36 protein-coding genes are annotated in these 42,185 nt (G+C 37.9%); 21 read left to right on the top strand and 15 right to left on the bottom strand.

The window, feature by feature from the left end; translation table 11 throughout:
• Positions 1-150: 150 nt before the first annotated feature.
• From ABXH34_RS02485 to ABXH34_RS02505, 5 genes are all read right to left on the bottom strand, one after another.
• Positions 151-1,335 (bottom strand): N-acetylmuramoyl-L-alanine amidase, encoded by a 1,185-nt coding sequence (locus ABXH34_RS02485; RefSeq protein ID WP_353570277.1) that lies wholly within the window; start codon positions 1,333-1,335, stop codon positions 151-153.
• 175 nt (positions 1,336-1,510) lie between these two features.
• Entirely contained in the window at positions 1,511-2,125 is a 615-nt protein-coding gene (gene ruvA, locus ABXH34_RS02490) for a Holliday junction branch migration protein RuvA (protein ID WP_353570278.1), read from the bottom strand.
• A 250-nt stretch (positions 2,126-2,375) separates the two neighbouring features.
• On the bottom strand, positions 2,376-2,621 hold the full coding sequence (locus ABXH34_RS02495) for a type II toxin-antitoxin system RelE family toxin (RefSeq protein WP_353570279.1): 246 nt from the start codon (positions 2,619-2,621) through the stop codon (positions 2,376-2,378).
• Positions 2,618-2,860, bottom strand: coding sequence for a type II toxin-antitoxin system Phd/YefM family antitoxin (locus tag ABXH34_RS02500; protein ID WP_353570280.1), 243 nt, complete (start codon positions 2,858-2,860; stop codon positions 2,618-2,620). The genes ABXH34_RS02495 and ABXH34_RS02500 overlap by 4 nt, the downstream gene beginning before the upstream one ends.
• A gap of 144 nt (positions 2,861-3,004) precedes the next feature.
• Complete coding sequence (locus tag ABXH34_RS02505) at positions 3,005-3,643, bottom strand: glutathione S-transferase family protein (RefSeq protein WP_353570281.1); 639 nt, start codon at positions 3,641-3,643, stop codon at positions 3,005-3,007.
• A gap of 545 nt (positions 3,644-4,188) precedes the next feature.
• On the opposite strand from ABXH34_RS02505, the gene ABXH34_RS02510 reads away from it, so the two are divergent.
• From ABXH34_RS02510 to ABXH34_RS02530, 5 genes are all read left to right on the top strand, one after another.
• Positions 4,189-5,064, top strand: a complete 876-nt coding sequence (locus ABXH34_RS02510) for a CheR family methyltransferase (protein ID WP_353570282.1) — start codon at positions 4,189-4,191, stop codon at positions 5,062-5,064.
• 160 nt (positions 5,065-5,224) lie between these two features.
• A complete protein-coding gene (locus ABXH34_RS02515; protein ID WP_353570283.1) occupies positions 5,225-5,860 on the top strand; it encodes a V-type ATP synthase subunit D in 636 nt (211 codons plus the stop codon).
• A gap of 13 nt (positions 5,861-5,873) precedes the next feature.
• Complete coding sequence (locus tag ABXH34_RS02520; RefSeq protein WP_353570284.1) at positions 5,874-6,404, top strand: HvfX family Cu-binding RiPP maturation protein; 531 nt, start codon at positions 5,874-5,876, stop codon at positions 6,402-6,404.
• 144 nt (positions 6,405-6,548) lie between these two features.
• Positions 6,549-7,532: an AAA family ATPase gene (locus tag ABXH34_RS02525; RefSeq protein WP_353570285.1), complete on the top strand. Its 984-nt coding sequence runs from the start codon at positions 6,549-6,551 to the stop codon at positions 7,530-7,532.
• Entirely contained in the window at positions 7,526-8,086 is a 561-nt protein-coding gene (locus ABXH34_RS02530; RefSeq protein WP_353570286.1) for a hypothetical protein, read from the top strand. The genes ABXH34_RS02525 and ABXH34_RS02530 overlap by 7 nt, the downstream gene beginning before the upstream one ends.
• A gap of 68 nt (positions 8,087-8,154) precedes the next feature.
• Here the strand turns inward: ABXH34_RS02530 and bamB are convergent, their stop codons facing one another.
• Positions 8,155-9,297: an outer membrane protein assembly factor BamB gene (bamB, locus tag ABXH34_RS02535; protein WP_353570287.1), complete on the bottom strand. Its 1,143-nt coding sequence runs from the start codon at positions 9,295-9,297 to the stop codon at positions 8,155-8,157.
• Positions 9,297-10,691 carry a tetratricopeptide repeat protein gene (locus tag ABXH34_RS02540; RefSeq protein WP_353570288.1) on the bottom strand — a complete coding sequence of 465 codons (1,395 nt, stop codon included), beginning with the start codon at positions 10,689-10,691 and terminating at the stop codon, positions 9,297-9,299. The genes bamB and ABXH34_RS02540 overlap by 1 nt, the downstream gene beginning before the upstream one ends.
• A gap of 107 nt (positions 10,692-10,798) precedes the next feature.
• Between ABXH34_RS02540 and ABXH34_RS02545 the strand changes: the two genes are divergently transcribed.
• Positions 10,799-11,482 (top strand): RDD family protein, encoded by a 684-nt coding sequence (locus ABXH34_RS02545; protein ID WP_353570289.1) that lies wholly within the window; start codon positions 10,799-10,801, stop codon positions 11,480-11,482.
• A 283-nt stretch (positions 11,483-11,765) separates the two neighbouring features.
• On the opposite strand, the gene ABXH34_RS02550 is transcribed toward ABXH34_RS02545, so the two are convergent.
• Together ABXH34_RS02550 and ABXH34_RS02555 are read right to left on the bottom strand one after the other, a co-directional pair.
• Complete coding sequence (locus tag ABXH34_RS02550) at positions 11,766-14,207, bottom strand: RCC1 domain-containing protein (protein WP_353570290.1); 2,442 nt, start codon at positions 14,205-14,207, stop codon at positions 11,766-11,768.
• A gap of 320 nt (positions 14,208-14,527) precedes the next feature.
• Entirely contained in the window at positions 14,528-16,996 is a 2,469-nt protein-coding gene (locus tag ABXH34_RS02555) for a hypothetical protein (protein ID WP_353570291.1), read from the bottom strand.
• A gap of 227 nt (positions 16,997-17,223) precedes the next feature.
• Here ABXH34_RS02555 and ABXH34_RS02560 point away from each other — a divergent pair, with 227 nt between their 5' ends.
• The 15 genes from ABXH34_RS02560 (at position 17,224) to ABXH34_RS02630 (ending at position 33,384) form a co-directional block, all read left to right on the top strand.
• Positions 17,224-19,296, top strand: a complete 2,073-nt coding sequence (locus ABXH34_RS02560) for a heavy metal translocating P-type ATPase (RefSeq protein WP_353570292.1) — start codon at positions 17,224-17,226, stop codon at positions 19,294-19,296.
• Between the two features lie 10 nt (positions 19,297-19,306).
• Positions 19,307-20,152: an EamA family transporter gene (locus ABXH34_RS02565; RefSeq protein WP_353570293.1), complete on the top strand. Its 846-nt coding sequence runs from the start codon at positions 19,307-19,309 to the stop codon at positions 20,150-20,152.
• Between the two features lie 245 nt (positions 20,153-20,397).
• Positions 20,398-21,126, top strand: a complete 729-nt coding sequence (locus tag ABXH34_RS02570) for a hypothetical protein (RefSeq protein WP_353570294.1) — start codon at positions 20,398-20,400, stop codon at positions 21,124-21,126.
• 11 nt (positions 21,127-21,137) lie between these two features.
• Positions 21,138-21,956, top strand: coding sequence for a GNAT family N-acetyltransferase (locus tag ABXH34_RS02575; RefSeq protein ID WP_353570295.1), 819 nt, complete (start codon positions 21,138-21,140; stop codon positions 21,954-21,956).
• 65 nt (positions 21,957-22,021) lie between these two features.
• Positions 22,022-23,164, top strand: coding sequence for an FAD-dependent oxidoreductase (locus ABXH34_RS02580; RefSeq protein WP_353570296.1), 1,143 nt, complete (start codon positions 22,022-22,024; stop codon positions 23,162-23,164).
• A 259-nt stretch (positions 23,165-23,423) separates the two neighbouring features.
• Positions 23,424-24,893, top strand: a complete 1,470-nt coding sequence (locus ABXH34_RS02585; RefSeq protein WP_353570297.1) for a class I adenylate-forming enzyme family protein — start codon at positions 23,424-23,426, stop codon at positions 24,891-24,893.
• Positions 24,894-24,901: 8 nt separating this feature from the next.
• A complete protein-coding gene (locus tag ABXH34_RS02590) occupies positions 24,902-25,141 on the top strand; it encodes an acyl carrier protein (RefSeq protein ID WP_353570298.1) in 240 nt (79 codons plus the stop codon).
• Between the two features lie 57 nt (positions 25,142-25,198).
• Positions 25,199-26,281 carry a PLP-dependent cysteine synthase family protein gene (locus ABXH34_RS02595; protein WP_353570299.1) on the top strand — a complete coding sequence of 361 codons (1,083 nt, stop codon included), beginning with the start codon at positions 25,199-25,201 and terminating at the stop codon, positions 26,279-26,281.
• Between the two features lie 212 nt (positions 26,282-26,493).
• Positions 26,494-27,417, top strand: coding sequence for a GHMP family kinase ATP-binding protein (locus ABXH34_RS02600; RefSeq protein WP_353570300.1), 924 nt, complete (start codon positions 26,494-26,496; stop codon positions 27,415-27,417).
• Between the two features lie 640 nt (positions 27,418-28,057).
• Positions 28,058-29,185 carry an ABC transporter substrate-binding protein gene (locus ABXH34_RS02605; protein WP_353570301.1) on the top strand — a complete coding sequence of 376 codons (1,128 nt, stop codon included), beginning with the start codon at positions 28,058-28,060 and terminating at the stop codon, positions 29,183-29,185.
• Positions 29,186-29,394: 209 nt separating this feature from the next.
• Positions 29,395-30,261, top strand: coding sequence for an ABC transporter permease (locus ABXH34_RS02610; RefSeq protein WP_353570302.1), 867 nt, complete (start codon positions 29,395-29,397; stop codon positions 30,259-30,261).
• Positions 30,258-31,088: an ABC transporter ATP-binding protein gene (locus tag ABXH34_RS02615; RefSeq protein WP_353570303.1), complete on the top strand. Its 831-nt coding sequence runs from the start codon at positions 30,258-30,260 to the stop codon at positions 31,086-31,088. Before ABXH34_RS02610 ends, ABXH34_RS02615 begins: the two co-directional genes overlap by 4 nt.
• Positions 31,085-31,885 (top strand): ABC transporter permease, encoded by an 801-nt coding sequence (locus tag ABXH34_RS02620; protein ID WP_353570304.1) that lies wholly within the window; start codon positions 31,085-31,087, stop codon positions 31,883-31,885. Before ABXH34_RS02615 ends, ABXH34_RS02620 begins: the two co-directional genes overlap by 4 nt.
• Positions 31,886-31,897: 12 nt before the next feature.
• A complete protein-coding gene (locus ABXH34_RS02625) occupies positions 31,898-32,740 on the top strand; it encodes an ABC transporter ATP-binding protein (protein ID WP_353570305.1) in 843 nt (280 codons plus the stop codon).
• A 155-nt stretch (positions 32,741-32,895) separates the two neighbouring features.
• Positions 32,896-33,384, top strand: a complete 489-nt coding sequence (locus ABXH34_RS02630) for a hypothetical protein (RefSeq protein WP_353570306.1) — start codon at positions 32,896-32,898, stop codon at positions 33,382-33,384.
• A 240-nt stretch (positions 33,385-33,624) separates the two neighbouring features.
• Here the strand turns inward: ABXH34_RS02630 and ABXH34_RS02635 are convergent, their stop codons facing one another.
• The 6 genes from ABXH34_RS02635 to ABXH34_RS02660 form a co-directional block, all read right to left on the bottom strand.
• Positions 33,625-36,795, bottom strand: coding sequence for a glycosyltransferase (locus ABXH34_RS02635; protein WP_353570307.1), 3,171 nt, complete (start codon positions 36,793-36,795; stop codon positions 33,625-33,627).
• A 6-nt stretch (positions 36,796-36,801) separates the two neighbouring features.
• Positions 36,802-39,339 carry a glycosyltransferase family 4 protein gene (locus ABXH34_RS02640; RefSeq protein WP_353570308.1) on the bottom strand — a complete coding sequence of 846 codons (2,538 nt, stop codon included), beginning with the start codon at positions 39,337-39,339 and terminating at the stop codon, positions 36,802-36,804.
• Between the two features lie 138 nt (positions 39,340-39,477).
• Complete coding sequence (locus tag ABXH34_RS02645) at positions 39,478-39,960, bottom strand: sulfotransferase (protein WP_353570309.1); 483 nt, start codon at positions 39,958-39,960, stop codon at positions 39,478-39,480.
• Positions 39,961-39,969: 9 nt separating this feature from the next.
• Complete coding sequence (locus ABXH34_RS02650; RefSeq protein ID WP_353570310.1) at positions 39,970-40,206, bottom strand: hypothetical protein; 237 nt, start codon at positions 40,204-40,206, stop codon at positions 39,970-39,972.
• A complete protein-coding gene (locus ABXH34_RS02655; protein WP_353570311.1) occupies positions 40,182-41,198 on the bottom strand; it encodes a sulfotransferase family 2 domain-containing protein in 1,017 nt (338 codons plus the stop codon). Before ABXH34_RS02655 ends, ABXH34_RS02650 begins: the two co-directional genes overlap by 25 nt.
• Positions 41,199-41,213: 15 nt before the next feature.
• Positions 41,214-42,185: hypothetical protein (locus ABXH34_RS02660; RefSeq protein WP_353570312.1), on the bottom strand; the 972-nt coding region annotated here is incomplete at its 5' end.

Consider the following 42,185-nt stretch of genomic DNA (forward strand, 5'->3'; position numbering starts at 1 on the left):
GTATAGAAAGATATGAAACAGGATATTTTATCAACTGAAAAATGAGTATAACTGATCAGATTTACTGAAAGGTATACCTATATATTCAGATATTTATTGGTAATGACTGGGAGTCATTACATGGTTTGTTTTTTGGATTTCAGATGAATATTAATTCATACCTGTAGGCGGATATTCAGCAAAATAATGTTGAATGCCTTGTGACAAAGCTTGTGCTAATTGGTTTTGATAATGGGGATCATTTAATTTACGTTCTTCACTTGGCGTGGATAAAAAAGCCATTTCAACTAACACCGATGGAATATCAGGTGAACGCAATACCATAAAGGCTGCGCGTTGTAATTTTTTAAAATGTACTCGATCTACTTTTCCTAAAGATTTCAATATCTTCTGCCCAACTAAAGCACTGGCTTCAAGCGTCCCTTCTTGCGATAAATCCAATAAAACTGAAGCCAATAAATCATCTTTATCGCTTAAACTGACACCGCCAATTAAATCCGCCGAATTTTCCTTTTGTGCTAGCCATTGTGCTGCCTCACTACTTGCGCCACTTTGTGACAGCATATAAACCGATGAACCATACGCTTTTTGGTCATCTGGTAATGCGTCGGCATGAAGTGATATAAACAAATCAGCTTGATATTGTCTGGCAATTTCAATCCGTCGCCGTAGTTTTAAATATTTATCATTGCTGCGGGTCAGTATGGCTTTATAACCCGGTTGTTGATTGATTAAGCGCACCAGCTTTTTCCCTACTGCTAACACCACATTTTTCTCTTTGGTTTTTTGTTTACCCGTTGCACCGGGGTCAATTCCTCCATGACCGGGGTCTACTGCAATAATGATTTTGCTTTTAGTTAATAGTTTGGGTTGAGACGGTGCTGGCTGTTTGATAACGGGTTTAGGTATAGGCTTTGGTGTCGGTGTAACAGATTGTTGCTGTAGTGTTTTATTTAATATCGCAATATCTAATAGCAAACGATGGCCGCCGTGTTGATCTGGAGCAACAAGATAACTGGTAGTGCGGACAGGCTTTTTTAAATCAAAAACAATGCGTAAATCTTGCTTATTACGTTTGGCATAACGGATATTTTTTAAAACAGGCTGCTGGGCGGGAATGTGATCGACTTTATTGATGATATGGGTTTTCTTCAAATCCAACACTAAGCGATAAGGATTGGTCAACGTAAAAATATTATAGCTAGCAGGGTTTGATAAATCTAATATTACCCGTGTTGTTAGTGCATTTTGCTGCCAAAAACGGATATTGTTTAATTCTATGCTCTGAACTGCGAAGGAATAAAATAAAATCAGTAGTCCAAATAATAACCGCATTAGGTACTCCATCAATACACATTAATATTTTAAAAGACAGAAAATAACGAAGCTTTTTGCTTTAATTCCAGAATAAAAAATAACGGGTCTAAACGCCAAAGTTTTAAATTCTATTATTCATCATTTTTTGCATAACGTGAACACATCATGATCGCTTAAAAAAAGGATTTAAAAGTTACAAGGCATTCTTTAAAGCCTTACGAATTAATTCTTCACTGCTGCTTATACCTTCTTGCTGTACTTTATTGACCAGACGGCTCGCATCTTGTGGTTTATAACCCAAAGTAATTAAAGCGGCTATCGCATCATCAGCAGGGCTGGCAACGCCTTCAGTTAAAACACCTGTTGACAGTGATGTGGCCATATTCTGCGCATTGGTTTCAGGAGTTATATTAAGCCGATCACGCATTTCTATAATTAAGCGTTCTGCGGTTTTTTTACCTACTCCCGGAATCCGGGTTAATTTGCTCACTTCTTCTTGGTTTACGCACTGCACAAATGTTGCTATATCCATGGCAGATAAAATACTCAAGGCTAACTTAGGCCCAACCCCATTAACTTTAATCAGCGTCCGAAATAATTTGCGTTCATTATCGGTGCTAAATCCAAATAAAATATGTGCATCATCTCGAATTGACAGGTGTGTATATAACTGCGCTGTGCTACCTATCTCATTTAAATTATAAAAAGTGGACATAGGGGCTTCAAGCTCATAGCCTACTCCATTCACATCCAGCAATAAATAAGGTGGTTTTTTTTCAATGAGTTCACCACGTAGTCGGCCAATCATAGTTTTTGATTCTCAATTTATTAAATATTTTTAATCTTTAAAATAGGCAAATAAATTGCATATTATTTACTAACGACAAAGTGTTTTTCTTAAAGATTTAAATTTTGACAGTGTGTAGCCCTCATTCATCGTAATGGGGGCTTTTTTATGGGTAGTCTTGGCTACTCGTAAAACAAGTTTTGCACTTCTGCTCTGTGATTTATACCGCTATCTAAGCTCTTTGTCACGACAAAGCAAGTCTCTTTCAAACCTAAACAATAGCAATGATTTTAATGGTATTTTGCTCAGAAATCAGTTGATACACAATGCAATGATTCCCAATCATCGTTTTACTGTACGCACCTGTTAAATCGCCAATTAATTTAATGCAATCTGCTTGTTTAGGGTTTGAGGTTAAAAGCTGAAGAGTCTGTTGCAACACTGCGCCAAATCCTTGTTGGATAAATTGTTGTTTATCTTTTAAGGCTTGGGCTGTGTAAACCATTGACCAACTCATGCGCAGTCGTCCTGACAAGTTTCTAAACTGGTTTGTAAGCCTTGTTGAATTTGGGCTTTAATTTCAGGATTGGCTGATAAATGTAAGGTCTGTTGCATTGCCCACCAGTCAGGTTCTGAAATTAATACCGCATTATTAGTTTTACCTTGAATCATAACAGGTTCATGAGTGGTATTAACTTCATCTACAAGGCGGTAGATATTTTGATGGGCTTTATTAAGAGGTTGAATTTTTATCATGGCGGCTATTTAGAGGAAATATTTTGATGGAAAGTAGAGCAATTACAAGCGTATTATAATGAATTTCTTGCAAAATGTGAGATTATTTGTATGCAAACAAGAATACAGCCACCATTCTTAAATAGATAACGAACACGTATCACATCAGCTAAATATGCTTGAATAGCCTTCTTCCATCAAAACTTGACGCACTGTAGGACGTTTTAGCATTGTTTGATAGTGAGTTTGACAGTGTTGGGGTAATGGGATGTCGATATGATTTGCCCAAAATTCAACGTAAAATAGTGCGGCATCTGCAATACTGAACTTATCCACCACGTATTCACTGGCACTGGCTGCTAATAAATTATTTACAATCTCAAAGCCATTATCAATGATTTCTCTTCCGCGGGCTTGGATTGCGTCGTGTTCAGCCGTATTATTCGAGTATTTGTCGGTGGTGAAAATCCGTGTAAACCCCTGTCCATGCAATGTATTTACCGCATAATTCATCATATCTAAAACCCGCAACTCAGCTTCTAAGTCTTCAGGTAATAATTTACGTCTTGGATGGGCTTTGGCTAGCCACCATGCAATGGTTTGGAATTCAGTGAGTGTTGTGCCATCTTCGCGTAGTAATGTTGGAATTGTGGCTTTGGGGTTCAATGCCAAATACTCTGCTTGATGTTGATCGCCTTGCATTAAATTAACAAGATGCGCCTCAAAAACGAGACCGACTTCTTCCAGTAAAATATGAATGCCCGTACTGCATGAGCCGGGGATCATGTAAAATTTCATAGTCATTAGATTATATCTGCTCAAATAAGCCTTGTTCTCGAATCATTGCCTTAAATCCCTTCATCACAGGACGTGAAATCATGGTTTCGGCTAAAAAATCTTTTAATCCTATAACCTTAATTCTGATAAATGAACAGCCTAAGCAGTGGTGTAATTTTTTGGAATACCCTATCAATAAAACGTTTCACTGATAAATATATTCTATTCTGGTTGTGGATAAAAGTCATCATCATCCAATAATTGTTCAATTGAATAAGGGCAAATGGATAAGCAAGCCCATCATAATGTGATAACGCCTCATTTCTATTAAATCCTACCCTGACTTTAAATCTATTTGTCATTATGGAGCTGCTTAAATTTGTGTCAAATTATCTGAATCCTTGATTAATATCCATGGAATATCACAACGTAAATAAGCCAAATCCATAGTAATACCTAACAGTTATTTACAGTATTTAAAAACTCTTTGCATTTAAGAATAAATAAGGCTTAAATTTTTTGCTCATTTTATGTATGCTGTGGATATTCATTGATTGATAAATTGCTATTGTATGGTCGAAGACGAAATTGAAATCGAAAACATAGAAATCCAACTTCTATTGCAAGCCATTTACCTGAAATATGGGTATGATTTTCGTAATTACGCAAAAGCGTCTATTAAACGCCGGATTCATCATCGTATGAATAAGGAAAGTATTGATAGTGTTTCTATGATGCAGCACAAGGTTTTATATGATGTTGCCTTTTTTGAACGCTTATTGTTGGATATGTCAATTAATGTCACAGAAATGTTTCGTGATCCGAATTTTTATTTAGCCTTGCGCAAGCATGTCATCCCTAAATTGCGCGAACAGTCGTATATTAAAATTTGGCACGCAGGTTGTTCTACGGGCGAAGAAGCCTATTCAATGGCCATTTTGCTTAAAGAAGAAGGCTTATATGACAAAACCCAAATTTATGCAACTGACATGAATGAAGTGGTTTTAAAACAAGCGAAAGAAGGGATTTTTTCAATTCGAAAATTGCAACAATATACCAGCAATTATCAAAAAGCAGGTGGTCAAGAAGCATTTTCAAATTACTACACAGCACATTATGACCATGTGGTCATGGATAAATCGTTAAAAGAGAATATTTTATTTTCCGATCACAATCTTGCTGTTGATGGCGTGTTTGGGGAAATGCACTTAATTTTATGTCGCAATGTATTGATTTATTTTAATCGCGAATTGCAAAATCGGGTGATTGGCTTGTTTTATGATAGTCTTGCATCGAATAGTATTTTATGTCTGGGTTCAAAAGAAAGTTTGCGTTTATCTGAGTATGCGTATGATTTTGATTATCTTGTTCGAGATGAACAAATTTATATTAAGAAGACAGATAAGCATTGCCCGCGCACACTTGGACAAAACGACTATACAGATTAAGAATCCAGATTGATGGTTGACTACTTAGCAGAATAGATCAGCTCATCAGCTTAACTTGTTTTCCAGCTATAATGCGCTTATCAACAGTAATAGCCATTGCTATCTCCCCTTAAATGATGGCTGCACATCATGTACTGACATGAGACTTTAGAGAACGGTTATGACTAACAAACGTCTTAAAATCCCTCCAACTAAGAGCGTGTTACTCTCATTAAAACGTAAAATAGCCTTTTTAGAGCAAGGCCATACGTTGTTAGAGCGCAAGAAAGAATTACTCACTCGTTTGGTTTACGAACGCTTAAAACAATATCGTGAACTGCGTAAAGAAGCTAAAACCCAAGTTGAGCAAGCCTATCATTGGCTGGGTATTACTCACATGCGCATGAGTAATCAGACTTTGAAACAAGTTTCGATTGGCTTACCGCCTCCTGTTGATATTCAAATTTTGCCGCGTAGCAGTATTGGGGTGCAATATCCAGCGGTGACGGCTGAACGTAAACCATTAGAACCCGTTGGATTGATGGGTACAGATTCCAGCTTTGATGAAACACGTAAACATTTTGCTGATATGGTGGTGATTTTAGCGAAATTAGGTGAGGCAGAAACTGCTTTATGGCGTTTATTAGAAGAGCAACGGAAAACCCAAAAGCGGGTGAATGCATTAAAATACAATATTATTCCTACTTATCATGCGACCATTCAATTTATTAAATCTAGTTTGGAAGAAGAGGAGCGTAATACGCTATTCCAAATCCAGCGGTTACGTGAGAATGCGAAACAACAAGAAGCTGTCTAACTGGAGATTTTTTATGCTTATTAGCCTCTATTTTTGGATTACTGATAAACTCAATATTATTGGGACATTTTTGCCTCAGTTTGGGATTCGGGCTTTATTAGCTTGGGAATTTTGGGAGGCAGGCCATCAAAAATTAACAGGTGAAAACTGGTTTGCGCATGTTCAAGATAAATTTCCATATCCATTTAATATTGTCCCTGTTGATATTAGCTGGAATATGGCGATGAGTTTTGAGCTTGTCGGTGCGATTGCATTATTAATTGGATTGGGCACGCGGTTTTTTTCAGTGTCATTGATGGTTTTGACTGTTGTGGCAACGGTTAGTGTACATGTGCCTGCCCAGTGGGATAGTTTGTCAGAATTGTTTAAATATGGTTATGATATTTGTGAAAGCAGCGGCGGCAACTTTAAATTGCCATTGATATATATGGTGTTATTTTTACCCTTGTTGTTTAGTGGTGCAGGTAAAGCCAGTGTTGATTATTTGATTGCACGCCGATTTATGAAAGACCCAGAGTATGTAGAAGGCGATATTCATAAATAAAGCATAATGTTAGTGCGTCAATGATTTATTCCTCACTGGCGTACTACATGAACATTTATTTTCGTAACAATGCACCCTCTCTTTCCCCCATCTTATTGATAAAATATCCCACTTTCATTATTTTTCATTTCCAAGGATTTAGCGATGGAAAACCATTTATTAGAATATATTGAAATCAAAAACTTCAAATGCTTTGATGATTTTAAAGCTGAGGGATTTAAACGAGTTAATTTAATCGGTGGTAAAAACAATGTCGGCAAAACTGCTTTGATGGAAGCTTGTTATATTAATATTTACGCTCAGGAAGTGAAAAGCTTTTTATTTTCTCTTGTTCGAATTAAATTTCGTCGAGAATTTGTAAGTATTTTTTCTTCTCCAAATTTAAATCTTTCAGACTTTTTAACTCAAAATATTAAAGGGCTTATAGAACAATGTAACCATATTATTACTCAAAGCAACATGAATTTAGCATCATATAAAATAGAAGAAAAAGAAGGGGTTAAATCATATATTTTTGAATTTAATAATCAAGAAATAAAAGTAAACACAAATCAATTTTCATTTGAAGTTTTACCAATACAAAACATCATATTCATTGATAATGTTGGTTTATCAGACAGTGACATTATCTATAATTATTCTGCAATCCAAAAACAGGATGCAGAGCTTATATTAAATACCCTTCTTAATGAGTTTGATCCTAGAATCCAAGCTTTTAAAATTATTGATGAAAAACCCCAATGCAAAATCAATGGTCAGTATTTAGAAATTACAGAACTTGGTGATGGTTCAAGACATTTAGTGTCTATTGTGACATCTTTATATAAAACTCAAAACGGCTACTTATTCATTGATGAAATAGATAACGGCATTCACTACACCATGCTGGATAAATTATGGGAAACTGTACTCACTTTAGCAAAACAACAAAATGTGCAAGTTTTTGCCACTACGCATTCAAAAGAATGTATTGAATCTTATTATCGCGCTGCTAAAAAATTAGAAGAACAAGATATTGCTTATATTCGCTTGAGTCGTTTGAAAAGTGGAAAAATTAAAGCAGGTGTTCACGATTATGAGTTATTAGAAAATAGCATAGGGCAAAGTTATGAGGTTAGAGGATGGTAAATTCAGTCATTTTTCATGAAGGTAAATCTGATAAGATATTCTTAAAGCTTTTAATCAGCGAATTAGGTTTAGATAGCAGTAAGCTAAGATTTATTGCCATGAAGGGAAAAAGCTATTTTTGGGATTCTGAACATCCAATGTATCAAGTGGTGAAGAACGATGTCGAAGAAGAAAATATAACTAAATTACTTTTCATTGTTGATGCTGATGATGAAAAAAATGATGAAAAATATGGCGGATATGAGAATACAAAAAGAGAATTGAGGAATATCATCAAGCAATTAGAATTGACTGAATATGCAGATTTATATATTACATGTAACAAAAAAAAAAAAATGGGATATTTAGAAGCCCTTATTTTATTGACTATTCCACAACCTCAAAAGAATTGTATACAAGACTTTTTGAACTGCTCCGAATTTAAATCTAAAGAAAACCACAAAGCTATTTTAAACCAAATTTATAAAATAGCTTATCCCAATGCTCCCTTTAACTTTACCCATCAATATTTTGATGAACTCAAACAGAAACTAACCGATTTACTCAGTGAGTAAAAAACAACAGGATTGACAACCTATCAAAATCATAGAAATGCCAACCCTGAGCATAGATTCAAATTTTTCTATTCACTAATACTTAAAACAGCTAATTTTCCATCACTGTTATAAGCAACTAATTTATCATCAACTACAATCGGGGCAATATTAAAATGGTCTTTACCACCAATCCGATAACGAGCGACAATTTGTCCATCTGATTTACCAATCCAGTGTAAATAACCTTCCAAATCACCGACAACAACATACTCATCCATTGAAACAGGTGCAGTTAACTTACGCGCTTGTAAGCCTTCTTGCCGCCATAACGATGAGCCTGTATAACGGTCAAATGCCCATAAATGACTTTTCAAATCAGTCAAATATAAAGCATCAATATCAGTTGCCATACCCGCATTAGAAGAGACTTCACGCTCCCAAGCAATACGCACTGTATTCATATCAATGGCGACAGTTCGCCCCTGATAACTGCTCACAAACACAGTAGTACCATCCAAAATAGGATCAGCATCAATATCAACCATACGTTCTAATTGAGAACGACCTTTTGGCACTGCAATCGGCACTTCCCAGAATAATTTACCTGTTGCAACATCCAATGCAGCCAGTTTACCGTTATCCAAACCTGCTAGCACAAAATCACGTTCAACGATTGGTGTACTTGTTCCGTGCAAAGTTAATAAAGGCATATCGCGTTCATAAACCCATAAACGTGTACCAGAATCGCTAGCTAAAGAGAAAATTTTCCCATCAACCGTACGTACAATGACCGAATCTGAAGCCATTTGTGGAGGTGTTAATACTTCACTAGAAACTTTAACATCCCATAGAATTGAACCATTTTCTTCTGATAGCGCAAGTACATCACCATCTTGGCTACCAATGTAAATGTACCCTTCACCCAAGCCAATACCACCAGATAAAGGCTTTTTAGTTCTGGTTTTCCACAGGCGTTTGCCAGATTCAATATCAAATGCAAAAACATCACCTTCAGTTCCTGCGACAAACAGTACACCTGCTTTATAAGCGGGAATCAATTTAGTGTAAAGTTCATCATCATTGCTGATATTGGCTTCCCATAAAGTTTTAATATTTAGCGCATTATCGATGTCAGTCAATTCAGCAGGTGGCTCATTATTATCTTTGCTTTTGAACAACCCACAACTGGCTAAACTTATCGCTAAAATGAAAATAAGTAATTGTTTCATTATGGTTTAGTTGTTTCTTGTGTATCAGAAGAGCTTTGAGGAGCTGTTAATTTTTCTGCAATCTCAGATAATGCTGGAGCAAGTTTGTCTAAGGCAGCAGAAATTTCGCTTGCTGGAATTGTACCTGTATTAGGATCAACTGATTTTCCTAATGCTTCAGATAAGGTTTTAGAAGCCGAATCAACGATATTAGTCACTGTTTCAGTGATAGAGCCCTTTTTTTCTGCTGCTGCTTTAGAAACCGAATCAACGATATTAGTCACTGTCTCAGTGATAGAATCCGTTTTTTCTGCTGCTGCTTTAGAAGCCGAATCAACGATATTAGTCACTGTCTCAGTAATAGAATCCGTTGTTGCCGCTCCAGAAACTGAATCAACAATATTAGTCACTGTTTCAGTGATAGAATCCGTTTTTTCTGCTGCCGCTTTAGAAGCTGAATCAACGATATTAGTCACTGTCTCAGTAATAGAATCCGTTGTTGCCGCTCCAGAGACCGAATCAACAATGTTAGTCACTGTTTCAGTAATAGAGTTTGCTTTTTCTGTTGCCGCTTTAGAAGCCGAATCAACGATATTAGTCACTGCTTCCGTTAAAGGCTTAATTGTGTCAGTCAACTGAGTTTCAGAAGCTGGTTCAACTGTTGTTGTTACTTGAATTTCTGGCGTTATGCCTAATGCTTCTGGAATGGAATCTGCGATTTCTGCAATTTTTGGTGCAGGTGGTGGTGTTGCAACAACACGTTCTGATTCAGGTTCACCTAAATTGTTTAATTTCATTTCCACTAAATCTTTATGCTCGAAAGACAGACCATCCTCTGTTAATTCGCTTAAAGATAAAACTTCGTTGTAAGCGGTACGTGCATCATCAAGACGACCCTCTAACACAGCCATATCACCACGTATTTCAGCATAAGACATTTTAAATGTACCCTCATTACCTTTGACAGTAGCGAGCAATGCTTTTAATTCAGCTAATTTGTTTTCAGCGATGAATAAACGTGCTTTACGTAAGCGAGCCGTATTAGTAAACTCTGGGGTTCTATCCTGTTTAATGATCCAGTCTAAATGCGCATGAGCTGAATCATAATTCTTTTCTTCAACCTCATGACGAGCCAAATGTAATGTTGCTTGGATAGCGTAAACACTGGTGTTGTAGTCAGACAGTAATTGACTGGCTAATTCACGTGCTTTGGTTACGTTTCCTTGCTCAAAACTAGCAACAGATTGTGAATATAATGTGGAAGCCATTTCTTGCTGAGTTGCTTGGTAAGATGACCAACCGCGCCAACCGAATAACAATGCTAATCCTAACAAAACACCAGTAAAGACAGATGTTCCATTTTCTTGCCACCATTTTCTAATAGCTTCTGATTGGTCTAATTCATTCTCTTCCATAATATTCCCTCTTTATGTATACAGTTTATTGAGTTATCGGGTAAACTATGCAGCAATTATAAAGCAATTCATCAATTTTGTGCGCAAAATCCCTGTGCTTTTCACTTATGCTAGATACGATTCATACGATAGATACACCTGAAGGTGTTGAGTTACAGATAAAAGTCGCAGGGCCTGTCGTTAGAGCGTTGGCTTGGACGGTAGATTTTTGTATTCGCATTGTTGTTTATATAGGCTTAGCGAATATATTGCCATTGCTTGGTGATTTGGGAATTGGCTTACTACTGATTACTTTTTTCTTATTAGAGTGGTTTTATCCCGTTGCTTTTGAAATGTATTATGATGGTGCAACACCAGGTAAACGCATTATGGGTATTAAAGCTTTACATGATAATGCTCAGCCGATGACGTGGAGTGGTTCATTCATTCGCAATTTGTTGCGACCTGTCGATTTTTTACCTATGTTCTATGGAGTGGGTTTGACAGCAATGCTATTTAATCATGAATTCAAGCGTTTAGGTGATTTAGCAGCGAGTACCATCGTGGTTTATGATAACGAGAACTTAAAAGCTGTTGATTTACCCCAAGCCGAACCTAGCCCTTTACCAATCCCATTAAATTTAGTTGAACAACATGCGATTATTCATTTTGCAGAGCGTGCTCACACTTTATCTCCAGAGCGTCAAGCTGAATTAGCTAATATTGTCAATATGTTAACTAAAACTGAAGGCCAACAAACGATTCATGCTTTATATGGTATTGCAAACGGATTGTATGGCAAGCGTGATTAATCACAACATTGCTTAGTAAATTAATCATTTATCCCATCTAAATCCTGTAAGGCATTTCGCACTTCTTGTTTATATTTGTTCATATTTCAGATTAAATAACTGATATACTTAATATTAAATACCATTCTTCATAATAGGCAATCACATTAAAATACGGCATGATTTTTAATTGATTAAAGAGTCAACAATTTAAGGGTGCAAGCTTTTATAGCTATGCAGAAAACTCTTTTTTATTTGATTGATTTTAAAGTAATTAAATTTCAATGCGATTGCCCTGATATGGTTAAGGATTCCATCCTGTACCTGACAGCGCGAATGCACCACCAAAGTTGAAATCATAATGTGCAAAATAAGGTACAACAAGCTGGTCTGCATCGATGCTAATGCCATACGTGACACCACTTGGGTCAGACCGAACACGCTCATCAGCATGTAAAAACAGTGTTACTTTCTTTTCATCGGCAGGAATAACAAGGTCAATTTCCGTATTATCTTTTCCATCATGATAGTACAGTGTGACTTTAATATTAACTTCTACATCTGCATCCCATTTTTTAATCGATAAAAATTCCTGAACATTATCGCCTTTAAAGCCCTCTGCGAATTCCCAATGCTTATAGCCGTTAGAAGAAAAATTAACCCCTGTTAATCCAGATAAATCAAAATGGTTAAAGCTAGCAACGATAGAACCACCATAATTCAGATCAGGGTCTGCTTGAAAGCCAAGTTGGAGCGCTTGATTCCTAGGAAAAAAATCACTCACAGCTAAACTGGTTTGCTGATGCGGCTGCAATATGATGATTGGGAATGTATCAATGTTTTCGGGTGTAAGCTGCTCATCCGTTAAGTAAACGCTCAAGGACCTTTTGTTGTTAACATTAAGCAGGTTGATGATCTCAACCCCTGTATCAGATAACCAACCTTCGGCAATACGCCCCTTGGATGCTCCTCCGTTAGATTCAGCAATGGTTAGCGTACCCTCATTTAAGTTATCATCATAATGGCTGTGACCTACGATAATACTTTTATCTGCCGAAACCAAAGCTCCAATTGATTGGTCTTGGGTATTTTCATCAATATAATCCTGCAATTTAATGCTAAATCGAGATTCAGCTTGCACTGTGAAATTGATGCTATCGGATAATAGTTCACTTTTCCCTATCAAACTTATACTCACATCGACTGAGTTATGGTTGGGATTGAGACCAACAAGGTAATCTCTGGTTTTGTTGTTGTGGCTAAAAAAGCCTTGAGAGGTTGCCCATTCGTCACTAGTTGTTGGAGTGAAATTTGCGCCCATCGCGATATTACCTTCAGCATAATGCGCTAAGGTTGCGGTAATTCTTTTTTTAGATTTAATCGCCATAGCAAACGGACGGTAAAAATCAATGCCCTTGTCTTTCACACTAAAAGTGGAACGTTGTTTTGGCGGTAATATCAATGGAAAATTAAATTGTGTACCATCTTCATAATAAATAAAACAGGTTGCATCAACGATTTCATCATGAATATTGAGTAGCGAGACAAACTCTTCAATCCCATCACCCACAAATCCTTCTGGCATATAAATTTTATAATCAGCAATGGGTTGAGGTATATCTCTGTTTACCTCTGAACTATAACCACCCCATGTCCAAATGGTATTATCTTTCTTAATTGCAACAGAGAAATTGCCACCCGCCGCGATTGCAACAACATCATCAATTTGAGCTTGTTGAGGGAGAGGCTCAATTGAAATACTTGGCGAACCCAGTGTATATGGTCTGCCAGAAAAACCCGAGCTTCGGTGAGGCCTTACTGAGCCAATGCCTAGCTGTCCATAATCATTTGCACCCCAACCCCACACTGTGCCATCACTTTTTAAAGCTAATGTGTGATGAGTTATTGAGTTACTTAAGCTTACAACATCTTCAATATCAACTTGAGCCCACTCATTATCGTAGCTTGTCCCACCAATACCAATATAGTCATTACCACAACCCCACACTGTACCATCATTTTTTAATATCAAACTATAGCTGAAATAGGTAGCTGGGCTAGAACGTTCTTGGCTCCATACACCTGCACGAGTAAATACTTGTTTAACATCAGATAAATCATCTTTCAGACACTCTGTGTTACTACCATTTATATTATTGATGCTGATACTACCATCTGTTTTAAATATAGCTAGATAAGAAGCAGAGGAGAAATATTCAGGGCTGAGAATAGAGAAATCTTCAACTTGTGTACTCGCCACTGCAAGCCCAAGTAACTCACTTCTCCAAAGTGTATTGTCATCAGTCAAGATATATATTCCATCAGAAGGTGATGAAGTAAGTATTTTTTTAATACTACCCTGTGGCAATGGGTTCATTAGTTTTGGAATATATGGCTTCGTGTTATCAGTCTGGAATAAACTAGGCAAAGGCACAGACGAAGGATCACCCCAATACCAAAATGTTTTATCCTTTTTACGAGCAAATATAGTATAGCCATACTCATATGATGTGGGGAAAACCGTTTCAACATCATCAATATCTAAAGAGATGGGCTTACTAAAATAGGATTGTTGATTAGGATCATGTAACAGTCTACCATTCCCGTTAGAACCCCAACCAATAAGTGAACCATCCTCCTGCAATACAATCACGGTTGAGCCTGAAGTAAAAATTTGTGGTTCAACAGCATGAAGCGTCAAACTACACAATAACGTGCTGATAAGAACAACATACTTTAATCGCATGACGAATTTTCCTTATAACCAACATTCCGTAGTTAACGAAATTTTTAGATTATTTTCAATATGGTTTCACAAGTTTAGATTTTTCATTCTGTAACTTTCAAGAGAAAAACCGAAAATGAACTTTTTTTAAATTATATGTGGTATGTCAACACCTTCGCCACAGTATGCTAAGTCATTGATTTTTAACAATCGCAAAAAATGTATAGTTTTAATAAAATCAATTATTTAGAATAATATATCGAAAAGCTGGCGATGGTATTAGAATGTCAGATAACGTATAAAAAAAGCCCAATATCAAAATGATACTGAGCTTGATATGGTTAAGGATTCCATCCTGTACCTGACAGCGCAAATGCACCACCAAAGTTGAAATCATAGTGGGTAAAATAAGGAATAATAGGCAAATCTGCATCTAGTGTGACACTATATGTGACTCCATCTGGGCTTGAGCGTACTCGATTATCAGCGTGTAAAAATAATGTTGCCTTAGACTCATTGGCAGGAATCACTAAATCTAATTCCGCATTGGCTTGGCCATCATAATAATAAAGCCGCACCTTCACATTGAGAGGTTCAGAGTTTGAGACTAAACTTTCCCTTTGCACTAACAAAAATTCCAGCACATTATCACCTCTAAACCCTTCGGCAAATTCCCAGTGCGTATGTCCGTTTGGTACAAAATTCACTCCATTTAAACCTGATAAATCGAAATGGTTAAAGCTGGCAACTACTGGTTGCGCACTAGAGTAAGAAATTGAGAGCGGTTGTTTTTTAGGTAAAAAGGCGCTGACCACAAGTCCTGCTTGCTGATAAGGTGTTAATTCAAAACGGGCAAACTCGCTGGCTGCATCATAATATTGTTGAGATTTGTAGAATATGATTTCTGTCGGGGTGTCATGTGGATTGACCAAATTCACCACCTCAAACCCTGTATCAGATAACCAACCTTCAGCAACATAACCGCGTTGACTACCCCAAGAAGGCTCAGCAATGCTTAATGTGCCGTCGTCCAATAAATCATCATAATGGCTCATCCCTACAACAATAGGCTTATTTGTCGAAACCAATGCGCCAATCGGCTGTTCTGGAATGGTTGGATTAAGATAATCTTGTAACTTAACATTGAAACGGGATTTAGGTTCAACTCTCAATTGTACATTAAGCGGGAAAATTTCTGTTACGCCTGTAATCTGTAGATTTATATCAACTGGTTCATTATTAGGATTAAAGCCAACTAAATAATTACGGATTTTGTCCTCATGATGATAAAAGCCTTGAGAGCTTGCCCATTTTTTGCTGGTAATAGGCGTGAAATTCGCCCCCATTGCCACATTACCTTGAGCATAATGGGCTAAAGTAGCGGTGATTTTCTTTTCAGGCTCAATAACAATGGCAAACGGACGATAAAATGCAACCCCTTTATCCTTGACTGTAAACGTGGTGCGTTGTTTGGCTAGTAGTTCTAAAGGAAAACTCAATGCTGTCCCGTCTTCATAATAGAAAAAACAAGTCGCGTTAACTGTTTCATCATGGGTATTCAATAGCGAGACAAATTCATCAATCCCATCACCAATAAAGCCTTCTGGCATGTATAAAGTATTGCTTACAATCGGCTGTGGTGTATCCGTACTCACCATTGTGCCATTACCTAACATCCCTGTTTGATTATTACCCCATGACCAAATACTGCCATCATTTTTTAATGCGATAGAAAAGCCTGCACTACTGGCATTAATCGCTACAACATCATCAATAGGGACTTGCACGGGTGTTGTGACATACGACGCATACGGATTTGTATCAGAGGCCGCAGTGATTGAACCAATGCCTAATTGTCCATAACGATTATCGCCCCAAGCCCATACCGTACCATCATTCTTTAATACCAGCGTATGGGAATCGGTACTCATGGTTTTTACATTATCAATCGGAAGAGACGCAGGATTTAATATGAACGATGTTGTCGGTGTCGTACCTAAGCCTAAGCCTAAATAAGCTGGCTCTCCCCACCCCCATAACGTACCATCTTCTCTCAATGCCAATGAATAGTTCTCTCCAGCGGCAATCTGTTGTATATTTGATAGATTGGTTTTTTGCGGGATATTGTAATTAACGCGATCGCCTACACCGAGTTGTCCATTCTCATTGTCGCCGCTGGTCCATACCGTACCATCTTGCTTTAGTATGACAAGATAATTTTCAGTTACATCAAAATCTTTTACATCGGTTGTAACCTTGGCATATTTCAACTCTAAGGGTGAATCCGCTTCTGGTCTTGGGAAATGCGTGCTGTAGCGACTCATAATCCACAACTCATTCTTATCTGTTAAAAACAACCGTGTTCTATACACATATTTGAATTTTCTGATATTGCTATCATCAACGGGTGAAACAAATAGAGAAGGTTCATCACCATTGGCAGGTTTGGGCGGGTCTAATGCGTAGATATTGTCTGAAATAGTTCTAGTCGGGTAAGTGTAATGACCCCAATGCCAGAATGTCCCATCTTGCTTACGTGCATAAGCATATATTCCTAAAAACAACTCTTCCACATTGTCAATGTTTACAGGAGAAGGTATGTTTGTCTGCACATCTAATTGAAAATTATAAGGAAAACTAGAGTTGCGCAAGATTTGATCGTGTTCAAGACTGCCCCAACCCACAACCGAACCATCTTGTTGAAGTATCAATACCGAATGATCACCAATAGCAATTTGTGGTTCAACAGCATGAAGGTTAAATACTAATAAACAGCCCAAAATAAGGCTAAGCCTCTGTAATAAACGCATAACATATTCCTTGAATCTTTAAACGAATGGTTTAATTTATAGTTCATCAGAATCACTGATTCAAGTTTAGCAGAATGTTAATTAATATCTAATCAAAACTAACTCTTTAAACTGCCAGTGTATTTTTCATAAAAATTTCTATTAAATCATGACATAATATTATATGCTGCTTTAAATTTTCCTATCATTTTAAGCTCAAAATCTTACTTATTTTTTAAGGAGTACCAATGCTGATTGAACTTGCAATACTCAGTGGTGGCGCAGCACTTTGGCGAAAGGCCAAAAATAAGGATTCTCAGTCTGCTCCTACTTCAAATAAACCACTTTGGTCTAGAGGAAAAAAACTGGCTCATGATTTTAAAGATGCTATTTGGGGTGATGAACGCCAGCAAATGCAGCAAAGTCTTGATGAGGGTAAGCGAGCAGATACTGAAAATATTAGGCTAGAAGAAAATAAAAAAATGTTGATGTCTGCGGGTGCTGTAGGTATCACTGTGCTAGGGCGTTTTTTCCCCTTACCCGCTATTTATGTTTTAAGCAGTGCCGCTGTGATTTATTTAGGTCGGCATGTACTGACTACTGTGTTTCGTGATTTCAAACGTGGTCATTTCATCAGCACTTATCTGGTTTCCACTATTTTGATGATAGGCATGATTGCAACGGGTCAACTGATTTTAGCGGCAATGGCTGGATTAATGGGGGGCTTTTTAGTCAAATTACTCAGAAGAACCGAAAATAATTCTCAACAACAGTTAATCAATGTATTTTCAGGTCATCCCAATCAAGTATGGCTAGAACGAGATGGAGTGGAAATTCAAATTGGGTTTGATGGATTGCAAATAGGTGATGTGGTGATTGTCCATGCAGGTGAAGTGATTCCTGTCGATGGCAAAATTAAAGTAGGCTCAGCCAGCATTGATCAACATGTTTTAACAGGTGAAAGTCAGCCTGTAGATAAAGGAATTGGTGAGGAAGTATTTGCCTCAACATTGGTATTAGCAGGAAAGATCAGTATTCAAGTTGAAACCGCAGGTAAAGAAACCGTGGCGGCTAATATTGGGCGAGTACTCAATAACACTTCAGATTATAAAGATACTTTGATGCTACGCGGTAGAAAAATTGCAGATTCCTTGTTGCCTGTAGAATTAGGTCTTGGTGCGGTGACTTTAGGCGTTTTAGGGCCTGTTCCTGCCATGGCGGTACTGTGGTCAGGTCTTGGTTATCGCATGATTATGAATGGACCAATTAGTGTTTTAAATTATCTGCAAATTTTGGCGCGTAAAGGCATTCTTATCAAAGATGGTCGGGTGTTGGAATCAATAAATAAAGTCGATACAGTAGTATTTGACAAGACAGGCACGTTGACACAAGAGCAACCCACAATCACGGCAGTGCATTTATTTGCCGAATATGATGAAAGCCAAATTTTATATTACGCAGCTAGTGCAGAACATCGCCAGACCCATCCTGTGGCCAAAGCCATTATTGAAAAAGCCCAAGTACAAAATATCACTTTGTCTACGCCAGAAAATACCAGCTATGAAGTGGGTTATGGCATTAAAGTAGACGTTGGGCAAAAAACAATTTGTGTCGGCAGTGCGCGTTTTATGCAGCGTGAACAATTAACCATGCCTGAACAATTGGATGATTTACAGCAGCAAGCAGAAACATTTGGATACTCTTTGATTTATATCGGAGTTGATAATATTGTTGCAGGTGTATTGGAAATGCAACCAACGATTCGCCCAGAAGCTTATGGTTTGATTGATACTCTACATAAAAAAGGCATTTCAACTTATATTATTTCTGGCGACCATGAACAACCCACACGTAATACAGCAGAACAATTGGGTATTGACCACTACTTTGCAGAAACGCTACCAGAGAATAAAGCAGATTTAATTAAGCAACTACGTGATGAAGGTCGATTTGTATGTTTTATTGGTGATGGGATTAACGATGCCATTGCGCTGAAGTCTGCACAAATTTCGATTTCTCTCAAAGGCGCATCCAGTGCCGCAACAGATACGGCTCAAATCATTTTCATGGATGGCAGCTTAGCCCCGTTTGAACATTTGTTCAATTTATCCGATGAATTTGAAGGTACAATGCGTAATAATTTTCTAATCAGTATCGTACCGGGTGTGATTAATATTGGTGGGGTTTATTTACTACATTTTGGAATGCTGGCAAGTATGGGGCTTTTCTATGCAGGCACAACGGCAGGTCTTGTTAATAGTGTCATTCCTCTGATTAAGCACCAAGAAGAAGCTGACCCTGATAATCCTCAATCTCAATAATGGAATGATAGTGTTAGAAACAGATTTATTAACTATTTTCTTTGCTTTAGGTGCAGTGGTGACATGGGGAAGTGGTGACTTTACAGGTGGTTTTGTAACAAAGCGACACCCTGTTTATAGCACCTTATTAACGGGGCAATTGATTAGTATTATTCCTTTTTTTGTTTTGGCACTGTCATTTGAATTTGTCGTACCCCGTATGGATGATGTGTTGCTTTCTTGCTTGGCAGGCTTAGGTGGCATGGTGGGTTTGCTTAATCTTTATTCTGGTTTAGCCCAAGGCCGAATGAGTGTTGTTGCACCATTGGTTGCAATTACGGCCAGCATCCTGCCCATCTTTGTCGGCATATTTACGGATGGTATACCCACATTAATTCAAATAACAGGATTTTTTATTGCAATTTCAGCGGTTTGGTTATTATCAAGTAATGGCCGACAGTTTGATATTACGTCCATTGAATTACGTTTTGCATTAACCAGTGGCCTTGGATTCGCAATATTTTTCATTCTTATCGATCGTATCAGTGGTGACACTGCTCTATGGCCTATTGTTGCGGCTCGATTTGCTTCAATCACGGCTCTTTCACTTTATGTCATCAGCCGTCGTGAGTGGAAACCACCAACAAAGGCATTACTACCCCTAATGGTATTAACGGGCTTATTTGATACCACAGGCAGCTATTTTTTCATGATGGCAGCGCAAGTAGGTCGCTTAGATATTGCCACTGTGATTTCTTCTCTTTATCCCGCGATAACGGTCATTTTGGCTTGGCTTATTTTAAAAGAACGCTTAAAAATATCACAATGGTTTGGTGTTGCCACTGCATTAATTTCTGTTGTTATGATTATTTTATGAAAAGGCTTAAAAAACATAGGCTTTTATAACTATAAATTATAAGCAATTGTTTTAAAACGATAAAAATAAAAAATTACAAGCGGTTGATTTAAATTTTAGGTATGTTTACAATGTATTCGTAAGTTTTCAAACGGGGTAATGGCATCGCTATCAGCTTAGAATAAGATGTCAAAATTTACCCCTGTATGGTTATGACTGCTTTGAGCTTCGAGCCATATTTTTAACCAACTTAAAGGGATGTCACCATGTCAACCGTATCAGATTTGTCTTTAGTTATTGATGAAAAAAACCAAACATTTATTGATAAGAACAAGGCTGAATTGGCTGATTTAAGTAAATACTCTACTGAAGCATTAGAATGGTTGATGATGGAGCATTATCAGTTTTCATTCCAAAATGTCGAATTCTTAGCAGATTCTGCTCAAGTCTCAGGTGGATTTGATACTAATACAGTGAAAGAAGAGTTGATCCGTAACCACGGTGAAGAAAACGGCCATGCAGCGATATATAAAGATGCACTTAAACGTGTTAACTGCGATATTGAAGAACGGGTGGAATTTCCTGCAACAAGCCAATTCTTAGAAAAAATTGGTCAATTATCCAATACCACGCCTTCTACTGTTTTAGGTACAATGTTCGCTACTGAAACCGCTGCGATTTTTGAACATGAAGTATTTCTTGATGTTTCAAAAGAAGTGATTAAACGCGGTGAATGGGGGCAAAAAGGTGATCGATTAGTCGGTTTCCATGAAATGCACTTAAGTGGTGTAGAACAAAGCCATCGTGATGAATTAGGTATTTTCTTGAAAGGTGTTCCTGTCGATCAAGAAATCATTACAAAAGAAGGTGATCGCCCAACAATCCATGTGACTCAAGCCCTTGAAGGTGCAGAGCAAGCAATTGAAGCAATGGTGACTTGGTGGGATACTATGATAAACAAAGCTAAAACCATGAGCCAAGCCGCGACAGCCTAAACGAATCTCTTATGAAAATCTCTCGAAATTATCCACAATTCCAACTGGCGTTACATTCGCCGTTATGTCCCCGATTGCTCAGAGATGATGCAATAACCACTATTGAAGATGGCTGGCATTGGACGTTGACCCCTTCATCACCTTGGACAGCAGATGATAATGAAATCTTATTTTCAAATTTGCATGGACAGGATATTGATGGAGAAATCGAGAGACGGATTGCTGAATATCAAAAGCATGGTCGTCCGATGCGTTGGTGTGTTTACCCTTGGACGTATCCTGCTGATTTAGGTGAACGTTTAACTAAATTAGGCGCGACGTGTTCCAATACGCAGGCCTTATTATGTGACACGGCGATTCCATTGGAGATTGTGGAAGGCGCAGATATTCAAAAAGTTGATCCCAATTCAGCCGAAGATTATGAAGCCTATATCACTATTATGTCTTCAGGGATTATGTCTTCAGGTCGAACTTTGCCCGCTGATGAAGTCGAATTTAGACGTAAGCGTTATCTTGAATTAATTACTGATGGCACAATGCAGCTCTATCTTGCGCGTTATGATGGTGTGATTGCAGGTTGTGGCGCGATGTATATGCAGCAAGATTCTGCATGGTTAACAGGTGATTATGTTAAACCAGAATATCAAGCCCGTGGTTTATTTCAGTCCTTGATTGCAGCCCGTTTACAAACATTGCGTGAAATGGGGATTAAGATTGCGACAGGACATGGGCGTGAAGAAACCTCAGTGCCTTGGCTTAAACGTTTTGGGTTTCAATCCATTTTTCCATATCAAATTTATCAAATTGACCCGCCCGAAATCAATAAATAGCTTTTGCTGAGACGCAATTGAACTTTTGTTTTTGTTCCAAATAGATATGCGATTAAGGAATTGTTATGCTTCAATCAAGTCATACGCGCCCCATTATGATTGCAGGAGCTGGTGCAGCGGGCTTAGGTTGTGCTTTAGCAGCAGCAAAACAAGGCGCAAAAGTCTTATTATTAGAAAAAACAAAACAACTGGGCGGCACAGTTCAACAAGCATTGATTCATACCATTGGTGGTTTATTTGACGATCAGGGGCAGCTACTTAATACGGGTTTGCCCGCACAGCTTATTCAGCGATTAACTGAAGCCTGTACCTATACCAAACAACGACGGATAGGTAAAACGTGGGTATTAGATGTTGATCCCATTATTTACACCCAAGCGATTACGGATTGGGTAGCAGAAACGCCGAATATTGAAGTTTTCTATAACACTGATTTAAAAAATATTATTGTACAGGATGGACAAGTTCAGCAAGTCACAATGCAAAATGCGCAGCAATCGAATACCTTAGCAATTCAAGCTTTGGTTGATGCCACAGGCAATGCCAATATTGTGCGACAGATTGACAGTCAATTAGTTGAAGAGGGTAAGGCGTTAAGTGGGCTGATTTTACAATTGCGCGGTCTTGAACCTGATGCGCTGAAATTCCCTAAAAGTGTAGCGATATTACGTGAAATTCGTAAAGCGGTTGAAAAGAAAAAATTACCTGCTGAATGTGCAAGCATATGGTTAGATACAGGGGTTTATCCTGATGAAGCGTATGCAAAATTCAATCTGATTGCCACTGATTATGATGCCATACAGATTCAAGCGATTGCTGAACAATTTCTGCGTTTTTTAAATACTTTACCGGGATTCGAAAATGCCGTGATGCGTTCTCGTGGACAATTGGGGATTCGTGATGGTGGTCGAATTCAAGGTGAATATTGTTTAACTGAAGATGATGTAAAAGCAGGACAGCGTTTTGAAGATGCGGCTTGTCGTGCCAGTTGGCCTATTGAGCATTGGCATCCTGAAACAGGTATTAGTTTGGAATATTTACCTGTTGGACAAGATTATGATATTCCGCTGCGTTGTTTGAAAGTCAAAGGGTTTGGGAATTTATGGGCTGTTGGAAAATGTTTGTCTGCTGAGCCGCGTGCTCAAGCTTCTGCTCGTGTCGCTGGAACATGTTGGGCGATGGGTGAAGCGGTGGGCAGTCAAATTTAATTTATGACGCGGAGCGTCTGGGCTGCATTCCAACGGAGACCGTTGGAACGAGAGTATTTGGGATTGCGTAAAATCAACGACTTACAATCATTAAAAACGTTATTTTTGCAGTTCTTTTACAGCCTCAGAGCGTAGTAACTAGATAATACCCTCGTTCCAACGGTCTCCGTTGGAATGCAGCTCTGACGCTCTGCGTCACAATTAGATTTCAAATGAGTTTTATAATCGTGATAAAAATCAGCACAAATGTGAGTTTCCGATGACCTTGAATTTGGCACAGTGTTTTTTTCAAAAAGCACAACAACAACCAGAACACCCACTTATTTTAGGGCAAGAGTGTAGCGATGAAACCAGCTATGCCGCATTTGCAGCAGAAGTGCAGACATTATCAGACCAGCTTACAGAATTAGGTGTAAAGCGTGGTGATAATATTGGGGTGCATTATCTCAGTGGTCGTCATTATATTGCCTTTGTTTATGCGGTTTGGCGTTGTGGCGCGTGCGTTACGCCTTTGCCTTTTGAATTAACCGCGACTGAGAAACAGCAGATATTTGATTTTGTGCATATTGATGCGGTGATTTCCAGCACCCGATTGTCAGATCAACTCAATGCCGTATTAGAATCGGATACCGCGCCGTTACCCAATCAAGCCATTTTTGCTAAAGCCATCAGTCATTGTCAAACCCCGCCTGATTTAACTCAGGTCAATGCCGCTTTTATTCGATTTACCTCTGGCACAACAGGTGATGCTAAAGGGGTTGTATTATCACATGAATCAATTTATGAACGAATTCAAGCCGCGAACAAGGTTTTAAATATTGGTGAAAAAGATCGTATTTTATGGCTTTTATCAATGGATTATCATTTTGCGGTTTCCATTGGTGCATATCTGACTTTGGGCGCGAGCATCATTTTACCTAAAAACAGCTTTGGGATTACACTCCTGACCGCTGCTGCCAATCACAATGCGACTTTTATCTATGGTTCGCCGACGCATTACAGCATGATGACCCAAGATGATACAGGAATGGTATTACCTGATGCGTTACGGCTGGCGATTGTGACAACGACCGCGTTGCATAGTGATGTGGCAGATATGTTTTATCAACGTTTTGGACGTATTCTTAATGAAACTTATGGCATTATCGAGCTGGGTTTGCCTGCGATCAATGTCAGCCAATCGCGTGAAAAACAAGGCTCAGTCGGTCAAATTACCCCTGATTATGAATTACGATTAGATTGTGCAGAAGGTCAACAGCACGGTGAAATCACTGTCAAAGGTAAGGGCATGTTAGACGCTTATTATGCTCCTTGGCGCAGTCGTGAGATGATTTTGCAACAAAATGGCGGCTGGTTCAAAACAGGTGATTTAGGCAAATTAGATGCGGATGGTTTTTTATATATTGTCGGTCGCAGCAAAGAAATGATTAGCATTGGCGGAATGAAATTTTTCCCTAATGAAGTCGAAGCCGTATTAGAAAAACATCCAGCGATTCAAGCCGCCTGCGTCTTTGCAGTGAAAAGCAAGCAATTAGCCGAACCCGCAAGAGCACATTTAGTGTTACAACAAGGCGAATCCATGCCTGATGCCAAAGCATTAAGAACCTATTGCCGCCAATCTTTAGCCGCACATAAAATCCCAGGGCAATTCGAGTGGGTTGAACAATTAGCCTACACCGCCAGCGGTAAGAAAATTCGCAATCCAGACAAAATAACAGCCTCTAAATGAGAATAACTATGGAACTACAGGAAGATTTACGTAACTACATTATCACTGAAGGGCTTAAAGGTGACATCCCTGATGGCTTTGATGATGAATATGATTTGATTGACTCAGGCGTGATTGATTCTTTATTTATGATGAATTTAGTGGCTTATCTTGAGCAAGAGCATCAAGTGGAATTTGGTATGAATGACATGATACCCAAACACTTTAAAACGATTAATGCATTGACCGCATTTGCCCAAAGCAAGTAACACGTTGGTTTAAAAACCGATTCCAAAAATTGCTCTTATGGGCTATGAGGATGGAAGATGAATAGTAATGGAACACAGGTTAATTCGGCATTAGACCATTTATGTGAACCTGCATTGATGGAAATTCGCCCTAATCTATTTGCTGTCAAATTTGACTTGATGAAGATTGTGCCTGCCCGATTTATTTTAGAAAATGCCTTGGCAACAGGACAATTAGAACCGGGTGGTCTTGTTGTTGAAAGCAGTTCAGGTACGTTTGCACTGGGTTTGGCGATGGTGTGTGCCAATATTGGTTTACGCTTGTCATTGGTCACAGGCCCTCTTGAACCTTCTGTCAGATGGCGTTTAGAGCATTTAGGCGCGAGCATTGAAAGTGTCCCCAGTACCGCAGGCGAAACCCTTGGCGGGATTCAACAAGCACGTTTAGATTATTTACAAGGCGTATTGGCGAAAAATCCCAGTGCATTTTGGCCTCAACAATATACCAATCCATTGCATCCCGCATCCTATGCCAATATTGCTGGCGAATTGGGTCAATCGATGGGTGATGTTGATTTTATCGTTGCCTCAGTTGGTAGTGGTGGTTCGATGTGTGGAATGTCGCGCATATTACGCAAAACCAATCCTGATTTAAAAGTCATCGGTGTGGATCATAATCTTTCGGTATTGTTTGGTCCTACAACAGGTAAAGCGTATCCACTTTGTCAGGAATGTTATGTGCCGTTACTCGGTATGGGTTCAGATATTGTAATTCCTAATCTTGACCATGCTGAATGTGATGAAGTTCACTGGTTGCCTGTGGCGAAAATGATTAACGCCGTCCACGATTTACACAGCCAATACGGTTTGTTTTTAGGGCCAACAGCGGGTGCAGCTTATGCGGTGGCGGATTGGGTTGCGAAAAATAATCCTGGGAAAAATGTGTTAACCATCTTCCCAGATCATGGTATTCGTTATTTACAAACGATTTTTGATCCACAGTGGTTAGGCGAGCGCGATGCAGAATTAAAACGTGATTGGTCAAATCCTATCGCTGTAGACAGTCCAACTAAAGTATCGAAAGATTGGGAATATTTCCCTTGGGAACGGCGCACTTATCAACAAGTGATGGGACATGAGCCTGTTTCAAGAGGAAAATAGTCATATCAGGGATTATAGTCATTTTATTTTAAAGTGATACAGGACTGGCGGTTCTTGATTTCAAAGGTGATTGATATTTAAAGTATAAAAGGACTGCCAGTCCTAATTAAAACGGTTTAACTTTTAAAAGCGGCTAATCCGCTGAATGTAACATCATGACATCTCTTGCTTGTCCACAATAATAACAATATGTTTAAGGAACTTGAATTGTAATGCACCCCAACGCTCTCGCATCCCAATTAGTCCAAAATAATGTGCAAGCCGCTGTTGTAACAAAACAGTTGGTTGGCTACGGAAAATCCTTTGCTAGCTTTGGTGAAATTGTGCAAGGTAGATTACCCAATGGCGAAGATTTTTTAGTGACTATTCCTGTGGATATGTGGAGTACTTGCGAGCTGACATACGAATCTATTGATGGCGCATCCACTGTTGATGCCACGTTTTCTAAGTCAAAACAAGTAGCAGAACACATGCTTGATGTTTTGGACATGAAATGGGGCGCGAAAATCAGCATTGAATTCACCCGCAATATTCCAATTGGCAAAGGCTTAAGTTCCAGTACTGCGGACATGTTGGCAGTTGTCAGGGCGTTTCAAGAAGTATTTGGCATTGTGGTCACAGAAAATTTTATTTCGCGCTTATTTACTAAAATCGAACCGCATGATGGTCTGCATTATTACATGAGTGTCGCGTATAATCACCGTTTGGGCACATTGTTAAGTAAATTGGGTTATATCCCTGATTTTAATATTGTTGCTGTGGATTCAGGTGGTGAATTATCAACTGTTGAATATAATAAAAATCTCAATTTTACCCCTGCATTACTGGCAGAATACGAGGCATTATATAACAACTTATTGATTGCGTTTGCCAAGCGTGATGATATTGAAATTGCCCGTTGTGCTCAGAGATCAACTGAATTACATGTCAGTCGAACAGGCAATACTTTTTTAGCAAAAGTGTTAGAAAAGGCAAAGCAGGTCAATGTATTAGGTATTTTAGCAACTCATAGCGGTACTTGTGGTGGTTTTTTATTGGCGGGTGATGCGACAGAGCAAGAGTTACAGCACATAGAAACTGAAATTGCAGATATTGGTCGGGTATTTCGTACTAAAACATTGAAAATGTTACTTTAATTCCAATCAAAGCATCGATACTAGGAACGAGGCGGTTTAAAGCATCGTAGCTAAATTCAGTACTATAAGTATGACTTACTGCTAGTCGCCCTATAAAACCCTACATCCCGTATTATCCTCAAAGCAAAGTATCAAGCTATTATCGAGCAAGCTCAAAAAGCCGAACCCGCCCCCTAAAGGTAAACGCGGCAAATCCAAACAAAACTCACTAAACTGACTGCCTGTAAATCTATCTTTCTAGCATAGCTCGGTCAGGTAGTTACAAATTAACAATAAACTTAGGATTACGCACTATTATCTTTGTTTGCATATACTCAATTATTACTTCCTGATTTTCAAAAAGAATATAGCTGTTTTTCAAAAAGTTAAACTTAATAACCACAATTAACAATGACAAGGATAGCAACAATATTTATTTTTTCTTAATTATAGATAACTACATATCTTACTTAATAATGTTGAATATTTAAGGAACGTGCGGAAAGCCGCTTGTAGCCTTGTATTTAACAATATATAAAATATGTTACTATCCAACCACGTTGCGGCATAACTGTAAGTAATAATATTTCCTTATTTATCTTACTGATTTTATTGCACAATATAAAAATAAATATTAAGAAAGAACCACTTTAAGGAGAACATGTCGATGAAGGTAGGACGCAAATTAAAAATCATCGCATCTGCATTAACATTATGTTTTGGTTTAAGTCATACGGTACATGCTTTTGATTACGGAAAAGAAGGCGACCCGATTCACTTAACCGTTGGTTTTCAACCTTATTTCACTCCTGCATGGTCAGGCGTGGTAATTAAAGGCAAAGAATTCTGGAAAAAATATTTGCCTGAAGGCTCAACAGTTGAATTCCAAGTCGGTTTGCAAGGTGCTGTTATCGTTGGTCAAATGTTAGCAGACAAACAGCAAATTGGTTATCTTGGTGATATGCCGGCCTTAACCATTACCAATAAAGAACGTATTGCGGATGTACGTTTGGTTGCCGTCACAGGCACATCCACCCAATCTTGCGATATTCTATTTGTACGTAATGAAGCCCCAGAATTTGAATCCCCAGAAGCTGCTGCTAAATGGATTGATGGTAAAACCATGGCATCAGGTCACGGCAGTTGCGCAGATCGATTTGCCCGCGTGGTTTTTGACAAAGCTGGGATTAAACCAAAACGCTATTTAAATCAAAGCTTAGAAGTGATTAGCAGTAACTTCCGTGTCGGTAAATTGGATGCCGCGATTGTTTGGGAACCTACGGCTTCTCAACTAGAAGAAAAAGGCATTGCACGTCGTGTGGCTAGTGGTGTGAACTTTGGTGAACGTGATGGCGCATTCGTTGCCATGCACAATGAGTTGATGCAAAAACGTCCTGACATAGCACGTGGTTGGATGGAAGCAGAGCTAGACGCACAATTATTTATGACAGACACGGCCAATGCAAATGAACTTGCATCCATTATCGAAGCTGAAACCACAGGTCTAGCAAAATCCACTTTATGGCACGCGCTGTACGGTACTTGGGCTGAAAACCAAGGTGGTAGCCCTGAGAAATTAACCTTAAATTATAGCTTCACACCAGATATGGTGGAATATGCACAACGTGCCTATAGTTTCTTACACAGCATCAAACGGGTTAGTACCGCAGAATTACGCGACAATGCGATTGACAATAGCTTAGCTGAAGCAGTGTTGAAAGCACGCGGATTAAGTAGTCCATTAGGTTCTGTCAGTGCATTACCTAGCCCCCAAGCAAATTTAGATTAAATCTCTAATCAAAATATGGCATTAAGTTTTGCCCTCATGCCATTTTTGTAGGATTGAGAATATATCAATAATAGGGGTGCAGGTTTGTTTTGCTCAAGCAAGATAATCTTGTGCTCCTAAAAATATTCAAGGACTGCTAGTTCTCTATTTTGCACAAAACATGAGCGCAAACCTTACATTGTGAGACTCAATCTCCTAAGGTATTGCTTATGATTGACCAGAATTCCAAGCTATCCCAATTTTTTAGCCATTTATGGTTTAAATTCAAAAAAACGCTTAAAAATCCCCGTTTATATATTGGCCTATTGGGCATCATCAGTTTTGGTATTGCATATTATTTATTTACAGAAGTATGGCGACTACCACGTTTTGAGAAACTACCCGGCCCTAAAGCGGTTTTGACCGAATGGTTTAGCTCTGATCCGATGTGGGGCATTTCAATTTATACCGAAGAATATTATCAGCACATTTGGGCAAGCTTACGGCGAGTAGGAATCGCATTGCTAATTGCAACAGGTTTAGGCGTACCGCTGGGCTTGTTTATGGGTTGGTCTAAAACATTCAAAGATTATACTTTTCCCGTTTTAGAAATATTACGCCCGATCCCTGTTTTAGCATGGGTTCCTTTGGCGATTTTGATGTTTTCCGATACTGAAACCCCCGTTATATTCCTTGCCACACTTGCCTCATTTTACGTCACCGTACTCAATACCATGTTAGGCGTAGAATCAATTAATCCCAATTATTTACGTGCCGCAGCCTGTCTCGGTTCAAAAAGGCATCATCTGTTTTTACACATCATTTTACCGGGCGCATTACCGTATATTTTCACAGGTTTACAAATCAGTGTTGGCGTTTCATGGTTTTCCTTAGTCGCGGCGGAAATGGTCTCAGGTCAATATGGCTTAGGTTATTTGATTCTGAATTCATACACCTCTGTTACTTATGAAACCATTGTGATTGTTATGCTAACGCTGGGTTTAGTCGGCTATGCGAGTTCTGCTTTGGTTCGATTGATTGGACAACAATTAATGCAATGGCAAGCACGTGCCTTAGCGATGGAGAACCGCCCGTGAGTACATTACAAGGTAAGCTCAGTATTCAGCAAGTGAGCAAAATATATGATCCCGAGGGCGCGAATGTTCATGCCTTACAAGACTGTAATTTAGAAGTTGCAGCGGGTGAAATTTGTATGTTGCTAGGTCCTTCAGGTTGTGGCAAAACCACTTTGCTTAATGCGGTTGCAGGGTTTCATTCTATTAGCCAAGGCGCAATTCATTTAGACAATCAAGTGCTATGTGATATGCAAAAACCACAAGCTGCTCAAGGCTCTGACCGTATTGTAGTATTTCAAAATAGTGCATTATTTCCGTGGAAAACCTTATTAAATAATGTCAGCTACGGACCTATCGTACAAAAAAAGCTGTCGAAAACCAATGCAAAACAACACGCAGCCGCATTACTGTCAGAGGCGGGTTTAGGCGATATGTTGCACAAATATCCGGGGGAAATTTCTTCAGGAATGGCGCGACGGGCTGAAATTGTCCGCGCGTTAATCAATGAACCAAAACTATTGTTATTAGATGAACCTTATCGGGCGATGGATGCTTTGACTAAATCGATCATGCACGAAAATTTGTTAAAAATGTATGAGTTGAAACCGTCGACTATTTTCTTTATCACTCATGATTTGGAAGAAGCTGTGTTTCTCGGACATAAAGTCGCAATTATGACCACCCGTCCCGCCACGATTAAAGAAGTGATTCCAATTGATTTACCTTATCCACGAGACCATCGGATGTTAGCGTCTGAATCATTTCGGTTGCAAGTTAAGCGGGTTAAAGAAGCGGTACGCAGCGAAGCAGAAAAGGCCTTTGCAGCTGGGGAAAAGGAATTAGCATGAACATCAATCGCTATGTAATCAATAATAAGGCGCTATGGCGCGGCTTGTTTTCTATCCTGTTTCTATTGCTATTATGGGAATCCTATATACATATTAAAACGGCATTAGGTGGAAAAACAGAAATGCCGATTCCATCCACAATTTTAAGCCAATGGTCAGTCATTATTTTAGACGGCAGCTATTGGGCGAGCTGGTATGCCAGTTATACACGAGTGTTAGCAGGTTTTTGTATCGCGATGTTAATTGGTATTCCATTTGGTTTAGCTTTGGCTGTGAATCGTAATTTGTATAGCTTCTTTTTTCCCATCTTTGAAATCTTGCGGCCGATTCCACCTTTGGCATGGGTACCTGCATCGCTGATTTTTTGGCCGACTCAAGAAATGTCAATTATTTTTGTGATTTTTCTCGGGGCATTTTACGCTGTGGTCATCAATGTATTGGGCGGCGCAAGAAATGTTGATATTCGTTATTTACGTGCAGCTCAATCAATGGGAGCAAACCGATGGCAACTGTTTTGGCGGGTGATTTTGCCTGCAACTTTACCGTCAATTTTCACAGGTGCAGCAGTCGGTATGGGCATCACGTGGGAAGTGGTGGTGGCGGCGGAAATGATTGCTGTTGGCGGACGAGTTTATGGTGGTGGTTTGGGCTTTTTTGTGTGGAATTCATTTGTTGGGGGTTCAACTGAGCAAGCGGTCATTGGCATGTTAAGTATTGGGATTGCAGGCTTTATCGCCAGTAGTTTATTGCGAGCGATGGGGCGTTATTTAACTCCGTGGCACACCAGAATGGCATAGGGGAAGAACATCATGCAGCATTTATTACAACTTGAACAAGTCAGCCATTGTTATCAAATGGGCAGAAATAAAGAGTGTGTAATTCATGACCTGACCATGCAAGTGCCGAAAAATAAAATGACGGTATTGGTAGGCCCTTCGGGTTGTGGAAAATCGACTTTAATCAATTTGATTGCGGGGTTTGAAAAGCCAGAGCAAGGTGAAATTAGACTCAATGATAAACGGGTCACTGCACCAAGTCATGATCGCATGGTGGTATTTCAGGAAAGTGCGTTAATGCCATGGCTTAGCGTGTATGACAATATTATTTTCGGGCCTAAATTACGTAATGAATCGTCATTAGCTGAGATTCGTAGCCAAGCCGATGCTTTATTAGAAAAAGTCGGTTTAACAGGATTTGCCAAACAGTATCCTGCTCAACTGTCAGGTGGAATGCAGCGTCGTGCGGAATTAGCCCGTGCGTTAATCAATCAGCCACAGTTGATGTTGATGGATGAGCCGTTTAGGGGATTGGATGCTTTGTCACATGAATTGATGCAGGATTTCTTTTTACAATTATTTGAAGAAACTAAAAACACCTGTTTATTCGTGACTTCGGAAATTGAAGAGGCAATTTTATTAGCGGATCAGTTGGTGATTTTATCTAATCGACCAGCGCAAATTCGAGCCGTTTTAAACATTGATTTGCCCAGACCTCGTACTCATGAGATGCTTAATAGCAAACAGGCTTATGAGTATAAACGCCAAGCTTTAGAAATTTTATATCAGGAAGCCTTAAAGAATTTCCAACGTGAAGGCAAATTAGATGATTTCTTAGAAGCTTATTCTCAACGAGCAACTGAGCCTCAAACTTAGGAATTTAAGCAGTGTGCTCATGACTAGATTAATCATAGTTGTGAGCAATTTTTTGTTTTTACAAAGCAATGAGCTATAGTCGTTTTATTCTAAGATGATATAGGGCTGGCAGTCCTCACACTCAAGATAGAATTGACTATATCTAGGATATAAAAATGGATAATGATATTTATCAAGCACCGCAAGCTGTGATTACCGATAATTCAGATAATACGAGAGGTTCTCCAGTAAAAGCAATATTTCTGGGGATTGTTATAGAATACATTGTAGCTCTAATATTGATTATCATTTTTACAGCTATATATGCTTTTATATCAATAAATTATTATGGAGCAACCCTTGAGTTACTAAGAGTTCAACTTGAAGAATTAGATGATAATATATTTTCGATTCTATGGTTTAGTATGTTTTTTATTGGCATGTGTTGCTCCTTATTAGCAGGTTATATTTGTGCGCGTACTGTGAAGCAGGACATTTACAAATATACGCTAATTTTAGCGTTATGTTGTACGGGGTTTAATCTTATTGTTGATCTTGATTCTGCGTTAAGGGAAGTTGTGTTTGGTATGTTGACTTTAGTAGCTATGCTTGGTGGTGCATATATTTATCAATTTACTCAAGCGGAGACGGTAGGAAACGAGTAAATATAAAAATGATAGTAATGCTTATGAGTACAAATTTCAGAAATAGAGTATAGCTTTTCTACGTGCTTTTTTAAATTCATTTATTAGTTAGCGTCTTTCATCTCTCTAGCTTACCGTTTTTACCTGTTTTTTTGCATAGGTGAGCTAGGTAGTAGTTACGAAAAACTTTATTTTTTAGGCGGATATGAAGAAAGACAATGTGGAATTATTACTTGGTTGCATTGCCACAAAATGCTTTATTTATTCAGCACTCAACCGAACTAACAGTATATTAGCTTGCAAGTGTTGCGGTTCACAATCTATTACTTTTTCCAATTCTTTTTTACTGTTTTCAGTATCATATTGTTTCAAATAGGCTTTTGCTAGCGCAATACGTAATTGATTATCATTGGATTGCACTGCCAATAGTTTATGAGCCATATCAATGAAGTGGTCATATTGTTCAAACAAAAAACACACATAAGTAAAATTTTGCTGAATAGAGGTATTTTTTCCATCAAAAGAAAGTGCTTTTTCTAATAACGCAATACTTTGCAATCCTGTTTGTTCATTCGTTGTTAATAAGCCTGCCAAATCATTATGCAAAATACTATTGATAGGGTCTGATCGCAGTTTTTGCTGTAATAGGTCAGCGGCTTGTTTTAACTTGCGTTCTGCAACTAACCCTCTAGCCTCATCATGTAAGAATTTAAAACCCGGATTGAACTTTGGTAACAACGTTGTTTTTTTGCGCAATTGATCCAATTTTTGTGCAAATATTTCTGCCTCATTGATATACCCTAGTGAATGAGTCAGCATCAATGTTTGCTCTAAGATAAATGCATTTTGAGTACTCTCAGCAAGTGGTATCAGTAAGCCTAAAGCATTTTGATGCTCTTTCGCGATGATATAAGTAAGAGCTAAATTCTGTTGCACGGTAACATCAGTTGGCTGCAAGATGAACGCTTGTTTTAAATCTATTAAGGCTTTCTTATTATTATTAAAACTATGTCGTAGCAATACACAGGCTCGATCATTATAAGCTTGATAATCAGTTGCTTCGCGTAAAATTTGTATCTCAAATTTACGTAGTAATGTAGAAATATTGGGTTTAGATTGTACAAGTTTTTGCGTTGTTTTTTGTAAAAAGGTCAAATTTTTAGTAAACATAATTTTTTTATGATATTGTACCACTTGTATTAACAATTGACTGATAATATTAGCATTTTTTTCACATGAAAAGCGTTTAGCTTGCTTTAAGCCTTGTTGAATTAATATACGACGAGTGACCTTTTCTTGTACGAGTTGCAACGCATTTTTCATCTCACTAGGCGCATTATCATCAATATAAATAACGGCATCGTCTGCAACTTCTGGAATTGAACTATTGTTACAAGTAATGACAGGACAAGCACAAGCCATCGCTTCAAGTATAGGTAAGCCAAAGCCTTCATATTTTGAGGGATAAATGAGGGCTGTTGCTCCAGAATAAGCCGCTGCTAAGTCTTCATCAGCAAGATGCAAAAGATGTAATTCTGTCGTCTCTGTAATGTATGTTTGTAGTTCAGCCTCAAATTGTTGACTTCCGCCAACACAAACAATAGCAAAACGTTGCTTATCTTTGTAATCCGCGAAAGTTTGGAAAAAGAGTTGGGCATTTTTATAACTTTTTCGATGACCCACAAATAAAAAATAGGGCTTAGTAATATTATATTTTGTTTTGAATTGGCTAATGGCTATTTGTTTCGCTGGAAAAAAATGTTTTTCAATGCCATTGTAGGCAAGAATCACCTGCTCAGAACGAATGGATGGAAAAAAGCGTAATAAATCTTTGCCTGTATTTTTAGAAACAACAAGATAGGCCATCGCATATTCAATAGCATGATGCTTTTGTATCCATACAGACTGATCAATATCAAAGCCCAATACTTCTGGAATCATATCGTGCACAAGCAAAACGCTAGGAGTACTAATCGGTGTGGTATAGTAAGTTGAAATGAATATATCTGCTTGTTCTTTATCACAAATATCTTGCAGCATGAATGACTCATATTGTAGCCGTTGCGGGTCATAAGTTGCAGTTAAACGATATTCAATCCCTTCATATTTCGGTGCAGTACCCGCACGATCAAGTATGACAATATGTTGCGCAAAACCAGAGCGTAACCATTGCTTTAAAATAGCCTGCCAAACTTTACTGATACCTGTATTAGCAAGTTGAAAAAAAACACCATCAATAACCACTTTGAGCTTAGAGCCTGATTCATTTTGTCGGGGGGTGAATTTCTCTATTGAATTGAATTGCCCAGCCTGTTGATAAGCATCAATGGTTGTATTGACAAACTTATCCCAACTAAACTGATTTGCTTGAGCTAATGATTTTTGGGCTAGAGATTCTCTTAATGATTGATTTGTATATATATCCAGCAGATATTGACTCAATGTCTCGGTATCATGTGGAGCTAACATTAAGCCTGCATCTCCAACCACTTCAGGCAATGACGAGGTATTAGACGTAATAACAGGTACACCACATTGCATTGCTTCTAACGGCGGTAAGCCAAAACCTTCGTAAAGTGAAGGATAAACAAATGCTAATGCACCGCTGTATAAAGCGGCTAAATCTTGGTCAGGCACATAGTCAGTAAAAATGATAGATTGACGTAATTCAGGATATGTTTTTAATTTTGAGAAAATATGCTCGTATTGCCAGCCTTTTGCACCAACTAGCACTAAATATAAATCTTGTATTTTCTCAGATTGTAGTAACTGTATAAAACTATCAATTGCTTGAATGATATTCTTGCGGGGTTCTAATGTGGCTAAACTTAAAAAATAAGAAGCTTCAGTTGGAATGTGATATTGATATTTTATAGCCGCTATTTTTAACTTATCTGTACAGGGATAAAATAAATAATTATCGGCAGCTAAATGAGTTACGATAACGTTTTCTGGTGAAAATTGTGTATATTCACAAAAATCTTGCTTTGTTGATTCAGATACGCAAAATATCTTATCTTTAGCTAATAAACGCGTCAATGCAGTTTGTTGCAACTGTTGATGGCTGTCATTTTGGAATAAATGCGGAAATTTAATTGGGATAAGATCATGCACGGTTAAAAACCGTTGTTTTGCATGTAGATGAGTTGGAAATGGATAGTATAAAGAATGATAAATATCAGTTGCAGGCAAATAATGACGGTAGTGTAAGCTGATCGGATTTAGGCTTGGGTGTTGTGTTTGATAATTGCTCGCAAGTCGTTCACCCTGTTCAATGCTGGGGGCACAAAAATTTAAATTTACATGATGATGTTTTGCCAAAGCAAGTGCTAATTTTTCTGTGACTCTAAAGATACCTGTACGAGATTGAGCATGAATATGCCCTAAACCCAATACAGAAATATCATATAAAATAGTTTGCTTAATAGCCACTTAGCCTTACCATGTAGCCTCTAATGCTGTTTTGTAGGCATATAACATACCTTGAATGAAGTGGTGCTGTGCATATTTTTGAGCTTGTTGTAACCCACTTTGGCTAAGCTGTTTGCGTAGCTCAGTTTGCTGATAAATATCTAGCATCGCTTGGCTCAAATCATCATGTAGTAATGGGTTGGTCAAAATCCCTGCTGTTTCAACAATTTCTGAGATTGCTGATAAATCTGACGAAATGATTGGAGTACCACAATTCATTGCTTCAAGGATAGGTAAAGCAGAAGCTTCATATAAGCTAGGATAAACAAATGCCAGTGCATGAGTATATAAGACAGCTATATCTTGTTGTTCGACATAACCTGTTGTAATAATAAACTTTCGATACAAGCCTAGCTCAGCCAACAAGTGCTCAAATTGCCAACCATTTGCGCCAATAAGCACAAGGCGGATATCCTGAATATTTTGCTGTTGAACTAAATGAATAAAACTGCGAATCAGTTGCACAATATTTTTGCGTGAATCCAATGTGGCAAAACTAATAAAATATGGTATTTCTGTTGGAATGTGATATTTAGCACGAATGTTGTGCTCAACATCCCATTTTGGATAAAAAGCGTGTTTGTTTACGGCTTCTGGAATGATAAAAACCTGTTCTGGATTAAGCTTTGTATCTTCACAAACAGCATTTTTCGTTGCATTTGAAGGACAAATAATATAATCCGTTGCTTGCAAATCATAAATAATCCGTTCTAATCCAACGGTGTCATAACGAAATTGTGGATAAACCAACGCTGTCATATCACGCAAATATTGAATACGAGCTTGGGCTTTACAAGGCGGAAAGGGATAGGTCATTGCTTGAACAATATCAGTGGCAATGAATTGATTATCTAAAATAAATGTTGCTGAATTTAGTTCTGGATGGGCTAATATATAATCCTGAGCTTGCTCATTTGCTCTGTCATAGCCATTGGCATATAAAGTTAAATTAATGGAACGGCACTTATTTAAAGTAACCAAAGCATCTAACAACATTTTTGTTATTTTATAACGGGGTTTGAGCTCAGCATATTGCTGATACTGGGCATGACCCAAATAGGAAATATCAAAGCTAATGTTTGGTTGTCGATAATGTTCAGAAATGGGAAAATCATATAAAACAGGTTTGACAAAGGCTTCTTGGATATTTTGTCGATTAGTTGTATCAAGTGCCACTTGATAAGCCGCTAAGGTATCTTGCGTGAACTGATCCCAACTGAATTTTTTTGCTTGATTTATGGCCTTCTGTGCTAAATTTTGCCTCAACTCACTATTTTGATAAATTTGCAACAAACTATCAGATAAACTATCCATATTTGTTGGGCTCAACAAAATACCTCCATCACCCACCACTTCAGGTAACGAGGTTGCGTTGGCAGCAATCACAGGTGTCCCACATTGCATCGCTTCTAATGGGGTTAATCCAAAACCCTCTGCAAAGGACATAGAAGCAAAAACCAGTGCACCACTATACAATGCTGCCATATCTTGATCTTCAACCCGTTCTGTTAGGATAATACGTTGTTGAAACCGCCCTACTAATTTAGAAATAGCCTGTTCACGCTGAGGGTTTTTGCTCCCAACCATCACAAGATTTAAATCATCTAATTTAGCTTCAGTAATAGTATGAATAAAACTTCGAATAATATGTTCTAAATTGCGCCGCGCATCCAAAGTGGATAACACTAAAACATAAGGTGCATCGGGTAAATTGTATTTTTTTAGTACATTTTGAATTTTTTGTTTATCAGTGCAAGGGTAAAATGTTTCAGAATCAGCCCCTTCATAAGCAACAAATACACGATTTGGATCAAATCCAGTGAAATCACAAAAATCCTGTTTTACATAGTTTGAAATACAAATAACCCAATCATCTGGCCGTAAACTATCTAATTTTGCCTTCATTTCTCTTAGCGTGCCCATACCCGTAAAATAGGTATTACGAATAGGAATTAAATCATGTACTGTTAAAAAACGTTGCGCTTTAGTTGTTTTATCGGGTAATGAGTAAAAAGAGGAATGAATAATATCAGTATTAGGTAAAAAATTTTTATGATGTAAAGGAATATCTGCTAATTGAGGATTGGAATACAAATAGGCCCTTGTACATTCATAGGCAGGAAAAGACCTTTCAGCCGCGTAAAAATGTATATTTTGCTTATCTTGGTATTTTAATAGCGTATGAATGAAATTTTCTGTGACTCGAAACAAGCCTGCTTTATCTTCTGGTTCACAATGGCCTCGTCCTAAAAATGCAGCATCAAGCAACATTCTGATAGATTTATGTTGTATTGTAATTTGCTGGCTTGCTATTTTTTTTAATAAATTGACATATTCATCAGTAGTTTGAGGCAATTCAGTTAATGCAGGAGTGCATGTTTTTATTCCTGTCAAAGGCAATAATTCTTGTTGTATCACAGATTCAATTTCTGCTTTCCAACCATGGGTTTGCACTACATTTAAAAGCTGTTTTGCTATCTGTTCTGGAGACTGATTGCACTGCATATTATTGAGCATATTGAATATAGTCGTTTTATTCTAAGATGATACAGGACTGGCAGTCCTTGGTTTTAAAAGTAATTGATATTTAAAGTTTTATAGGACTGCCAGTCCTAATACCAAAAACGAAATTGACTATAGCGGTTAATTTCCTGTAAATTGCTTAGGACTGATATAGGTCTTTTTAGACAGAAAAGGCAAAACTTTGCTTCTATCTATTGGATATTGAATAAATTGTTCTAAAACATCGCAAAAGCTATCAGGCTGATGAATAACATCTTCATATTGTAAAAACAAGCTTGGAATAGAAGGGTTTTCAGTTAAGAATTTTTGTACTTTTCGGGTATGATTGATAGCACCTAACATCATCTTATCTGTTAATTCGCGTTGGTCGTGTGTTGCTGAACTACATGCAATGGCGAGAGGGTTTCTAATCACATTGATAAAGATGGGATTGCGGAGATGTGGCAGTAAATCACTTAAGTAATTTATATTATTCGGTAATTTCCAACCCCATGTTTGATAGTCTTGGTTACGTTGCTTAATTGTTGCAATCATGTCTTCTAAGGTATTTTCCGTCCTAAACAATGGGTCTTCATACTGGTGACCTAATTGATTTCCCATCATAATACCAGACTAATGCAATGCTCCTGAAATGGCTGATGTACCACCACGTGGACAGCCTAAAACAATGATAGTACGTGCTTGCCCATGAACTGCATCTTTATTACGTTCAATTGTGAGAAATTTTTTATCTCCCACCTTATTGATTAACAAAGGGGGAGACACTAAGTTATTAGACTTGTGCTGAATATTTGGCTCAACATTAATTGAGCTTAATAGCGATTTTACTTTTTCATTATTAGGTTGCAAAGCAAGCACTTTTTGATAGTAAGGTATTGCTTCTGTAGTTTTTTTTGTAAAAAATACAAATTTGCTAAATTCTCATGAAAAATTACAACATTATCTTTAACCGCAATCGCGTGTTTAATACACTGTTCTGCCTCAGCAAAATGCTTTGTTTCAATTGCAATCACCCCTAACAAATTCAGGGCTTCAGCATGATTAGCATCAATAGCTAAAATTTGGCGTATGAATTGTTCTGCTTGATATAAATTTTTAGTTTTAAATGCAGCAATGGCTTGATTCAGTAAATTTTCTGTCATTTTTAACTGCGCTTTTTGATGTGGAAAGGAATAATTGAAATAATCTAGCTCAAATGCAAATAGGTTTCTAACCATCTCAATACTTGAATAATCATAGTAATCACTTAGTTCAAGAGCGGATTGGCGGAACTGCGATTTTAATTGTGGTATTGAATCAGGAAGAAAAGGAATATCTAATGTTTGACAAACATGCTCAATTCCTTCCTCTATGGCTTCATATCGAATAAAATAATCTATACAAACTTGCCCATTGATAATATATTTATCTCTATCAACAGCTCTGTCTTTCCCTATCTCAAATAACCAATTTTTAAATATAGTAGCATGTTGCTTTTTATCAAAAATATCCCATTTTATATCTTTCTTGCGGGCATTAAAATAAAACATTGATACCATCTTATCAAAGGGATTTCTGATTGCACAAAATTTAAAATACTCGTCCCAGATAGCCATCCCTATTTTGCCTTTAATAAAATCAGCTGAGGCATGACCTCCCCAGAGCTTTTTCTCTCCCTTATAATTATTTTTATTACTTCTATACCCAACAATGCCTGTATCACCCATATAAAGTTCTCTACCTTCTGTTTTTGAGGACTCATTATTAAGTAAACAGTATTTTTCAAAATACACTTCAATCGATGTACCCGCTGTTTTTCTGGTTTTAGTATAAATAAATTTTTTTGTATGGCTAACTAACATGATATAAAAGCTTTGTTATGGTTTGATAAGAGATTGATATTGCTTATATGATTGCTTTAGACAATAATCATATAATTTATATTCAAAGGCCAATTTTGGACGTAAAACGGTTTCTGCATAGTCTTTTTCCTCAGCACTAATATATTGATAGCGGTTGGTTGTTATATTTCTTTGAGGGAGTTCTAACAAGGGTTTTCCCACATAATTTGATAGGCAATATACAAACCAATCAAGTTGCTCTGTAATGCCAACTAATATGTTATATTTTTCAATACGTTCGATTGCTTTATCATAAGCTATATTTGGATAAGCCATTACTTTTCCAGCTATTCTGTCATCTGAGCCTAACATATCAAGTTGGCCTAATAACAACTGTTCAGCATAATCGCTTTCTTCTACTAAATATTGTAAAGAAAATCGTCTCATTGCCTGCATGTGGTCTGCTGTTGCAAATCTAATGGGGTCTTTAATAGGACGGCGAGAATGAGCCAGTAAAGAAAACATCCGTTCTATTGGGTCTCTTAGAATCGTTATGATGCGGCGTTTTTCGAAAAAATCATAATATTTTTCATAAATATCAAAAGAAAGATGACCAGCAACAATGTCATAAGGGGATAAGGTATTATTATCTAAATATGTCTTAATATCACATATCTTACTTTCATTAGATAAATAAATAGAATTGTTAGAAAGATCATCCAAAACAGAGCGTAGTGCAGAGCCTGCCGTTTTGGGAATATGCAAAAAGAATAAAGGGGTTGATAATTTTTCATGCTGGGCTTCTCGAGTTTTTATATTCTGTTTGAATATATCGATATAGCCACGACATTCAATTGGGATACTTGGCAGTTCAATATCATGAATATGTTTTTTAGGACTGAAAATGATGAATTTTTCACTAGCAAAACAAATATTAAACTTTTCTAATAAGTGATTTATAAAAAAACGTGAAAATTTTGCTAATTTGTCCCGATGCAGTAAAAAAGC

Source organism: Candidatus Albibeggiatoa sp. nov. BB20, assembly GCA_016744725.1.
GTDB lineage: Bacteria > Pseudomonadota > Gammaproteobacteria > Beggiatoales > Beggiatoaceae > Albibeggiatoa.

Bases quoted from the DNA above. Each gene is read 5' to 3' on its own strand.
- ABXH34_RS02485 (WP_353570277.1), bottom strand. From the start codon at position 1,335: ATGCGGTTATTATTTGGACTACTGATTTTATTTTATTCCTTCGCAGTT.
- ruvA (WP_353570278.1), bottom strand. From the start codon at position 2,125: ATGATTGGCCGACTACGTGGTGAACTCATTGAAAAAAAACCACCTTAT.
- ABXH34_RS02495 (WP_353570279.1), bottom strand. From the start codon at position 2,621: ATGAGTTGGTCAATGGTTTACACAGCCCAAGCCTTAAAAGATAAACAA.
- ABXH34_RS02500 (WP_353570280.1), bottom strand. From the start codon at position 2,860: ATGATAAAAATTCAACCTCTTAATAAAGCCCATCAAAATATCTACCGC.
- ABXH34_RS02505 (WP_353570281.1), bottom strand. From the start codon at position 3,643: ATGACTATGAAATTTTACATGATCCCCGGCTCATGCAGTACGGGCATT.
- ABXH34_RS02510 (WP_353570282.1), top strand. From the start codon at position 4,189: ATGGTCGAAGACGAAATTGAAATCGAAAACATAGAAATCCAACTTCTA.
- ABXH34_RS02515 (WP_353570283.1), top strand. From the start codon at position 5,225: ATGACTAACAAACGTCTTAAAATCCCTCCAACTAAGAGCGTGTTACTC.
- ABXH34_RS02520 (WP_353570284.1), top strand. From the start codon at position 5,874: ATGCTTATTAGCCTCTATTTTTGGATTACTGATAAACTCAATATTATT.
- ABXH34_RS02525 (WP_353570285.1), top strand. From the start codon at position 6,549: ATGGAAAACCATTTATTAGAATATATTGAAATCAAAAACTTCAAATGC.
- ABXH34_RS02530 (WP_353570286.1), top strand. From the start codon at position 7,526: ATGGTAAATTCAGTCATTTTTCATGAAGGTAAATCTGATAAGATATTC.
- bamB (WP_353570287.1), bottom strand. From the start codon at position 9,297: ATGAAACAATTACTTATTTTCATTTTAGCGATAAGTTTAGCCAGTTGT.
- ABXH34_RS02540 (WP_353570288.1), bottom strand. From the start codon at position 10,691: ATGGAAGAGAATGAATTAGACCAATCAGAAGCTATTAGAAAATGGTGG.
- ABXH34_RS02545 (WP_353570289.1), top strand. From the start codon at position 10,799: ATGCTAGATACGATTCATACGATAGATACACCTGAAGGTGTTGAGTTA.
- ABXH34_RS02550 (WP_353570290.1), bottom strand. From the start codon at position 14,207: ATGCGATTAAAGTATGTTGTTCTTATCAGCACGTTATTGTGTAGTTTG.
- ABXH34_RS02555 (WP_353570291.1), bottom strand. From the start codon at position 16,996: ATGCGTTTATTACAGAGGCTTAGCCTTATTTTGGGCTGTTTATTAGTA.
- ABXH34_RS02560 (WP_353570292.1), top strand. From the start codon at position 17,224: ATGCTGATTGAACTTGCAATACTCAGTGGTGGCGCAGCACTTTGGCGA.
- ABXH34_RS02570 (WP_353570294.1), top strand. From the start codon at position 20,398: ATGTCAACCGTATCAGATTTGTCTTTAGTTATTGATGAAAAAAACCAA.
- ABXH34_RS02575 (WP_353570295.1), top strand. From the start codon at position 21,138: ATGAAAATCTCTCGAAATTATCCACAATTCCAACTGGCGTTACATTCG.
- ABXH34_RS02580 (WP_353570296.1), top strand. From the start codon at position 22,022: ATGCTTCAATCAAGTCATACGCGCCCCATTATGATTGCAGGAGCTGGT.
- ABXH34_RS02585 (WP_353570297.1), top strand. From the start codon at position 23,424: ATGACCTTGAATTTGGCACAGTGTTTTTTTCAAAAAGCACAACAACAA.
- ABXH34_RS02590 (WP_353570298.1), top strand. From the start codon at position 24,902: ATGGAACTACAGGAAGATTTACGTAACTACATTATCACTGAAGGGCTT.
- ABXH34_RS02595 (WP_353570299.1), top strand. From the start codon at position 25,199: ATGAATAGTAATGGAACACAGGTTAATTCGGCATTAGACCATTTATGT.
- ABXH34_RS02600 (WP_353570300.1), top strand. From the start codon at position 26,494: ATGCACCCCAACGCTCTCGCATCCCAATTAGTCCAAAATAATGTGCAA.
- ABXH34_RS02605 (WP_353570301.1), top strand. From the start codon at position 28,058: ATGTCGATGAAGGTAGGACGCAAATTAAAAATCATCGCATCTGCATTA.
- ABXH34_RS02610 (WP_353570302.1), top strand. From the start codon at position 29,395: ATGATTGACCAGAATTCCAAGCTATCCCAATTTTTTAGCCATTTATGG.
- ABXH34_RS02620 (WP_353570304.1), top strand. From the start codon at position 31,085: ATGAACATCAATCGCTATGTAATCAATAATAAGGCGCTATGGCGCGGC.
- ABXH34_RS02625 (WP_353570305.1), top strand. From the start codon at position 31,898: ATGCAGCATTTATTACAACTTGAACAAGTCAGCCATTGTTATCAAATG.
- ABXH34_RS02630 (WP_353570306.1), top strand. From the start codon at position 32,896: ATGGATAATGATATTTATCAAGCACCGCAAGCTGTGATTACCGATAAT.
- ABXH34_RS02640 (WP_353570308.1), bottom strand. From the start codon at position 39,339: ATGCAGTGCAATCAGTCTCCAGAACAGATAGCAAAACAGCTTTTAAAT.
- ABXH34_RS02645 (WP_353570309.1), bottom strand. From the start codon at position 39,960: ATGATGGGAAATCAATTAGGTCACCAGTATGAAGACCCATTGTTTAGG.
- ABXH34_RS02655 (WP_353570311.1), bottom strand. From the start codon at position 41,198: ATGTTAGTTAGCCATACAAAAAAATTTATTTATACTAAAACCAGAAAA.